Annotated in this window: 49 protein-coding genes (2 of these 49 cut by a window edge); 22 read left to right on the top strand and 27 right to left on the bottom strand. The window is 58.6% G+C overall.

Going from position 1 to position 57,671, the window contains the following annotated elements; genetic code table 11:
- On the top strand, positions 1 to 1,099 hold the 3' portion of the coding sequence (locus tag Q7L55_10175) for a glycosyltransferase family 4 protein (GenBank protein MDO8732917.1). 155 nt of this gene lie to the left of the window's left edge; 1,099 of the gene's 1,254 nt are visible here — the last part of the coding sequence; its start codon lies off the left edge, out of view; the stop codon is at positions 1,097 to 1,099.
- Positions 1,100 to 1,177: 78 nt separating this feature from the next.
- Here the strand turns inward: Q7L55_10175 and Q7L55_10170 are convergent, their stop codons facing one another.
- The 4 genes from Q7L55_10170 to Q7L55_10155 all read right to left on the bottom strand — a co-directional run bounded on the left by Q7L55_10170 (position 1,178) and on the right by Q7L55_10155 (position 7,553).
- On the bottom strand, positions 1,178 to 4,060 hold the full coding sequence (locus Q7L55_10170) for a glycosyltransferase (protein ID MDO8732916.1): 2,883 nt from the start codon (positions 4,058 to 4,060) through the stop codon (positions 1,178 to 1,180).
- Complete coding sequence (locus Q7L55_10165) at positions 4,057 to 6,087, bottom strand: diguanylate cyclase (protein MDO8732915.1); 2,031 nt, start codon at positions 6,085 to 6,087, stop codon at positions 4,057 to 4,059. Before Q7L55_10165 ends, Q7L55_10170 begins: the two co-directional genes overlap by 4 nt.
- Before the next feature lie 320 nt (positions 6,088 to 6,407).
- Entirely contained in the window at positions 6,408 to 6,704 is a 297-nt protein-coding gene (locus Q7L55_10160) for a hypothetical protein (GenBank protein ID MDO8732914.1), read from the bottom strand.
- Between the two features lie 384 nt (positions 6,705 to 7,088).
- Positions 7,089 to 7,553 carry a methyltransferase type 12 gene (locus Q7L55_10155; GenBank protein ID MDO8732913.1) on the bottom strand — a complete coding sequence of 155 codons (465 nt, stop codon included), beginning with the start codon at positions 7,551 to 7,553 and terminating at the stop codon, positions 7,089 to 7,091.
- A 62-nt stretch (positions 7,554 to 7,615) separates the two neighbouring features.
- Here Q7L55_10155 and Q7L55_10150 point away from each other — a divergent pair, with 62 nt between their 5' ends.
- Together Q7L55_10150 and Q7L55_10145 are read left to right on the top strand one after the other, a co-directional pair.
- A complete protein-coding gene (locus Q7L55_10150; protein ID MDO8732912.1) occupies positions 7,616 to 9,052 on the top strand; it encodes an AAA family ATPase in 1,437 nt (478 codons plus the stop codon).
- Positions 9,053 to 9,132: 80 nt separating this feature from the next.
- The gene (locus Q7L55_10145) at positions 9,133 to 10,419 is read left to right on the top strand and encodes a nucleotide sugar dehydrogenase (GenBank protein ID MDO8732911.1); all 1,287 of its coding nucleotides are present in this window, start codon (positions 9,133 to 9,135) and stop codon (positions 10,417 to 10,419) included.
- A gap of 7 nt (positions 10,420 to 10,426) precedes the next feature.
- Here Q7L55_10145 and Q7L55_10140 read toward each other — a convergent pair whose 3' ends face one another.
- Complete coding sequence (locus tag Q7L55_10140) at positions 10,427 to 11,320, bottom strand: hypothetical protein (protein MDO8732910.1); 894 nt, start codon at positions 11,318 to 11,320, stop codon at positions 10,427 to 10,429.
- A complete protein-coding gene (locus Q7L55_10135; GenBank protein ID MDO8732909.1) occupies positions 11,317 to 12,087 on the bottom strand; it encodes a hypothetical protein in 771 nt (256 codons plus the stop codon). Before Q7L55_10135 ends, Q7L55_10140 begins: the two co-directional genes overlap by 4 nt.
- A gap of 121 nt (positions 12,088 to 12,208) precedes the next feature.
- Between Q7L55_10135 and Q7L55_10130 the strand changes: the two genes are divergently transcribed.
- The 5 genes from Q7L55_10130 (at position 12,209) to Q7L55_10110 (ending at position 18,004) form a co-directional block, all read left to right on the top strand.
- Entirely contained in the window at positions 12,209 to 13,339 is a 1,131-nt protein-coding gene (locus Q7L55_10130) for a glycosyltransferase family 1 protein (protein MDO8732908.1), read from the top strand.
- Positions 13,336 to 14,403, top strand: coding sequence for a zinc-binding dehydrogenase (locus Q7L55_10125; protein MDO8732907.1), 1,068 nt, complete (start codon positions 13,336 to 13,338; stop codon positions 14,401 to 14,403). Before Q7L55_10130 ends, Q7L55_10125 begins: the two co-directional genes overlap by 4 nt.
- Entirely contained in the window at positions 14,396 to 15,832 is a 1,437-nt protein-coding gene (locus Q7L55_10120) for a PfkB family carbohydrate kinase (protein MDO8732906.1), read from the top strand. The genes Q7L55_10125 and Q7L55_10120 overlap by 8 nt, the downstream gene beginning before the upstream one ends.
- Positions 15,829 to 16,527: a nucleotidyltransferase family protein gene (locus Q7L55_10115; protein MDO8732905.1), complete on the top strand. Its 699-nt coding sequence runs from the start codon at positions 15,829 to 15,831 to the stop codon at positions 16,525 to 16,527. Before Q7L55_10120 ends, Q7L55_10115 begins: the two co-directional genes overlap by 4 nt.
- 73 nt (positions 16,528 to 16,600) lie before the next feature.
- Positions 16,601 to 18,004 (top strand): TIGR04372 family glycosyltransferase, encoded by a 1,404-nt coding sequence (locus Q7L55_10110; GenBank protein ID MDO8732904.1) that lies wholly within the window; start codon positions 16,601 to 16,603, stop codon positions 18,002 to 18,004.
- Between the two features lie 120 nt (positions 18,005 to 18,124).
- Here Q7L55_10110 and Q7L55_10105 read toward each other — a convergent pair whose 3' ends face one another.
- From Q7L55_10105 to Q7L55_10095, 3 genes are read right to left on the bottom strand one after another with little or no spacing between them, the layout of a single operon-like run.
- A complete protein-coding gene (locus tag Q7L55_10105; GenBank protein ID MDO8732903.1) occupies positions 18,125 to 19,087 on the bottom strand; it encodes a hypothetical protein in 963 nt (320 codons plus the stop codon).
- A 57-nt stretch (positions 19,088 to 19,144) separates the two neighbouring features.
- Positions 19,145 to 20,521, bottom strand: coding sequence for a TIGR04372 family glycosyltransferase (locus Q7L55_10100; protein ID MDO8732902.1), 1,377 nt, complete (start codon positions 20,519 to 20,521; stop codon positions 19,145 to 19,147).
- Positions 20,518 to 21,390 carry an SDR family oxidoreductase gene (locus Q7L55_10095; GenBank protein ID MDO8732901.1) on the bottom strand — a complete coding sequence of 291 codons (873 nt, stop codon included), beginning with the start codon at positions 21,388 to 21,390 and terminating at the stop codon, positions 20,518 to 20,520. The genes Q7L55_10100 and Q7L55_10095 overlap by 4 nt, the downstream gene beginning before the upstream one ends.
- Positions 21,391 to 21,534: 144 nt before the next feature.
- Between Q7L55_10095 and Q7L55_10090 the strand changes: the two genes are divergently transcribed.
- On the top strand, positions 21,535 to 22,476 hold the full coding sequence (locus tag Q7L55_10090; GenBank protein ID MDO8732900.1) for a 3-methyl-2-oxobutanoate hydroxymethyltransferase: 942 nt from the start codon (positions 21,535 to 21,537) through the stop codon (positions 22,474 to 22,476).
- Here the strand turns inward: Q7L55_10090 and Q7L55_10085 are convergent.
- The 15 genes from Q7L55_10085 to Q7L55_10015 form a co-directional block, all read right to left on the bottom strand.
- Positions 22,473 to 24,215: a thiamine pyrophosphate-binding protein gene (locus tag Q7L55_10085; protein MDO8732899.1), complete on the bottom strand. Its 1,743-nt coding sequence runs from the start codon at positions 24,213 to 24,215 to the stop codon at positions 22,473 to 22,475. The genes Q7L55_10090 and Q7L55_10085 overlap by 4 nt on opposite strands.
- Positions 24,212 to 24,916, bottom strand: coding sequence for a class I SAM-dependent methyltransferase (locus tag Q7L55_10080; protein MDO8732898.1), 705 nt, complete (start codon positions 24,914 to 24,916; stop codon positions 24,212 to 24,214). Before Q7L55_10080 ends, Q7L55_10085 begins: the two co-directional genes overlap by 4 nt.
- Before the next feature lie 54 nt (positions 24,917 to 24,970).
- Complete coding sequence (locus Q7L55_10075; protein MDO8732897.1) at positions 24,971 to 25,588, bottom strand: HAD family hydrolase; 618 nt, start codon at positions 25,586 to 25,588, stop codon at positions 24,971 to 24,973.
- Entirely contained in the window at positions 25,575 to 26,648 is a 1,074-nt protein-coding gene (locus tag Q7L55_10070) for a transketolase C-terminal domain-containing protein (GenBank protein ID MDO8732896.1), read from the bottom strand. Before Q7L55_10070 ends, Q7L55_10075 begins: the two co-directional genes overlap by 14 nt.
- Positions 26,641 to 27,603 carry a thiamine pyrophosphate-dependent dehydrogenase E1 component subunit alpha gene (locus Q7L55_10065; GenBank protein MDO8732895.1) on the bottom strand — a complete coding sequence of 321 codons (963 nt, stop codon included), beginning with the start codon at positions 27,601 to 27,603 and terminating at the stop codon, positions 26,641 to 26,643. Before Q7L55_10065 ends, Q7L55_10070 begins: the two co-directional genes overlap by 8 nt.
- The gene (locus Q7L55_10060; protein ID MDO8732894.1) at positions 27,600 to 28,259 is read right to left on the bottom strand and encodes a class I SAM-dependent methyltransferase; all 660 of its coding nucleotides are present in this window, start codon (positions 28,257 to 28,259) and stop codon (positions 27,600 to 27,602) included. Before Q7L55_10060 ends, Q7L55_10065 begins: the two co-directional genes overlap by 4 nt.
- Positions 28,260 to 28,263: 4 nt before the next feature.
- On the bottom strand, positions 28,264 to 29,208 hold the full coding sequence (locus tag Q7L55_10055; protein MDO8732893.1) for an SDR family oxidoreductase: 945 nt from the start codon (positions 29,206 to 29,208) through the stop codon (positions 28,264 to 28,266).
- Between the two features lie 7 nt (positions 29,209 to 29,215).
- Entirely contained in the window at positions 29,216 to 30,199 is a 984-nt protein-coding gene (locus tag Q7L55_10050; GenBank protein MDO8732892.1) for a GDP-mannose 4,6-dehydratase, read from the bottom strand.
- Entirely contained in the window at positions 30,196 to 30,813 is a 618-nt protein-coding gene (locus Q7L55_10045; GenBank protein ID MDO8732891.1) for an SIS domain-containing protein, read from the bottom strand. Before Q7L55_10045 ends, Q7L55_10050 begins: the two co-directional genes overlap by 4 nt.
- Before the next feature lie 161 nt (positions 30,814 to 30,974).
- Positions 30,975 to 31,796, bottom strand: coding sequence for a hypothetical protein (locus Q7L55_10040; protein ID MDO8732890.1), 822 nt, complete (start codon positions 31,794 to 31,796; stop codon positions 30,975 to 30,977).
- Positions 31,793 to 34,630 (bottom strand): asparagine synthase (glutamine-hydrolyzing), encoded by a 2,838-nt coding sequence (gene asnB, locus Q7L55_10035; protein MDO8732889.1) that lies wholly within the window; start codon positions 34,628 to 34,630, stop codon positions 31,793 to 31,795. The genes Q7L55_10040 and asnB overlap by 4 nt, the downstream gene beginning before the upstream one ends.
- A gap of 3 nt (positions 34,631 to 34,633) precedes the next feature.
- A complete protein-coding gene (locus Q7L55_10030; protein ID MDO8732888.1) occupies positions 34,634 to 35,770 on the bottom strand; it encodes a glycosyltransferase in 1,137 nt (378 codons plus the stop codon).
- Positions 35,771 to 35,783: 13 nt separating this feature from the next.
- Positions 35,784 to 37,001 carry a hypothetical protein gene (locus Q7L55_10025; GenBank protein MDO8732887.1) on the bottom strand — a complete coding sequence of 406 codons (1,218 nt, stop codon included), beginning with the start codon at positions 36,999 to 37,001 and terminating at the stop codon, positions 35,784 to 35,786.
- Positions 36,998 to 37,945: an MraY family glycosyltransferase gene (locus Q7L55_10020; GenBank protein MDO8732886.1), complete on the bottom strand. Its 948-nt coding sequence runs from the start codon at positions 37,943 to 37,945 to the stop codon at positions 36,998 to 37,000. The genes Q7L55_10025 and Q7L55_10020 overlap by 4 nt, the downstream gene beginning before the upstream one ends.
- The gene (locus Q7L55_10015; GenBank protein MDO8732885.1) at positions 37,945 to 38,913 is read right to left on the bottom strand and encodes a GDP-mannose 4,6-dehydratase; all 969 of its coding nucleotides are present in this window, start codon (positions 38,911 to 38,913) and stop codon (positions 37,945 to 37,947) included. The genes Q7L55_10020 and Q7L55_10015 overlap by 1 nt, the downstream gene beginning before the upstream one ends.
- 147 nt (positions 38,914 to 39,060) lie before the next feature.
- Between Q7L55_10015 and Q7L55_10010 the strand changes: the two genes are divergently transcribed.
- Positions 39,061 to 39,975 carry an NAD-dependent epimerase/dehydratase family protein gene (locus Q7L55_10010; GenBank protein MDO8732884.1) on the top strand — a complete coding sequence of 305 codons (915 nt, stop codon included), beginning with the start codon at positions 39,061 to 39,063 and terminating at the stop codon, positions 39,973 to 39,975.
- Between the two features lie 11 nt (positions 39,976 to 39,986).
- Here the strand turns inward: Q7L55_10010 and Q7L55_10005 are convergent, their stop codons facing one another.
- Positions 39,987 to 40,820 carry a class I SAM-dependent methyltransferase gene (locus Q7L55_10005; GenBank protein ID MDO8732883.1) on the bottom strand — a complete coding sequence of 278 codons (834 nt, stop codon included), beginning with the start codon at positions 40,818 to 40,820 and terminating at the stop codon, positions 39,987 to 39,989.
- 113 nt (positions 40,821 to 40,933) lie between these two features.
- Between Q7L55_10005 and Q7L55_10000 the strand changes: the two genes are divergently transcribed.
- Complete coding sequence (locus tag Q7L55_10000) at positions 40,934 to 42,694, top strand: DUF4012 domain-containing protein (protein MDO8732882.1); 1,761 nt, start codon at positions 40,934 to 40,936, stop codon at positions 42,692 to 42,694.
- Positions 42,695 to 42,708: 14 nt separating this feature from the next.
- Here the strand turns inward: Q7L55_10000 and Q7L55_09995 are convergent, their stop codons facing one another.
- Positions 42,709 to 43,893 carry a nucleotidyltransferase family protein gene (locus Q7L55_09995; protein MDO8732881.1) on the bottom strand — a complete coding sequence of 395 codons (1,185 nt, stop codon included), beginning with the start codon at positions 43,891 to 43,893 and terminating at the stop codon, positions 42,709 to 42,711.
- 70 nt (positions 43,894 to 43,963) lie between these two features.
- Here Q7L55_09995 and Q7L55_09990 point away from each other — a divergent pair, with 70 nt between their 5' ends.
- The 3 genes from Q7L55_09990 to Q7L55_09980 all read left to right on the top strand — a co-directional run bounded on the left by Q7L55_09990 (position 43,964) and on the right by Q7L55_09980 (position 48,073).
- Complete coding sequence (locus Q7L55_09990) at positions 43,964 to 45,199, top strand: hypothetical protein (protein MDO8732880.1); 1,236 nt, start codon at positions 43,964 to 43,966, stop codon at positions 45,197 to 45,199.
- A gap of 520 nt (positions 45,200 to 45,719) precedes the next feature.
- Positions 45,720 to 47,303, top strand: coding sequence for a polysaccharide biosynthesis tyrosine autokinase (locus tag Q7L55_09985; GenBank protein ID MDO8732879.1), 1,584 nt, complete (start codon positions 45,720 to 45,722; stop codon positions 47,301 to 47,303).
- Between the two features lie 8 nt (positions 47,304 to 47,311).
- On the top strand, positions 47,312 to 48,073 hold the full coding sequence (locus Q7L55_09980) for a hypothetical protein (protein MDO8732878.1): 762 nt from the start codon (positions 47,312 to 47,314) through the stop codon (positions 48,071 to 48,073).
- Here the strand turns inward: Q7L55_09980 and Q7L55_09975 are convergent.
- Positions 48,070 to 49,140, bottom strand: a complete 1,071-nt coding sequence (locus tag Q7L55_09975; protein MDO8732877.1) for an NADH:flavin oxidoreductase/NADH oxidase — start codon at positions 49,138 to 49,140, stop codon at positions 48,070 to 48,072. The genes Q7L55_09980 and Q7L55_09975 overlap by 4 nt on opposite strands.
- A 72-nt stretch (positions 49,141 to 49,212) precedes the next feature.
- Here Q7L55_09975 and Q7L55_09970 point away from each other — a divergent pair, with 72 nt between their 5' ends.
- From Q7L55_09970 to Q7L55_09935, 8 genes are all read left to right on the top strand, one after another.
- The gene (locus Q7L55_09970; GenBank protein ID MDO8732876.1) at positions 49,213 to 49,539 is read left to right on the top strand and encodes a DUF3017 domain-containing protein; all 327 of its coding nucleotides are present in this window, start codon (positions 49,213 to 49,215) and stop codon (positions 49,537 to 49,539) included.
- Between the two features lie 46 nt (positions 49,540 to 49,585).
- A complete protein-coding gene (gene hisC / locus Q7L55_09965; GenBank protein ID MDO8732875.1) occupies positions 49,586 to 50,674 on the top strand; it encodes a histidinol-phosphate transaminase in 1,089 nt (362 codons plus the stop codon).
- A 123-nt stretch (positions 50,675 to 50,797) separates the two neighbouring features.
- On the top strand, positions 50,798 to 51,754 hold the full coding sequence (mdh, locus tag Q7L55_09960; GenBank protein ID MDO8732874.1) for a malate dehydrogenase: 957 nt from the start codon (positions 50,798 to 50,800) through the stop codon (positions 51,752 to 51,754).
- Between the two features lie 74 nt (positions 51,755 to 51,828).
- The gene (locus Q7L55_09955; protein ID MDO8732873.1) at positions 51,829 to 53,043 is read left to right on the top strand and encodes an NADP-dependent isocitrate dehydrogenase; all 1,215 of its coding nucleotides are present in this window, start codon (positions 51,829 to 51,831) and stop codon (positions 53,041 to 53,043) included.
- Between the two features lie 34 nt (positions 53,044 to 53,077).
- Positions 53,078 to 54,328 carry a multidrug effflux MFS transporter gene (locus tag Q7L55_09950; protein MDO8732872.1) on the top strand — a complete coding sequence of 417 codons (1,251 nt, stop codon included), beginning with the start codon at positions 53,078 to 53,080 and terminating at the stop codon, positions 54,326 to 54,328.
- Between the two features lie 135 nt (positions 54,329 to 54,463).
- A complete protein-coding gene (locus Q7L55_09945) occupies positions 54,464 to 55,993 on the top strand; it encodes a fibronectin type III domain-containing protein (GenBank protein ID MDO8732871.1) in 1,530 nt (509 codons plus the stop codon).
- 511 nt (positions 55,994 to 56,504) lie between these two features.
- Positions 56,505 to 56,915, top strand: a complete 411-nt coding sequence (locus Q7L55_09940) for a hypothetical protein (GenBank protein MDO8732870.1) — start codon at positions 56,505 to 56,507, stop codon at positions 56,913 to 56,915.
- Positions 56,842 to 57,671, top strand: partial view of a PxKF domain-containing protein gene (locus Q7L55_09935; protein MDO8732869.1) — the 5' portion only. 184 nt of this gene lie beyond the right edge of the window; 830 of the gene's 1,014 nt are visible here — the first part of the coding sequence; its start codon is at positions 56,842 to 56,844; its stop codon lies beyond the right edge, outside the window. The genes Q7L55_09940 and Q7L55_09935 overlap by 74 nt, the downstream gene beginning before the upstream one ends.

Raw genomic sequence — 57,671 nt, 5'->3', positions numbered from 1 at the left:
CGCGGTGCGCCCACCGATGGATGGCGACCTTCCGGTGTTTGTCCTCGATCAGTACTCCGACATGACGCCGCGGCTCCTCCAGGATTTCGCCTCTGAGGAGCGCGAACACTTCGTCCAACAAGCTGCGGAGGTGATCAGGCTTCAAGGTCCGGCCGATTTCCTGATCACCAACCATCTGCTAATGGGGGCTCCCGTGGGTGCGGCGTCTGGGTTGCCTTTCGCTGTGATGGTCCACGGATCTGAACTTGAATTCGCCATGAGCGGCAACCCGGAACTCATCCAGTGGGCCGTTGCGTCACTACGCCAAGCCCACGCGGTTATTGCGGGATCATTACATATCGTTCACCGGCTGCGCGAGGTCGTTGGTCCTGGCGACTACGAACACAACGTGCATGTGGTGGCGCCCGGAGTCGACACCCAGCGACTTCATCCGCAGAGCCCGGATGAGGCGTTAACATCGTTGATTGCTCAATGTCAGTTGGACCCGCCAAACAGCAATCGATCCAACTACCGCTTACCCGATCCTGGTAACGCCGACCGTCTCACTGCGTTCCTTTCCGACCAGCAACCAACGGTTGTGTACGTGGGAAAGCTAAGCAAAGAAAAAGGTGTTGACCTGCTGATGCGAGCCCTTCTCGATGTTCCAGCGCGGGCTGTCATTGCGGGCTTCGGGCCGCTTCGCGAGGAACTTGAGGCAGAGTGCGGATCATCTGTCCTGTTCACTGGACCCCTGGGTCACCGTCATCTTGCGCATCTGTGGCCCTTGGCGACAGTCAGCGTCGTGCCGTCGGTGCTTCCCGAGGCCTTCGGCTTGGTTGCCGCGGAAGCGGCAGCGTGCGGTTCGCCTCCATTGGTCGCGTTTCATGCCGGACTGGCTGAGGTCGCAATGGGACTATCCGAAAACTATCCAACAGCGCAAGCCCATCTCACGCGCTTTCGTGTTGGCGACGTTCGAGATCTCGCCACGAAGATGCGAGAAATCGTCGCACTACCTTCGCCGATCCATGATCGGGTCGCCCAGGCCGCAAGGAAGACTGCAGTTGAGCGGTGGGGCCTGGAAACCACTGCGGAGCGTCTAGTGCAAATAATGTCCCGTTGATTACAGGGTGCTGACCCTCGCCACTTCCGATCTGTCCATACATCGCACACGAAGCACTCACCAAAGCTCGACTGTCGCTCACTGGGCGGCAACTGCAAACCCCTTGCGGCGCATCTCACCCCACCCTCGTGGTCGGCGCAGTGAACTGAAGAACCCCGAGACGCGCCACAGGCTCGCGAGCTGCCGGAAGCCAAAATTCTCCAGGACTGCGTACCAGAGCATGGTGGCGATCTCGCGTCGAGTGAAATAGCTGGTTTGGAGTTCCGCGATGTACAGCGACAGGGTCGAGACGAGGATTCCCCAGAGCACGATCGTCGTGAACAGCGCAATCGCCATTGCCGGCTCAAGCAGCCCAGTGATTGCCGCGAGGATGAGCATGATGTACCCCTGCGCCTCAATCAACGGGCCAAACAGCTCGAACACGAAGTAGTACGGCATCCCGATAAGACCGGTGGACTTGTATCTCGGGTTCAGCAGCAGCCTGCGGTGCAGGAACTGTATGTCGACCAGTCCGCGCTGCCAGCGGTCGCGCTGACGATGCAGCGTAGAGATGGTCTCGGGCACCTCGGTCCAGCAGTTTGCGTTGTAGGCGTAGTTGATCTGGTGGGGGATACCCGACTCGATCATCTCGCGTCGCAGGCGGACGACCAATTCCATGTCCTCACCGACGGTGTCCTGGCGGTAAGGACCCGATTCGGTCAAGTACCCGCCCGCCTGGATCACGCGCTCCTTGCGGAACAGCCCAAAGGCCCCCGAGATGATCAAGAGCGACTTCACATAGGCCCAGCCGACGCGACCTGCCATGAAGGCCCGGATGTACTCGATGGTCTGGAACCGCGCCAATGGCGAGCGTGCCAGGCCGACCTTGACAAGGGCGCCGCGCTCGACCGTACAGCCGTTGATCGGGAACACGTTCCCGCCCGCGGCCACCATCTCGTCGACCGAATCCAGGCACCCAGCAGCGACCTTGAGCATCGAGTCGGACTCGAGCAGCGAGTCTGCATCGATGCCGCAAAAGTACTCCTTGGTACTCATGTTGATCCCAGCATTCAGGGAGTCGGCCTTGCCTCCATTGTCTTTGTCAACCACGAGCAGCTGCGGGACCGCGGGACTGGCGTAGATGCCGCGCACGGCCTTGGTCGCCAGGGTCGTTGGGATCGTGCGATCCACCTTCTCGAGCTCGAAGTGCTCGATGAGTCGCTCCATGGTGGCATCGCGGGAACCGTCATTCACGATGATTAGCTCAAAATCGGGATACTGGATGCCCAGCAGGGAACTCGCGCTCTCAACGATCGTCGACTCCTCATTGAAGGCTGGGGCCACGATCGAGACTGACGGCAGCACCTTGGGACGAAACAGCAGCGAGTACGGCTTGGCCCGCCAGGATCTGGCTTGCGCACGCACGCCGATGACGGCGAAGACCAGGATGGCGAGAGTCGCCACCTGCAGCGCAGCGATGTACACCAGCAGAGCCGAGTTCCACGCGGTCACGTACTCGCGCAGCAGGTCCAGTGGAGAGAGCACACCGAACTCCGAGCGGTTGAGCAGCCAGAACGCAAGTGGGAAGGCCAGCAGCGCAACGACCAGCAGGGCGTACATCCGCACGATCTTCGACTTGACGCGTTGCTCCACTCTTGGCGGTGTGGCGCGACTGCGCTCTTCGAGGCCGATCTTGTCCAGGATCCTCGGCGCGAGATACCACTCCAGCTCCTGCACCAGTTGCGGACTTGCTTCAAGCAGGGGCTGGATGCATGCAAGGACCTCGTTCTCGAGCTCCACATTGCGATTGCGATTCAAGAAGCCGATCAGCTCACTGCTCCTGCCTGAGGCCACGATCGCGCGCACGATCGCGCGCGCGGCATCGGCGTCGGGGCCAATCAGTTGCATGAAGTAGTACTGGATTCGTGAGGAGAGCAGCGACGCCAGGGCACTCCGGTACTCGGGGACGTCAGTGGAAACGAACGCCTCGGCAACGGTCGGCAGAAGGCTCGGCTGAGTGCGCAGGAGATTGGCTGCCGCAACCTGCAACTCGGCGAACTCCAGGTCGTAATCTGGAGTCGCTCGCGCCCAGGAGCTCGCCTGAGCCATATCGGATGTGCGCGCGAGGAGGCGCTCCAGAGTTCGACGGCTCGGTGTGCTGGCCAAGGCCCCATAGGCATTGGCCCGCACCTGCCAGAGCGGGTGATCCATGTAACGCTCGTCCGCGATTATCGATGGATACATAGCCCGCAATGCCTGGGCCGCGTGAATGGAGACGTCCGCGTCCTTCGACCATACGCGGGCAACGAGGAAATCGCGCAGGTCCGTGGCGGGATACACGGCCGCGAAGTCGATGAGGATGCCGGTGAGACGCGTCTCTGTGGTCGCGAGCATGGTGCGCGCAATGAGGTAGAACGATCGCCCTGCCTCCAACAGTAAGCCCTTGGCACGAACCGCAATCCACTCGCTCGCGCTCAGGATGCTGTCCAAGAGGATCGCCACGCTCGCATCCGGGTCCACCTGATGCAGGGCAACGGCGATCCGCAGCCGCACAGTGTCGCGCTGTTCACGCCCCAGGGCATCGACAAGAGCCTGCCGCACCGAGTCACCGGGCAGGTAGCCGAGCGCGGTCGCCGCCTCAACACGCCGAATGGCACGCCGCGAACCGAGTTTGCGGATCAGTACCCGCTCCACGCCCTGGTCAACAAGCCATGCTCGCACTCCCTCGACCGTCAGCGGGGACAGGGTCGCGGACTGACGCACATCGACGTAGGCAGCAAGGACCTCACGAGTTTGGCTCTTTGGAGCGGCGAACGCATCCCCGGGTTCAAGGCGCGAGATCTCGTGCTCCAACTGCCGCTGCACGCGCATGCGGCGCGTCCGCGATGCCTTGGCCAGCACCGTGGCCAGCACCGCCGCCGCGCACGCCAGCATCGACGCGACAGCTAGCAGCAGTACGGCAGTCTCACTTAGGGCTGTCATCTCAGACGCGGTCGCTGCTCAAGACGCACAGTGCCGACCAGTTCGGACAGCAGGTATGGCTTCTTGAAGAAGTGGTTGATCCCCAGGCTCTGGGCGCGAGCGACTGTCTCGGCGTCCTTCTCGTATCCCATCATGAGGAACGGCAGCTCCCTGAAGGCAGACGCCGACGACAGCGCCTCGCGCAACGCGAAACCATCGAGTTTCGGCAAGACCGCCTCGGCGATGACGACACTGATGGACCCATGCTCGATCGCCTGAAGCGCTTGAAGCCCATCTGAGCAACCGATTGTCTCGAAGTTCATGGCCTGCAGCGCAGTCGTGAGCACGTCGATATTCACCGGATCCGGGTCGGCGATCACAATCGTTCCGGCCGAGGTGGACGGATGCTCGATGTCCGATGTCGAGCAGATGGTGTCGCCGCCGCGATTGCTCGCGACACGAAGACGCAGCAGTCCAGTTCGGGCCATGAGCGATGCATGCTCGGCTGGGTCTGGCTGATGGGTGCGCGCCTCGCTTAGGGATACCGTCCCGATGGAGACCGTCAGGGGATCCAGTGAGATCGTGGACATGGCAACCTCGCGACGGATGCGCTCGACTCGGGTCAGCACGGCTCGCTCGCCGGACACCTCGATGAGCATCTGCACGAAGTTGGGGCCATCGAGGCGGAACAGCTGCTCATTTCGCTCCAATCCCCGCTCAAGCAGGTAACCCACGCTCTTGATGACCTCATCGCCTGCCTGCTTGCCTCGTGCATAGGTCACGTCAGCGATGCGGTCTGCTCCGACATAGACCAAGGTGAGGTCCTGGCCCGCGGCCTCGGCCTGCGCAACGCTCGCCGGCAGGAATTCGGTGAAGAAGCGCTCATTCCGAAGGCCTGTCAGCGGGCATCTGGTGAGCTTGTCCTCCGATTCGCGCAGCGTGGTGTCCAGGCGGACATTGAGCGCGCGCAGACTGTCGATCTCTTGGGCAAGCTGGTCGATGCGAACCTGGGTTGTCGATCGCTCGTTCAGGTAGTACTGGGGCATCTCGATGTCGTACTCGGCTGCGAGCTTGCGGACCAATGGCTCAACCGCCGTCAGCCAGGACTGCTTCCCCGCATCAGCCATGGTCTGGAACAGGGCATTCCACAGTTCCACGCCGGTGTAGGAAAATTCCCCAATCGTCAAGGTTCCAGGATCAATCGTCATCTCCATGTGCTGCACGACGCCGAGCACCTCGTCCGCCTGGTAGAGCCCTTGCAACCTGCGGATCACCTGCTCGACGATGCTGGTGAATCCGCCTGAGGCGGCAAGCTCGTGCCGTATCGGATTGAGCATCGTGCCGCACTCAAGCTCCCGGAGGGCAACGATGTAGTCCGCGATGTCGGCATCAATGATGGATCCATGCTGAGGCGCGATGACGTCGATGTCCATCGCCAGCAGCATTTCCATCACCGGCCGGATGTTGTCGTTGCTGGGCATGTAATGCTCGTGGAACGCTTTCATGCCCTCGATATAGGTTGACTTGTCGGCGCGAAAGGACCAGTGGGTCGAGAAGGCGCCGAAGAGATCCCCCGAGAACAGGACCCTGGTCTGCGGATCGAACGTGGCTACTGCACCGGGGAAGTGCAAGTAAGGGGTTGGGATGAATTCGATGACCTTGCCCGACCGCAGCGTCAGCGCGTACTGATGCTCATTGACCAGGTAGAACGGCGAGGTGATGCCGTAATAGCGCTGGAGAACCGATGCCCGCCAGTGCGTGGCAATGTGCCCCTCGAACCCAGCGCGCTCGAACAGCGTCACACTTGAACAGAGGTCAGGGTCCTGATGGCTCAGTGCGATCGTGCTGATGCTGCTGATTGGGATCAGCTTCTCCACCTGGGCGCGCACATACTCGAAGTCGAGGACTGACCCCGGATCGATCAACACAGCATCATCACCGTCAAGGATCAGATATGGGTTGCACTGAAGCCCCAGCGGATGGTCATTGACGCCGACCCAGTAAGTGTTGGGCGCAATCAGGACCGGATTGCTGGTGTCTGCAATCACGATAGATCCGTACGAGCACTACTACTGCAGATCAAGCCGAAGCAAATCAGACAAGACATGTGCGAAGTATCGCCTATGAAACCGAGTTCGACCTGAGCGCCCACGCCTAAGTCGCCCCGCGACTCAGGACTCCCGACTCATTAGTTGGAGTCACGCAGGCATCGAGGAAGCATCGGCTTGCGCGCCATGCGCAGGCCTGCTGGGAGGCCAGGGGAGCGGTCACTGTGGAGGAAAGACTCCATGAGAAAGAAAGCCCCCCGAAACTCAAGTTGAGTTCGGGGGGCCGCATTCTTTTCAAGCAGGTGGTACTAGCCGCACGTTTAGCGGCGATCCCACAACTGTGTGGAGTTGTTGTACCAAAGGGTGCGAACGCACACCGGACCACCAAGGGTCGGTGAGATCCACACTCCCCATGACTTGCTCCAACTGCCATTGGCCACGCCGGCCAAGTTCGCTGCTGGTGCCACGACATCAGTGCAGAGGCCAGTTGCTGGAACCCCTACCGCCTCCAGCAGATCTGCTGGAGCGGCATTCGCTGGCATGGCTAGGGCTAGGCCTACCAACGGAATGGCAGTCATAACGGTGATCGCTGCGGCTAATTTCTGTGTTCTCTTCATTTGAGTTCTCCTCGACGCATGTTTGCCCAAGCGCCCATCGGGAGCTCTATTTGCAGGCTAACGGGGAAGGCCGATCCTTGAAGGAATTGGTACGTAGTTGCGACATGAACGTGACGAAAAAACCATCCAATTCGCTTGCGGCAGACGTGGACTAGTGCCGGCGAATCAACGATTCAGATTTGCGCGTAAGTGGCAGTACCGAACGAGCCGCGGAGGCGTAGATCGATGTATTCGCGCACAGCTCCTCCCAGTGGCGGGCAGACCCAAGCGGCTCACGACATGCCCAGCCATCGCAAGCAACGCGGGCTTGCTCGGGCCTGTGCGAGGTGAGATGCGGGGGATTCCATCGAGGAGAGGCTCCATTCAGGAATGCTCAATGAACCTCTAGAGTCCTGGCAGCACTGGCCAACAGGTGCGAATAGGACCGACGCAAAGAGCCAGCAAATAGTGGGCCATCGGGGGATACCCCGTGTGGATCACCTCATCGTTCGTAGAAAAAACGAAGACTTGCTGGAAGTGAGTCCGGAGGCATTCCTTCAAATCAGGCCCCGACTTGCAATTGACGTGGCCGTCACGACTGGCGGGATTCGCGTGGGGTTGGCTTTCAATGCTCGGCATGCCGATGACCGCTATTCCATCGTCCACCAATGAGGCCACCAAATTCGAGAGAAAATCGAACTCATCGCGCGGTTCAATGTGTTCCAGGACATCCAAGGCGTAGACCGCGGAGTATTGATGAGGAAGTGCGGCTTGGACAAAGTCGTGAATTTCAAACGAAATCGGCCAAGCAGGATCCATGATGCTTCGGGCGTTCTCAATGAACAATGGGTTGAGGACGGGGATGAGCACGTTGATATCCGACCTCGTAACCTGCGGAGAATCTGGGCGGTTGGCATCCTCATAGCGGCCAAGTGGGAAGATTGCGTGTGCAGGAATCCTTCGAGGTGCTAGTTGCTTGTTCGGCGAACGTCTGCCGTTCGCCGCTGGCTGCAAGCGTGATGCGCAGTGCCCTTGTTGCGCTTCGTCCTGCGGTCCACGTGAGTTGGGCTGGTACGTTTGCCGCGGTCGGTGACGCGATGTGCCCGCAAGCAGCAAGTTACGTTGGCCTTGCTGGAGCGATTGGCGATTCGCGGCAACTCACCCCGGCATTGCTGAAGCGAGCAGATTTGCTGCTGACGGCTGATCGAACTCAGAGAGCTTGGATTGCTCGGATGGATCCGGCAAGCCGGCAAGACACCTTCACGATTCGCCAGGCCGCTCGATTGGCGACGTGGGTCGCTCAATTTGTTGCAAGCGGTTCGACACCGCCAGGGGCGCAACCTTTCCCGGACTCCACCCTCGATCGACTTCGTTGGCTTGTGGTTGAGATGGATGCAGCTCGAGGGATGCTCGCATCCTGGGATCCGCAGCACGACGACATTGAGGATCGTCACGGGGATATTGATCATCGAGGAACTCTTGATCAGGTGGCCCATGCATCAACAGCGCTGGCAGAGGCTTTCATCGCGATAGCTCAAGCAGGCCAACTCGTAGCCAATGCGATGGAGACAGGCGCTCAGGACGATGCGCTCAATGAGCCTGCGTTCAATTCGCCCGGATTCAGCCTCAAGAGCCGATTGCCGGCACGGTTGCGCGGTCAAGCGCCGATCCAGACCCAGGCTGATCTGCAGGAGTGTCTTCGCACGGAGAATCTTGGTCATATTGCGTCAACCTCGAGGTCCTTCAATCAGATCTTGATGACCCCTCGCCCCGAGATCGAACAGCATCTCAAGCGGGCGCTTGGTCAGGCAGCTCTTCAGCAGTCAAAGGTTTTCCCGGCCGCAGTGGTGATCACTAGTGCAAACCCTGGCTCGGGTAAAACTGCCACAGCAGTGAATCTTGCAATGAGTTTTGTTGAGTCGGGACGATCAGTGATGTTGATTGATGCGTGTTTGCATAATTCCAAACTGGGGGCGTATCTCGGCGTTGACTCTGAAGTGGGGCTGCCCGACGTGCTCGCGGGAGTTATGCCCTTGAGTCAAGCCGAGTTGACTTGGCATCGTGGCGCGCTGCGCGTGCTTCCACGCGGGCCTCATCTCGCCGATGCCACTGCCCTTCTGGCCTCCGAGCAGATGGAGCTCCTGCTCGCTGATCTGAAAACACAAGTGGATCTGGTGATCATCAATGCTCCGCCGCTGCTGTCGAGTACGGATGCTGCTGTAATCGGCGCTATTGCCGATGGCGCGGTGATCGTTGTGGGACGTGGGCGAACCACATGCAAGCAATTGGAGTCCGCCGCGCGACTGCTTGACGAAGCCAATGTCAAACTGTTGGGCACGATCATGACCTTTGCGGAAGCCATCAAGTGAGAGTAAGTGGAGATTTGTCACCTCATGCTGAGGAGGCCCACTAGTCTGCTCTTCCTGAGAAGGCCGGAACGGGGGGACGAGTGGTGGGTCAGCGAATTGCCGTGTTCGGTCTTGGCTATGTCGGGCTGCCGCTGATTGGCGCCTGCATTGAGGCTGGGCACCAGGTCGTGGGCTTCGATGTCAATGAGGCGGTTGTCGTCGGCTTAGCGGCTGGAGAATCCCATGTCGATGACATTGCGTCAGACCTCGTTGGGAAATGGCTCGGACAAGGATTTCATCCCACCAATGACATCAATGAACTGACTGACATTGATGTTTTCATCATCTGTGTTCCAACCCCGCTATCTGCCGACGGCAGCCCAGATCTTCGTGCTGTTCAGGCCGCCACGGCCATGATTGCTGGTCATATCGATGCGGCCAAGCGTCCATTGGTGGTGCTGGAATCCACCACCTACCCCGGTACGACTGAAGAGGTCGTGAAGCCGATCTTGGAGCGAAATGGGTTTAAGGCAACCGTTGACTTCTCGCTCGCCTTCAGTCCGGAACGGATTGATCCGGGCAATCGGCGCTGGAATTTCAGCAATACACCGAAGGTTGTCGGTGGCTTCAGCACTGAGTGCGCGGACCGGGCGGAGCAGTTCTATCTGACTTTGACCGAGCAGGTGGTCCGCACCAAGGGGTTGAAAGAGGCTGAGATGGCCAAGCTGCTGGAGAACACCTACCGCCACGTGAACATTGCCTTGGTCAACGAGCTCGCCAAGGTCAGCCATCTCCTGGGCATCGACTTCTGGGATGTCATTGCCGCCGCCGAGACCAAGCCCTATGGCTTTCATGCCTTCCGGCCCGGCCCAGGCGTCGGTGGGCACTGCATCCCCATTGATCCCAATTACCTTGGCCACCGGGTGCGCACCGAACTGGGCCAGAGTCTTCGATTTGTCGAGTTGGCTCAAGAGATCAACGCGAGCATGCCCAACTACGTCGTGCATCGGCTGCAGGAACTGTTGAATCAGGAATCGATCGAACTCGCTGGGGCATCGGTTCTGCTATTGGGCATCACCTATAAAGCCAATATTGCCGATTTGCGCGAGAGCCCATCGATCGCCGTGCTTCAGGAGCTGCGCAGGCAAGGTGCGCTTGTGACGTTTCATGATCCCTACGTAGAGGAGTGGATCGTTGACGAGGTGATGGTGCCGAAGGCTGTTGACCTTCCCGCAGCTGCAGCCTTGGCTGATTGCGCAGTGCTGCTGCAAGCCCATGATTGCTATCTGATCCCGCAGGCGCTTGCGACCAGCCCCCGGCTGCTCGACACCCAGGGTCGGCTTGGTTCCACGCAGAGTCAGAACGCTCGCGGTTGGGTGAATCTGTAGGCCTGATTCAGGGCTTTGGCTTGCGCGCAAACACGTAGATGCTCCATGACCGGTACTGATCAAGATCAGGTATTCGCGTTGCAAATCCGGCTAAGGCCAGATCATCGAGTTCCTCAACTTCAAAACCGTGCTCGCGCAACAGCGCGAATAATTCTGCCCGACCCCAAGCATTCTGGTGATTGAATCGGAAGACTTCTCCTAGCACGAGCGAGCGCTCCCGAAGTTGCTTCGCCAAGGCGTGCGCCGAAGTTGCATGCAGCAACAGGTCGTTGAGTTCGTCTTGATTCATTGGTACCGGGCCGTGATAACTGCCGGAGCTCCGCGGACCTTGAATCTCGATGAAGTGCGTGCCGTACTGCTCATTCATGTAGCCGCAAAACATCATGGAGAGGCGATTGGCTGGAGTGTCCTCTACCTGATGAGTGGCCCAAGTCCAGGCCACTGATTCAGATCCGATGTAGTCGAGCACCTCATGCCTGCCTTCGCAAAAGGCATTCAGGAACATATCGAAATCTGGAATCTTGAGGAGCAATCCATCACCAACTTGAAGGCAACGGAAGGTCTCGCGCAAGATTTGGTCGACTACCTCGTCGGCAATGTGCTCGAGAAAATGGGAGGAGTAGGCAAGGGACATCGAATTGCTTGCCACCGGGAACTTAGATCGTTCGTCAAAGACAATCGAGATCGTGCCGAGGTCATGGAACTCATCAAGACAGATCCACCCCGGCCAGCGCCGCTGCCCGCTGCCGATATTCAGATTGTGCGCAGGCGTGAGCAGTCTTTTCACCCGGAATCGCAGTGATGCTGGGCCATTGATCCATTTGGGATGCCCAAATAGCAGGCTTGGCTCTCGAAGCAGATTTCTGGCCCGCCCAAGTTGATGTGCGACACCATCGTTCACGTACGCATCCCCGGGACCTCGGCCTTGTAAGCATACGTGGGTCTCTTCATATGCCGGTCGTTATTGGTGCCCACCAGTGGGGCCTTGCTTGCAGGTGGCTTCATCAAACGCTGCAATGTCACCTCGATCACTGGTCGATCAGTAGTGCTGCTCGCCAGCCCGCGATGACGCAGGCTTGAATTGTCGAAGATGACGCAGGTGCCGGCTGATCCGTTGATGAGATCACGACCGAGGATTGCAATTCCGCCGTGCTCCGTGTCGAGTGGCTGGAGGTAGATCATCGCCTTCATATGACCTAGGCCGAAGCCATCCGTGTGCCAGGCGGTTGGACCAAAATCCTCGCGATCAGGCAGGGTGCTCCAGGCCCGAATATTCACAATGCGATACGGGCTTTTGATGATGCCGCGGATCTGCTGGTCGTAGACCTCAGCGAAGTGGGCGATCTGAGCAAGCAGTTCGACTCCGTCACGAAAGACATGATGGGCATTCAACTTGGCGTACACCGGCGCTGTCAGATCCGCGCTGTTCCAACTTGGCCCGGCCGTTGCTGGCTCGGCCTCGATGACCGTTGAGAGCTCGTACGCCTGGGTGATCTGCGCCAGAATTGCATCGCTGATCACGAAGGATCCGATCTCGCTTCGGCGGCCATTGCGGATGACCACCAGGCATTCGTGCCCAAGAAAGATCCAGGACCGGGTGAGTTGAGCGCGGATGGGTTGGGTGCGTCGAGCAAGGGAGTCCTTGGCTCGTTGCGTGAACGTCTGCACAACCACCTCCCCACGTGTTGTCCTGCCGAAGGCTAGTGCTTGCATCCGGAATGGCGAGGGTACTGAAATGATGCCCTTCAGGGTCAGTGGTCTGGAACTGAGGACTCCAAAGCGATGGGGGATGAGCATGCGCGTGGCATATGACCGCGAGATGTTCGTGCGCCAGGAGCGCGGCGGTATCACTCGGTACTTCTCGGAGTTGATCAGATGTCTGGCCGATCATCCGGAGTTGGGCATTGAGCCGAGCCTGACGTTCTCGCGCTGCAGTAATGAGCACCTGCTTGCTGCCCTGCCCGAGATGACTGCGGCGATGCCCACGCTTCGGTTGGTGCCGCGTGGCGTGCCGCGCATGGTGAACAGCGAAGACCTGATCAAGGACAGTTATCTGCGGTACCGGGCAGGCTCACGGGGGAAGTCCGAGCAATTCGATTGGCTCCATGCCACGTCCTACCGCCCGATGAAATCCGATCTTGCGCACGGCACCCGCATTGCCGTCTCCATATACGACATGTTCGCCGTTGGGGGAGAAGCGAGGCGTTGGGCGGATCCACATCGCGGCAAACGTGAACTAGCGAGCCGGGCTGATCTCGTTATTGCCATTTCGCAGACTACGGCGGGGCTCTTCAATGAGTTGCTGCCAGGCAATGAAGCCAAAGTCGTGGTTACACCGCTTGGCGTGCGATCGGAGTTCTTCGAACAGACTGAATCGGTGCAAGCACCCATCGCATTTCCGTATCTCCTGTTCGTCGGTGCCAGGGCGCTCTACAAGCGTTTTGACTTGCTGTGTGCAGCACTGGAACTTGTGCGCAATCGGGGTCACGACATCGGCCTCGTTGTTGCTGGCGCGCCAGTGACTGACGAGGAACTCGCCATGGTCGGTTCGGCGGCAAGAACTGATCGCTTTTGCGCTCTGACCCCGACTGATGCCGAGCTCGCTGCGCTGTACCAGCGGGCAACTGCATTTGTCTTCCCGTCCGAAATGGAAGGCTTCGGGCTGCCACTCCTGGAGGCCGCGGCGGCTGGCTGTCCGCTCATCGCCTCGGACATTCCCATCTTCCATGAGGTCGCAGGTGATGCTGGCTGGTTTTTCAGTTCAGGCGATGCCGAGAGCCTGGCCGTCACGATCGAAAGTGTGCTCAACAGTTCTGTTGATCGAGTCGCCAAGCAGGGGCTTGGCCGCGAACGTGCGCAGGAATCCACTTGGATGGCCACAGCCACAGCCACAGCCAATGCATATTTGGCATTCGCATGAGTTCGCCCGACGCCTTTCAGGCAGCAGTGCTGCGTGAGCTCGGTGGCGCACTGTCAATTGAACAGATTGCTGCGCCCGAGCTTGCCCTAGGCCAGGTGCTCGTTCGCCTGGACTACAGCGGTGTGTGCCGAAGTCAGTTGATGGAAGTGCGCGGTCTCCGCGGGGCAGATGCATGGCTGCCGCATCTTCTTGGTCATGAGGGATCCGGCGAGGTCATTCACACCGGACCTGGTGTCACCAAGGTGGCGGCAGGGGATCAGGTCATTCTGGGCTGGATCAAGGGTGCGGGGCTTGATGCACCCGGCGCGATCTACGGTTCTGATGCGGGCCCCGTCAATTCCGGGCCAGTGACCACGTTCAGCGAATACGTGGTGGCAGCTGAAAGCCGCGTCTATCCGCAACCATCGGTGATTACTGGACCATCGGCGGTGCTTTACGGCTGTGCGTTGCTAACTGGAGCCGGAATGGCGATCAATGAGATTGACCTGGGTTCGCACGACTCAGTGTTGGTGCTTGGACTTGGCGGCGTCGGGATGGCAGCACTCATTGGGGCGCTGAGTCGGTGCCCGGCGCAGGTGATCGCGGCTGATCCTTCAGCTGCCAAGCGAGCTTTGGCAAGCAGGCTGGGTGCTCGTCATGTGCTTGACCCAACTGCCGTTGATTTCCTCGCCACTGTTCGTGATCTGACTGGTGGCGGTGCGGATTTCTGCCTGGAGGCCGCGGGATCTATCCAGACAATCGAACTCGGCTTCGCGTGCCTGCGTCCCAAAAGCGGCTCTTTGGTATTCGCCTCGCATCCGGCTGCGGGTGAGTTGATCTCTCTGGATCCCCACGATTTGATCCAGGGCAAGAGCATTCGAGGTTCGTGGGGCGGGGCCTGCGTGCCCGAACGCGATATCCCGCGCATAGCCACCGCCGTGCAGGAACTCGGAATTGATCTGGAAATCCTGCTAGAGCGCTCTTACTTACTAGGCTCGATTAGTGAAGCCTTCACTGATCTTGAGGCCGGTACGGTTGTGCGGCCTTACATCGATTTGAGACCCCAAGGAGTTGCAGGTGCCTGAGTCGGGAACTGCCTTCGTATCCGGGGTATTCAATGTGGTCCACCCAGGGCACATGCGACTGCTGCGATTTGCCAAGGAATTGCGGGGCACCCTTGTCGTGGGAATCCTGAGTGACCAACTGGCCGGGTCAGCCGCCAGTGTTCGCGAGCGCGATCGGCTTGAAGGCGTGCGAAGCCTGCGATTTGTTGACGAGGCATTTCTCATCGAGGAGCCCTTGGAAGATGTCATTCTGGATCTCAAGCCCGACGTGGTGGTCAAGGGTCGCGAGCATGAGCTCGGGTGGAATCTTGAGAAGGATGTGGTCGACAGTTACGGCGGCAGCCTGCTATTCGGCTCGGGTGAGGTGTTCGTCGACGGTGAGGATTACCTCGGGCTTGACGGCGGAATTGTGGAACGGGCACAGGTGCGCCTGCCGATGGCCTTCATGGAACGCCACGGGATCACCGCTGATCGATTGCTTGGAATTCTTGAGGACTTCAAGCAACGCAGCGTTGTCGTTGTCGGCGACGTGATGGCCGATGAGTACATCTCCTGCCATGCACTAGGAATGTCCCAGGAGGATCCAACTGTCGTGGTGACTCCCATCGACAGTGAGTTGTTCCTGGGCGGTGCCGGAATCGTTGCTGCTCACGCCGCTGGGCTTGGCAGCCGCTCCGCGCTGTTCAGTGTGGTCGGCGCTGACGACACTGCCGAGTTCATCCGCGCATCCCTCCAGGACTGCGGCGTTGAGACCACGCTCATTGAAGACGCCAACAGGCCAACCACGTTGAAGCAGCGTTATCGCGCGGCGGGCAAGACCTTGCTGCGAGTGAGTCATCTGCAACAGGGTCCGATTGCCGAGCAACTTCAGCAGCAACTCGGCGATGAAGTGCACAAGCAACTGTCCAACGCCGATGTCCTGATATTCTCAGATTTCAATTACGGATGCCTGCCGCAAGCTGTAGTCGCGCGCATCTGCAGCGACGCCCAAGCCGATGGCATCGTGCTTGCGGCCGACAGCCAGTCCTCCTCGCAGGTCGGCAACGTGGCCCGCTTCAAGGGCATGCACCTGATCACTCCCACTGAGCGCGAGGCGCGGTTGGCTACGCGCAATAGCGATGATGGTCTGGTGGTGCTCGCTGATGAACTGCGCGAGCTGGCCCAGGCCCGACTCGTGTTCTTGACTCTTGGTGGAGACGGAGTGCTGATTCGCGGGCAGGACACTGATGAGCCGGCGATCACCGATCAGGTTGCTGCGCTGAATCAGCGGCCCTTCGATGTGGCCGGCGCGGGTGATTCGATGCTGGTGGTCAGCGCCTTGGCGATCGCCTGTGGCGCCTCGGGCATGGAGGCAGCTGTCCTCGGTTCGGTGGCATCGGCAATTCAGGTCTCGCGCATTGGCAATACGCCGTTGGCCATCGCCGACATCCAAGGTGTGCTCAAACAGTGAGGGCACTGCTCTTGGCCGCTGGTCTTGGCACGCGCCTCGGGGAACTGACCAAATCGGTGCCGAAGTGTCTTGTTGAAGTAGGGGGAGAGCCCATCCTCGGACGCCTCTTGCGGCAGCTGTCTGCCGCCGGGGTAACTGAGTTCTTGATCAATACCCATCATCTTGAGTCACAGGTTCGCGAATGGGTTGGCTCAAGTGAGTGGCGTGATGCAATTCAACTCACGCACGAACCAATGCTGCTTGGCACCGCTGGAACCCTTCGACGAAATTGGGATTTCTTCCAAGGATCAGACGGCATGGTGTTGCATGCTGACAACTACTTCGACTTCGATCTCACCGAACTTCGACTCGCATTCCAGGAGCGACCTCGCGGCGTCGATATGACGATGCTTACGTTCATCGCTGATGATCCCAGCGCATTCGGGGTCGTGGAACTGGATGACCGCCGGGTCGTCATTGGCTTCCACGAGAAAGTGGTGAACCCGCCAACGGCGCTGGCAAGTGCGGCAACCTTTGCGTTCTCGCCGATGATCGTTGACGCAATTGAACAGCTCCCGCCTGACTCGGCTGATATCAGCCGAGATCTGATTCCCTTGCTTCTCGGGCGCATCAATGTGCTCAAGATGTCGACTCAGGTGATCGACATCGGCACTCTGGAGTCCTTGGTAAAGGCCCGTGAACTCGAGCAGTTCTAGGATGATTCGGTGATCTGGCTGCTTCGGGACAACCACGCAATTGCGGGGGTCGGCCATCAGTAGGCATCGTCTCATGCAGCGACTTCGGACTCTGGTGGCCGTTGTCGCAGCACTTATTGCGGTCAGTTGGTCGTTCGTGGCCATCGTTGTGAGTTTGGCCGTTCGTGGTCGGTTCTTTGTTCTCGCGCAACTGTTGCGTGACCGACATGAATCCCTGTTGGAGACCAGGGCAGAGCTTGCACGTGCGCGGGGTGAAGCAGAAGTCGCGATCGACAATCCTCTGGAGCAGAGGAATCAGCTGTGGAATGTGGCATTCAAAACCGCCGATCGGGCCTTAGAAGTCAATGCCTTTGCGCAAGCTGACGGCATCGAGGATGCTCAAGCCAGAGTTCTCGGGATTGATCCACTTCACCAGCGATTAATTGGCCAGAGCATCACGGGAGCAATTGGGCACACGGCTTTGGGTTTGGCAATCCGGGCCCGAATGATCGAGTTGGGAGAAAATCCTGTTGAGGCTTATTGCCTTCTGACTGGGGGTGCTGCGAATGTCGACTTCCTCAGTTTCTGGAGCCGATATTTCCCCGTTGTGCAGACAACTGCTTCCGCAACTCGCTCTCTTGAGAATGCGCTTTGGCCGTTGATGGAGTCCTTCTATTCGGTCCGAACTTTGCAGGGATCGATGGACTACATCAAGGCCCACAATCACTACTCCAAGCTCTGGGAGGCCCAGGGCCGTGGGCCACTCCTTGAACTCACTGCGGCCGATCACCAGCGTGGAGTACGGCTGCTTGCAGGATTCGGGCTAGGCCCAGGCGATTGGTTCGTGGCCATGCATCTGCGTGAGAATCGATTGAACCAGCCTGGCTACGGCCGCAATGTCGAAGTCAAGTCCTATCTGCTTGCGGCACAAAGGGTTATCGACGCTGGCGGATTTGTGATCCGCATCGGCAACCGCACGGCTACGCCGCTGCCAAAGATGGCTGGGCTCGTCGACTATGCACATGCATCCGATCCGGATCCGTGGATGGATATCTATGCTATTGCGGCAGCGCGCTTCATGATCGGCACAACTTCAGGGCCGCTGAACATCGCGCCCAATTTCGGTGTGCCGGTGCTCTCGACCAATACACCAGAGATTGCCAAAGCCGTCTACTACCCCAGATCACTGTGCCTGCCAAAGCTGATTGCACATGGCGAAGAAGCTCCGATGAGCCTTGCTCAAATGCTCGATTCGCCTTTCGCCTGGACGGATGCCTACATCGGCGAGATCGTCGACCAACGTGGCCGTAATGGATATCAGTGGGTTGAGAATTCTCCCGAAGAGCTGGCAGCGGCGGTAGACGAGATGCTGCAAGACTGGCCACCAGAGGAGTCCGAAGGCCAGCGAAGTTGGCGCATGCTAGTTGAGGCTGCTGGCAGCAATGGCACCGCGCGGATTGCGCAGTCCTTCATTGATCGTCATCCCGGTTTGGTGTGAGCGTGCCGATCAAGGCCGCGGTGCGTATTGCTGCAGCTGCAGTAGTCGAGACCTCAGATCGCACGCCGCGAGGTCGTCAGATTCATGCAACCCTGGTCTCGCTGTAATGTCGAGGATTCCTCAGGAACTTCGGTAACGCCGATTTCGATATGCAGCAGTCACACGCGGGATTCGGTTGGCTGTCCAACTGCGCAGGCCGAACAGTGCAGAGACTTGATAGCGATGATTGGCCTCCCACTTCTCAGCGTGCGCATCCAAGATATCCGCGGGCGGTGCGATCATTGGCGGTTCCCAGCCCTGAATTTCATGCGGCCACCACGACGGTGGGACAATCGAGAACGAGGCATCAGGGGTAAACCCGGTGTTGGCGATGAGGTTGCGATTGGCGACGAGTGTGTCCAGACCAGCCGCCCACAATGCGGCCTGCCATGTGTAGTCCCACGTCAGCGCTCCACTGGCGTAATCGGTGTCCAATATCCCTTGCCAACGCTGCTGGAAATGCCGACCGCCAATGGCCCGAAGTCGCGCGGGGGGGAGCCAGGTCCGCCACTGATCAAGTGATCGAGCAGAGCGCTGCCAGATCGGTGCCCAAGTGCCCCAGCCCTGGGAGGAGGAGAAGATCGAACGTCGATAGGAAGCCTGCGGATCGCGCAACTGTGCATCTGGGACACAGTTGAGCAGCGAAATTGCGCCAATGTCTGGGCTCGATTCACCGATATCGAACAACTGCCCGGCGAGCGCAAGAGCGCCTGGACCAAGGACCACGTCATCCTCGACTATCAGCCCGCGCTCCTCCGAGGCGAAGAACCAATCGATACCGCTGCGCACGCCCGGGCCGCAACCGATGTTCTCGGTGAGCTGTCGTTCGAAGACTTCGCACTCCCAGGGCACAGATCGAATGATTCGCCAGACCTCAGCAATCAAGGATTGGTCCGTCGGATTCCCTGTGCGCGGACCATCACCACTCACGTAGAGGCGAGCGGGCTTTTCGCGCAGAAGCGCGTACACCGCTTGCTCAGTTTGGGCCGGGCGATTGAAGACCATGAGCAGGACAGCAGGCGTCGGTGCTTGCGTTGCAGTCATCGTCAATAACCCTACTTACCCGTTGCTCTGACAAGGCGAGCGACAGATCAAACAGTGCTATTGATGCTGCCGAAGGAAGAAAGGGCTCGGTGCGCTAGCTGCGAGGCTTCCGAGTTGAAGCATCAACTGCTGGTAGGCACGTTGCTGTTCATCGGAAGGGTGTTCGAACTCGCCATTCAGCATTTCCTGCGTGGCCTCGCGCAACTCAACTGGAGAGTTGTCACGCCAAACCCACGGGTCCGAGCCATGACTCAGATCGGCAGGCAGGTGGCCGTCGACCAAGGCCGCGCCCGACTGAGCAAATTCGGGAATGGACATCACCTGCCCGGAACCTTGGCGGCGAAGCAACTTCGGGATGACTCGTGTGTGATGCATGTATGGCGAGAACCCGATTCCCGTTGCATTGGTGAGAAGTACAGGTCTGCCGAAGCTTGATGCGGCCGCATGTGGCCCGGAGGTGGTGCCGATGAAGAACTTGCAGCCGCCGATGGCGAAGACATCAACCCAATTGGGTCGGTGTGGATCAAGGCTCAGATCAATGAGGTGCGGCCGAGCGGCGAGCGCAGGCATGTCAGCGGATCCCAGACGAATCACCCAACCACCCTGTGCAGTGATCGCGTCTATGGCTTGCGCATAGTCATGCACATTCGCATTGCGTCCGTACTCCTGCCCTGACTTCGGATCGGATCGCACATGGAGTGTCACGAACCAGTCGGCTGGAGTCATGCCCAGCTCCGCGAAGTAGTTGAACCCGCGTTCGCGATCGAGGTCAGAGAGAGCCAGCAGCGGTCCGCGTGCCTGTGACTCCCAGCCCTCTTCGGCAAGAGCCATCGCCTCATACAGTGCCATCGGACGTTCGTCAGTGTCGATCCAGTTGATGTCGGTGAACAGTGGCCAGATCCGCTGGTACAGGTCTTGCTCGATACTCCAGCTCACCTGGTCGATCGTGAACAGCTCCTCGAAGTACGACAGATAGTGAATATTGGCCACTCGGCTTGTGATGACCAGAGTCTGCACGGGCTCCGCGAGTCCAAGAGCTTGGAGCTTGGCCCGAGTACCCAGACCCACGGCGATGTGACCGATTGCTGAGGTGATCGAGGTTCCGCAGATTCGAATAGGCAGTTGGTCCATGCCCAATTGGCGCCGGGCGTCCGCTGTTGTTTCGGCTGCCGCGATCGAATGCTCGACGCTCGCGGCGTATCGGCCCTCAGAGTAAGCCTGGCCCGCCTTACTCACCTGTTCATCACGATTGATGATCAACTGGAATTCGGTCAGACCTCCATTGCGCACATGATCGGAATGCAGTTGCGTGCGTGCGCGCCCGCCCAGAAGGTGCAGTTCATTGCGAGCAATGGCAACGCTCGGCTTGATTCCGAGATAGCGGGCGCGCTGCAGAGCGGCCTTGGCTCTGTTCAAGTAGGAAGGCTTGGTCATGGCACTTCCGGCGATGCGTATGTGGGGGGCTCGTAGGTAGTTGCTTGCTGTCCGGGCTTCCAGTCATTGTTTGCGCGACGAAGTTTGAATGCGTGCGGGTTGTCGCGCAGGAAGGTCGCTAACGCATCTTGACCCCAGAGATCACTTCGGATCGAAAAGTTTCTTCCCGAGACCGCACTCACTTCTTGGTTGTTCACCCATTCAAAAAAGTCCCAGATCTCGTCGAAGGTGGTTGTCAAGGGGGACTGAAGTCTGTTTGCAGTACGTTCCAGATTCGCACCGGCTCGAGACTCGGCAGCTAAAGTTTCTCGATGTACCTTGGTCGCCACCCACCCGGGACCAACGACGACAAAGCGAGTGTCGGGATATTCGGCAGCGAGCAGTTCGCACATTTTGATCTGAGCAATCTTGGCGGCCGTAATGGCCGAATATCCCACCGCGGCCCCATTGGATCCGGGACCGCTCCAAAGGAATACCAAGGGATTGCCAGCTCGGTTTCGGCGTCCGATGAGCGCATGTATGAACTGGAATTGTCGCGTCGAATTCAATGCGAAGGAGTCTTCCCATTCGTCCCAGACGCACTCATCGAATCTTCCGATGGGGTTCATTGTGGCTGGTGCAAGCATGAGGAGATCCCACTGGTTGGCGATGCTTTCATCTGAAACCAGTGATGCGATCGCGTCTTTGTCAGAGCAGTCCAGTTGGTGGAGTTCAGCTCCTTTGGTAGCGAGTGCTTCGGTTTGCGCACTCGGCGTTCGATACGTCCCCTGAACGAAGGATCCCGATCCAAGGAGACGTAGAGACATATCGGCTGCAATGTCGCTCGAGATGCCGACGATGAAGGAGCGCTGGGGAAGAACGCTACTCATTGGAGAGGTGGGCTCGAATGATCCTTGGCATGCCGTAAGCCTAATGTGAACAGATACACCTCACGAAGTAGCCAACACTCAGGAAAGTCATTCAGGTGTAGCATTCGTTAACAGGTTGTTGCCGTCCAGACAAAGGGATTCGTTGTGTCACGACTATCTGTCTCGCGGCTGGCCAACCTCAGTCTTGAGGACGCGCCACTCGCAGGTCTGACTGGTTACTCGTATACCCAGGCCGTGGCACTTGAGCAAGCTGGCATCGACTACATCTTGGTTGGAGATTCGGGCGGGATGGTTGAACTCGGATTTCCGAGCACCCGCTCCGTGTTGATGTCCGACATGCTCCGCATGGCTGAGTCGGTGCGTCGTGGAGCCCCGCACACATTCCTGGTTGGTGATATGCCCTTGGGCTCGTACGAGCCAAGTGATGCAGAAGCGGTGCGATCAGCCATCGATTTTGTGCGGTTCGCGGGTGTAGATGCGGTAAAACTCGAAGGTGGAAGCCGAGTTGAATCGCGAGTGCGAGCCATCGCCAACGCGGGGATCGCGGTGATCGGCCATATCGGGGTGACTCCTCAGTCACCAGTCAATCTCACCGGATACCGCGTTCACGGGAAAATCGCATCTGAATTCTCTGCTCTCGTCGAAGATGCACGGGCTCTTTTCACTGCGGGCGCGTCCGCGATTCTGTTGGAGGCCATTCCGCACCATGTGAGCGCTCAATTGAATCGATTGGTATCTGGCACATTCTTGGGTATTGGAGCTGGTCGTGGGTTGGCTGGCCAATTACTGATCCTGCATGACGTACTTGGGCAGTATCCGGACTTTCGACCAAAGTTTGCAAAGAACTATGGTCGCGAAATCATGGAAGCTATCGTCTCAAACAGTGTCTTGCTTGCCAACGTCGAGAATGAATTCATTTCGCAGGTAGTCAAGAGCGAAACTCCGATGCTTGAGTTCATGAAGGCATGCATTCGTCAGTACATCCTTGAAGTTCGCTCGGGCGAATTCCCATCAGAGGAATTTGAGTATCCGATTTCAGATACAGACCTTCAAGCGCTCGAGTCCTCGGCAGTCTGGCAGATCTAGGTAGCCATCTCGCTCAGAGGCAGTGGCGACTTCGTTCCGTCTCCGTTGTCCGCGAAGATCTGACGAAACAACAGTGCTTGATCCTTGGGTGTCTTCACCTCAAGCACCAGAAGTCCACGGCTGCGCTTCTTCTGCGCCAATGCAACGGCAAGCTGTGCATTGGCTGCAGTCACGAGCATGTGCTCGCCACCCATGCCAGACACAATGGGACCTATATCGGGAAAGTTCAGTCGACCAGCGCTGTCTGTGCCGTAGAAGCGCGCGCCGAGAAACTCCTGTTGTGTGTGGCGAATGGCAAGGTAGCCATCGTTGTTGATGACGATCACCGTCACTGCGCGTTCCAGTTGGCCGAGCGGAGGTAAGTCTGAGAGCGACATCCAAAAGCTGCCGTCGCCAATGATTGCGAAGAGATGATCGGCAACTGACACTGTTGCGAGACCACCGGTCTCAGCAAATGCCGTCCCCATCGCACTCACTGCGGTTGAACAGTGGATACCTGCGAGCTCGCCCTTGTAGCACGCTTGGAAGCCCGCATATAGAGCTGTCCCTCCGCCATCAATGACAACCTCGTAAGAGCCCTCAACGCCTTCGAAGACGTCGCGCAGAAAAACATTGGAATTGATGAGGGGGAGCGCCTGAGTCGACAGCCGCGTCATAGCATCAGCGGCTTGATTGCGAATCTGAAACTCGGCTCGAGAAGTCTCAGAAAAGCTCTTGATATCTGCTGGTAAGGCATCAACAAGTTGGGTGAGGACTTCTTTCACTTCGCATTTCAGCTGAACCTCTGCAAGTACTTGCAAGCCGCTCAGTTCGTGGGCATCGATATTGACGACAATCTTTCTGGCCTGTGGCGTGAACGACTGAGAATTGCTGGTTGTCTGATTCACGCTGAAATGGGTACTGAGCCCCAGAATCAGATCACAGTCGTAGGTAGCTGCGTTGGCGCCCGCTTGGCCGAAAGGGCCAATGACGCCGAGATCAAGCCGGTGGCCCGCCCCCAGCAGGTTTTTCGTTTGCCAGGTTGTCACGAATGGCAGATCGGCGCCTTCAACAAATGCACGGAATTCGTCAACAGCGTTGGCGCGCCGCACTCCCGCACCTACCCACACCAAGGGTCGCTCAGCTTGTACTAGCTCCGAAATGATCTGGACCGCGGCTTGAGTGCTTTCCGAATTCGTCTCGCGCGAACCGATCAATACTGATGTCGGGTTAACGGATTCGTCGACCACGCCCCATTGAACATCAACGGGAATATCGAGCCATGTTGGACCCGGCCTGCCATCACAGGCCTGCTGGATGATTGACGCGAGTGAACTTGGCAAGTCGCTCGCAACGCTCACGGTGATTGCGCACTTCGTAATCGGTCGAACCACCTCGCAAATTGGTGATTCCTGCGATCCGATTTGGCGCACATTCGATCCATATGACATGTGCCCGCTGCGGGTCTGACCACTGATGAATACAACTGGCACTGAATCCTGCCAAGCTGACAAAAGGCCCGTAAGCGCGTTGGTGCCCGCAGGGCCGGTCGTGACCACGCAGCAACCGAGATTTCCGGTCGCCCGGCTCTGGGCAACCGCCGCAAATGCAGCAAAGTATTCGCTCACGCAATAGTGGACTTGAATTCCGGTGGCTTCCAGTGAATCGAAGACGTGGACCACCGAGCCGCCCTGCACTCCAAACACATGCGTCACACCAGCCGATTGCAATTGCTCGGCCAGATAGTCGGATGCCTTCATTTTGGTCCGACTGCCAAAGCAAATATGTAATGGCACATGGAACTGAATCCTGTGTGCAGGACTTCGTCGTTCATGCCGAACATGAAGACGTTGGAGAAATAGCCTTCCATGAACTGCTTGAGTTCCTCAGAGGTCTTGCAGTTGATGTGCTGTACTGCCGAGACTGGTGAGGCGTAGGCCTGGGATTGCAAAGATGGAATCCCCACGATGGCGACGCCATCGGACGAGAGTCCTTCGACAATGCGAGACAGGAAGCTGTGTTCTTGAGCTGGATCAACATGTTCCAGAACGTCGAGGCAGTAGACGGCTTCGTACTTACCAGATGGATCAAGTGACGCTGGTAGGCCTTCAAGCACATCGCAAGCAGCAAATGTAATGTTCAGTCCGAATTTGTCGTACTCGTCGTGGCAGAAGTCGATTACATCTTGCATCACATCCAATGCCGTCAAGTGTTGAACCTCAGAGGCAACAACAAGCGAACCCGTGGCTTCGTGGCAGCCGATCTCGCAGACATTCGACATTCCTTGGAGCATCTTGGATACGAATTTGTACCGCGCCAGCGTGAATCCCAGATGCCTCGGGTCGCGCATCAACGTCGCGCGGTTAACTGGTCCAAGACCTGGACCATCGACTGTATACGCAGTGTGCTGCCCCAGCTTCTCACGGGCAAAGCTGGACATTGCTCCTTCGACCAGTTCCATGTTGAGGAGACTCCTGTCAATGTGGGTCGGGCAGTGCTGGGTTGAGAATAGCGGCTACGGCAATGTAAGAAATGGGACTGCGCCGGGAAGATCCTCGATAACGATCGTTGTAGAGCCAGCTTCGCCTTGGAGTTCGACTTCACTTGAACCCAGCAGCAGATTGGTACCGATTCCTGCTCGCGCTGCTGCAAGCGCATCGCGTGGACGATCCCCGATTGCGATAGTGAGTTCGGGACTGAGCCGGAAGTCCTGGATCGCGCGCTTGAACATCCCGGGCTCCGGCTTGCGCATTTTACTCTCGCGCTTCCAAACTCCCACACCGCTTGTCGGATGCGTGGGGCAGTAGTAGAGGCCGGCCAATTCAGTGCCTTCGGCGGAGAAAATATCGAACATCCAAAGCGTCAAGTCTCGAAATTGTTCTTCGCTGAACAGGCCCCGACCGATTCCGGATTGATTCGTGATGATGATCGGCAGATAGCCGCGTGCGACTGCTAGTGAGCAGAGTTCGAAGATTCCAGGGATGAAGACAATGTCCTCTTGCCGGTGCGCGAAGTCGATGTCGAGATTGATCACACCATCGCGATCCAGGAGAAGCCCACGCTGGCTCTGCGAACTGTGCCATTTTGGATTGGCAATGAACCAACGTTCAGATGGCGCGTTAGAAGGGACCACGGAACCAGTCGCCAGGCGCATCGGCAGGCTCAGGTGCCACGAGATGTTCAGCCACATCTGCCAGAGACAAGCCCATGATGTCTAGCGCTTCGCTCGCGATCTGCTGGCTGCGCACATGGAATCCTTGAATGAGACCAAGACTTGTCGGTTCTGGAATGTCGGGCTGCGCCAGCCGGCGCGGAGGGCTCCTCAGTTCGGAGAATTGTTCAGAGGCAACGCGCGCCACGATCTCGCCTGAGATTGAGCCAGTGAGCGCGCCGCTGTCGAGCACCAAAAGCCGTCCGGTCTTGCTGGCAGATGCATGCACTGCTGGCCAGTCGAGTGGATGCAAGGTGCGCAGATCGAGCACATCGCAAGCGACACCGCGAGTGCTGAGGTAGTCGACTGCTCGGATGGCCTCAAGGGTGAGATAGCCGGAAGCGACGATGGTCAGGTCGTCACCAATGCGAGCCAAGCGGGCTTTGCCGAGTTGGGCTGGTGTCGCCTCGACCGGAACATGATCAGCAATGTTGTGCAGCCAACGATGCTCGAGGAACAGCACCGGATTCGGATCGTGGATGCTGGCCAACAGCAATTGCTTTGCATCAACAGGGGATGAGGGCACCACGACCTTCAGGCCTGGGATGTGCGCGAACCATGCCTGCAGATTCTGCGAATGGGTTGGACCCTGACCCCAACCGCGGCCAATGACCAAGCGAATGGTCAGCGGCACCTGAAATTGGCCGCCGAACATATAGTGCCACTTGGCAGCTGAGTTGATCAGCTGATCCATCGCCAACAGGAAGAAGTCGAGACGCTGATGCGTCATCACTGGTTTCAACCCGGCAAGAGCAGCGCCCACTGCAATGCCGGTCATGGCGTTTTCAGAGGTGGGCCCATCGAAAACTCGACTCGAACCGAATTTCTCGACTAAGCCCTTCGTTGTTCCGAACACTCCACCTGGGTCAGTCGCGCCAAGGCCGATGCACAGCACTGTTGGGTCGGCAGCCATCGCCTGCTCGGTCGCCTCGTTGATCGCAGCGGCGAAAGTAAGCACCCGATCATCGTTCGACTCAGGCATAGACATCCTCAGCCAACTCGGCAGGATCGGGGTAGGGGGAGTTCTTCGCGAAGCGGAAGGCCGCATCAATTTCAGTACGAATATCGGCCGTGGTTGATTCAATCCACTCCGGATCAAAAGTGCCAGAATCGAGCAGCGCCTTGATCGGATCGCGCTTCAGCCAACTGGCGAGTTCGCCTGGCTTTCGGTAGCCGAGTTCATCGTCCCAATTGGGTCCGCAGTGCTCGCGCAGCCGATGAGTCTCGAACTCGATCAACGCAGGGCCGGCACCTGCACGTGTCTGGGCCACGACGTTGGCAACCGTGACATGTGATGCCCGTGCGTCGTTGCCGTCGACCTCGAGGGCTGGCACGCCGAGCGCGCGCGCCACCTCCACAATGCGTCGTGATGCGGGCTGTCGTTCTTCAAGGTTGCTGTAGACGGAGTATTGGTTGTTCTCGCACATGAAGATCACCGGCAGTTTGCGCAGTGCCGCGAAGTTGGCCGATTCGTAGAACACGCCTTCTTCGGTGGCTCCGTCGCCCAGGAACACGAAGGAGACATTGGGTTGTGCCTTGATTTGCAAGGCCATGCCGAGCCCCACGCCAACGGGAATGCTGTTGCCGACGATGGCTGAGGTGCCCATGAAGCCAACTGACGGATCAGCCAGATGCATCGAGCCGCCTCGGCCGCGCGAGCAACCGCCGACTTTGCCGTAGATCTCGGCAATCATGCGCGATAAGTCACCGCCCTTGGCCAAGTAGTGCGCGTGGCCGCGGTGAGTACTGACGGCGTAGTCGGCCGGCTCGGCTACGAGTGACATGGCCGCTGCTGGCGCCTCTTGTCCGATCGACAGATGCACAGGGCAGCGCATCTCCTGTTCCGAATAGCGATCGGCGATGGTCTGTTCGACCATGCGGATGCGCAGCATGCTGGCGAGCAAGCGCTGGTCGGTAGATGATTCCGCCGTTGTCATGGCATGAACCAGTAGTAGTCGCCGGTGTAACCAACCTCGTCGAAGAATGCCACCCAGGCCTGAGTCGACATGATGGTTTTGGCAGTGAGATTCCAATCCATCATGCGCTCGTGCTCGGTCTCGTCGCGATATGCGTCAACGGTGATGAAGGATCCGTGCTTGGCGACTCGTGCAATCTCTTTCAAGGCAGCGGCGCAGCCTTCGCGATCGAGGTTGTGAACAGTGTTGATCGAAATGACGACATCGAAGGAATCATTCGCAAATGGCAAGGCCTCGGCGTCAGCTACCTGCATCACTGGAGCAACTTCGGGCAGTCCTTCTGCAATGGCGTACTCAGACACGTCGATCCCGGCCAGAGTGATGCCGGGCAGAGCTAGTTGGAGGTCGTAGAGCATGAAGCCCTTGGCGCATCCGATGTCGAGCAACGAGGAGTCTGCGGTGAGGTCGAAGTGCTCGACGAAGGTCGGAATCACTGGTTGCCAGAAGCGCGGTTGATAACTGAAGCCCCCGTAGCCAGTCTCGCGCTCACCGTCGAAGAACTCTCGCCCAAACTGGCGCGCAATGGCCCGCTGTTCATCTGTCTTTCCGGCGCCTCGCTCGGCCACATTGCGATTGGCCTTGGGATAGTTGGAGAGTAGATCGATTTCTCTGCCCATGGTTCTACTCCGCCGCCGCGAGGTGCTTCATCCAGCGAACGGTGTACCACTCATCGCGATCTGTGAGTTCGCCGCTGACCAATCGGGCGTGTACATCAGCAATGGCTGTCTGGACATCGCGCTTGGGCTGGTAGCCAGTGCTCAGCAGCAAATCGGAGTTCTGTCGGTAGGACCGGGGGTCGTTGGATTCGCTCACCGAAATCTCGGCACCGGTCAGCTCCTGGACCCGAATTGCGATATCAAGGATGGAGATGTTCTCAAATCCCGCGTTGTATGCACCACTTGGCAGGGACGGATGCGCCAGAAAGTGGCGGTAGACATCAACGAGATCATCAATATGAATATTGGGGCGGACTTGATCCCCGCCAAACACTGTCATCCGGTTGTCGCGGAAGGCCTGCATCACGAACATGTTGACCGAAACATCAAAACGCATGCGCGGGGAGAATCCGCACACTGTGGCCGGCCGAATGCAATGCACCTGCATTTGATCCTGATAGCTCAGACATGCACGCTCGGCGACCATCTTGGTTTTGTTGTATGCGGAGATCGGCACGAGAGTCAGATCCTCCGTGACATCAGGTTCGTCTTTGACTCCGTAGACGCTTCCCGAGCTCGCAAAGATGAACTGGCCGACTCCCGAGCGTGCTGCTTTGTCGGCGAGCCGCTGAGTGCCGAGCGCATTGATTTCCCAAGACAGAGTCTCGTCCAGTTCTACGCCTGGGTCATTAGCGACATTGGCTAGGTGGATCACGGCGTCGGTGCTGGCAAGCGGGATCGCGTCGATATCGCGGACATCAAGCTTGAGAAATTCAACGGGCAGCTCATGTGGCAGGTGATTGCCGAACCATTCGAGATCCACCACCGTGACGTCATGTCCGGCTGCGACCAGTGAGGTGGTGAGCACCGACCCCACGTAGCCACAGCCACCTGTGACGAGCACTTTCATGATCTTCCTAACGCTTGTGGACGTAGTCGACGGGCAAAGAACTCAGGAGGTCAAGGTTCTCATCGACCCACGCCAAGGTTGAGCGCAGCCCATCGTCGAGGCTGATCTGCGGAGTCCAATCAAAGCTGGAGCGCAGTCGGCTGCTGTCCAGTTGATAGGCGGCATCCTTGCCGACTCGTTCGCCTGCCTCTACTACGAGTTCAGCAAATGGAACGCCGGTCAATTCAGCAACCTTCTCGACCAGCTGTCGAATGCTCACAAGCTCGTTGGTTGAGATGTGGTAAGTGAGCCCATCGGTGCCTGACTCGGCAATGTCGAGGGTTGCGCGCGCCACATCTGAGATGTGGATGAAGGAGCGAATTGAATGGCCGCCGCCGTCGAGAGGCAACTTCCTTGCCAGTCGCGCACTGAGGAGAGCGCGAGGAATGATGCGGAACAACTGCTGGCCGGCTCCATAGACATTGGCGGCACGCGTGAAGACGATTGGCAAGCCGGTGGACGCTTGTAGAGCCATCAGGTGTTGGTCTCCAGCTGCCCGAGAGATCGCATACGGAGTAGTCGGATGAAAGACATCTGACTCAGGAATCCAATCCTGCGTACTGCCATACACCTCTGGAGTAGTCACATGGACATATCTGCGCAAGGTGTTCAGGCGCTGTAGCGACTGACCGAGATGAGCGATTGCCACCACATTGGTCTCGTACCAATCCTGCGGGGTAATCCAGCTTTGCCCCACCATGCTCTGCGCGGCAAAGTTGATGACGAGTTCCGGCGCAAAATCGCGCAGGGTCGCATGGATTGAAACGTGATCATTGAGGTCGACTTGGGCGAATCGCCAGGTGTCAGGCTTTTGCTGCTCGTATGGGCGAAATGGCGGTGCGATCTCAACTGATCGGCTGATGCCCAGAACCTCGTAGCCCTGTTGTAGCAGCAGCGCGACGAAATGCGAGCCAGAGAACGAGTTGCTACCCATGACTGCGACTCGGGTCACGACACCTGACCTTTCACGGCCAGATCGGGGTTGGGCCCAAGCAATTGTCCGCGAAGCAACTGGGCGACCATGTGGTTGATCATCATGTGGGCGTCCTCGGCAGGACCGTAGTCGCCCTTAGCTGTCTGCACATGGATAGACAGATCTGACATCTCGCGCACCTGGCCACCATCGAAGGCTGTAATGCCGACCGTCACCAAGCCCAAGGCCTTGGCATCAGCGACAGCCTGCACGATGTTGGGCGAATTACCTGACGCCGAGATGGCAATCAGCACGTCTCCCTTGCGTCCAAGGAGGCGAACTTGTCGGGCATAGATCTCGTCAAAGGAGCGATCGTTGCCGGTTGCCGTGATGACCGCTTGATTGTCAGTAAGACTTATCGCTCGCAGATGCGGTACGAGCAAGTCTGATCCGACTCCCAGATCAGTGGCCATGTGGCTGGCAGTTGAGGCGCTGCCCCCATTGCCGATGATCAGGACCTGCTCGCCCGCGAGCCTTGTGGCATCCAGAAGGGCGGCGAGTTCGCAGACCTGCTCGAGGCGTACGGATGCGATGGCCTGGCTCAAGCGCTGTGCATACAGCTCTACCGCAGCGACGGCTTGGTCACGCTCCATAGATACTTCCCGACGTGTTCAGAGCCTTGAGTTGATGGAATTAACTCTATCGAAGGGGGCTTGGAATCCATCGACTCAAACTCCCCTCCTTCAATGTCTCTATTCTGGCGCACATTGCCCAGAATCGACGGGCTCAACTGATCAGCGTAGATGCGGCGCTGCTATTGCCCTCGTCTACTGCGCCAATCCGTATCGACGATGCCGCGGCGAGCCAACGCGTCGATACTGCGGCCAGTAGTGATGCGCAATGCCATCTTCGAGACGTAGCCCAAGCTGCGTGCGGATTCGACGGGACCCCGACCCAGGATCTCGCGTCTGACGCGATGCTCCTGCCAGTGGCCTCGCAAGAGAAAGCGATCAGAAATTCCGCCGGCGTGATATTCAACTGTGGGCATATCCCAGTGAACTGGTTCGCTGATCTGGGACAGCAGTAGTAAGGCTCGGTAGTCCGCCCTGATCGAGTAGCGCTCGTCGAATCCGCCCACTGCGCGCAGATCCCGAACTCGGCAGACCGCGGCCTGGTGGCAGATCGGAGTCCGTCCGTAAGCGTAATTGCGGCGGCTGTACGGAGCCTGTTTAGGGATATGTCGGAGTCGGCCATTGATTTCCATGACACGAACCGGGCCAAAGCCCCAGGTGAAGTTGTCGGCTGAACTTCGCTCATCGACGTATGCATATGCCTCGGGCGAGGCAAAGACATCGCCAGCATTGAGAAACCAGACTCGATCATGACCATTGAGTTGGTCCAGGGCCTTGTTCATCGCATCGTAGGTTCCGCGGTCGGGCTCGCTGATCAACACCGACCCAAGTTCGGCGGCCCACTTGCGTGCACACTCGAGCATGGGCGGTGCTGAACCGCCATCGATGATCAGATGCTCAACATGACGAGATTGAGTACTGATCGAAGCGCACGTGCGTTCGAAGCCCTCTATGTCGTCCTTGACCACTGTCACCACGACCAGTCGCGAAGGGCTTGCGCTCATGTGAGCACCGAAATCTCCCCCAGCACAGTGCTATAAAACTGTTGGGCAGCACTCTTTGAATCCCAGACAAGTGCGGACGCTGCGCGCAATTCACGTTCCCGGGCTCCAAGTGGCCCCTGTTCGAGGGTTCGGCGAATCCCAAGCCGCAGACTTTCGCGACTTGAGTCCGTTAACACAATGAGCCCTGGGTCATCGACGAGTACGTCGCTGCAGACACCAACGGGAGTACTCGTAATCCGAGTTCCGGCCAGCAGTGCCTCATACACGGTCACAGGCCCTCCCTCCTGCAGGGAACTCACAATCAGGGCATCAGCTTGGAGCAGAGCTGCCGTCGGCGGGTACATCGCCGGAGCGAGTCGCACAATGTCCGCAACCCCACGCTTGCTGATCCGCGCTTGAATCTGCGGACCCGCGGGTCCTTCGCCAAGGATTGCAAGGTTGGCACCAGCCTCACGCATGATTGTGGCCTCGTCTGCGACCGCGTCGACAAGGGTCGGCAGATTCTTGAGATACGTCAGTCGATTGAGTGACAGCAGGCGGATGCGAGTCTTAGAAGGCCAAGGTGTCACCTGCTCGCCGGCAGGCTCCAACTCCGCCCCGAGCGGAAGTACCGCAATTTGGCGCGCACCCTTGCATTGACTTCCATGCGCCGCCGGTGTTGACGAGGCAATGTGCAGAACTGCTCTGCGATTGACGCTGCGCAATGCCATTGAAACTACTGGTTGCATCGCTCGCTTGGAACTGGAGACACTTGCATTGGCAACCACAATTACGGGTACTTCAGTAGACAGATTTGACGAGAGAATTCGAAAGCTCACTCGCGGAGTGTGACTGACAATGACATCCGGATTGAGGGCTCGAATCATTGAGATCAGCGAAGCTTGAGATTGATGAGCATTGCCGAGGGTGATCAAATCATCGGCCAATGCGCTGACCTCAGCATTGAAATGATCCAGACTCGGATCCACACAAATGACGGTCGTGCGCACATTCGGTGGCTGATGACGGAGTCGGCGCACTAGGGCACTCTCGGTGCCGCCCAGATTGAGGCCATGGATCACCTCGACGATGTGAACATCTGCTGGGTTCGATAACGCAGACGACTCTGTGATCGATGCGGGCAACCATCGACCTCGCCAGCGATCGAGGGTTGCCTCGGCCCATAGCGCGGCATCTGTCCTGTTCGAACTTGGGCCGACAAGTCCCTGCATCGGCATCCCAAATCCCATCTTGGGTCGATCTGCATCGAAGCCGGGAATCCACCGTCGTGCCAGAGCCTTCAGTACGGGTTTGCCCCCGTTGGCAAACAGCAGTTCATCGGTAAAGGTCAGCGCAAATGCACTTACCGCTTGGTCGAGCAGCGGTGAGCGCAACTCCAGACCGAAGGCCATCGTTGCGATATCGGCTTTGAAACAGATGTCTGAGGGCAGATAGGTGAGGAAGTCAGTTGTCCGCGGGCGCAGGCTTTGCGCAAGTCCAGGCTGTGAGTTCCACGCAGAAGCGAAGGCCTGCTCGGCCTGTGTCGAATGGCGAAGGGGATTCAGGGACATCGTTGCTAAGTAGCGATCCTGCAGAGTCGGGTATCGGCTGAGTGACGCGCGCAGTCGCGAAGCGCGGCGTTCACCGATGGCTCGTTGCAGTACAGGGTTCATTGCTCGCGCAACTTCAAATCCGCCTGGGATGCTTTGCATTCGCTGGAGTGAGGGCACGGCCCGGTAGCGCACATACCCCCCGAACAGTTCATCTCCGCCATCGCCACCGAGTGCAACGACGACCTGCTCGCGGGCCATTCGTGAAAGGAGGAGAGTCGGGACAAGACTTGAGTCAGCAAAGGGCTGATCAAGCACATCAGCCAGACCGCCAAGAATCTCCTCGGTGTGATCGGCCGCATTGAAGTTGCCGTGTCGGGTGCCAAGCGCGGTCGCCACCTGCTGTGCGTGTTGCGATTCGTCGTATGCCGGGTCGTCAAAGCCAATGGAAAAGGTGCGGACGGGATCAGATGAGACGCGCACAGCCGCGGCCGCGATCAGGCTGGAGTCGACTCCGCCAGATAGAAAGATGCCAAGGGGTCGTTCGCTCTGAAGTCGCTTGCGCACTGCCTCGAGCAGCAGCACTTCCAACTGGTCGACCGCGTCCTCAAGGGTGAGCGAGGTGTCGGGTTCAACAATCGGGCTCCACCAGCGAGTCACTGATTCGATCTGCCCGTCGAGATCGGCCCTGAGCACGCTCCCGGCGGGCAGTTGCAGGATGCCGTTGATTGCCGTGTATGGCGCTGGCACGTAACCCAGAGTGAGGTACGCGCCGATGCTCTCCTCGTTTGCGGATGGGGGGAGCAAGGGGCTGGCAAGTAGTGCGCGCATTTCAGATGCGAAGGTCATGCTTCCATTGAATTGTGAGTACAGCAATGGCTTCTTGCCCCACCGATCGCGAACAAGCGTGAGTCGATGTTGCGCGCGATCGACAATGGCGATGGCGAACATGCCATCAAGTTGAGCCATGAAATCTTCAGGATCATCCTCGTACAAATGCGCGATGACTTCGCCGTCAGCCATGCTGGCGAGTCGGTGACCGCGAACTTCCAAACGTGTGCGCAGCTCGGCGTGGTTGTAGATCTCGCCGTTGAATACAACGATGATCGAACCCGATTCATTCGTGTATGGCTGCTGCCCATGCGCAACATCGATGATTGACAGTCGCCGCATGCCCACTGACGCGTGATCTGAGTGCCAGTAGCCCTCATCATCTGGCCCCCGGTGAGTCATGGTCCTGGTCATCAGTTCAAGGGCAGCACGATCTCCGGCCCGAGCACCCACGATTCCCGCAATTCCACACATGGATTAGCTGGATCCGTTCATATCGAGAAGTGTCTCGTACAGTCGAGAGTGATCAGCGGCAAGCCTCTTGACTGTGTATTTGCCCTGGGCCAGTTCGAAGGCTGCGCTTCCCATCTGGTTGCGCGTAGGTCTGTCTTCAACAAGCTCTTGCATGGCATCGGCAATGGCCTGCGCTGTGCAAGCTGTCAGTAGCCCGGTTGTTTGGTCGACAACCACATCCTTGACTGAACCAACATTGGTCGCTACGACAGGAAGCCCAGCCATCGCGGCTTGAATCAGACTGATCGGGGTGCCTTCGTTGTCGCTGGTGAGCACCAGGATATCGGTGGCAGCCAGGATGGCCGGAATATCGGATCGCCAACCGAGCATGGTGATGGGCAGATCTCTCTTGACGATTGTGTCGGCAAGTGTGCTGGCAGTATCGCCATCTCCGGCGACCAGGAAGCGCATTGAGACCTGTGGAAGTCGACGCATGAGCAACTCGACCGCATCTGCGAACCGATCTGCGCGTTTGATCGTGGTCAGCCGCCCGATCAGTGAGATCACTGTTGCTTCTGGATCAATGTCAAGTGCTGCTCGCGCTTCGGCTTTGGGAGGTGGATCCGGAAATTCGAGCCCGGGCGGGATGATCTCGAACTGCTCGCGACGACCGATGCCAACTGCGAGCAGATCCTCGCGCACCTGTGGGCCAACGGCTACGAGTGTCGTGGTGCGCCTGGCCAGGAACGACTCGAGCGCAATGACGGCCTTGGTCTTGGCCGGACTGAAGTAGCCGTGAAGTAAGTGCCCATGGAATGTGTGGACAAGTAGTGCGTCTGTGTTGGCGAGCAGCGCCGCAGATCGTCCGATGGCCCCGGCCTTTGCGGTGTGCGTATGGATGATGTCTGGATGGAACTCTCGGATCGCGCGATGCAGTCGCCTCACCACGAGCAGATCCTCACCCGGGCGAACTGCGCGACCCAGCCCGTCGACTCGGTTCACGGGGACATCGGGTGCCTGGGTGAGGAGATAGTCGGCCTCGTCCGGTGCGCACCAACCGGTGTAGAGCCGTTGATCAAAGCGCTCGTGATCCAAATTTCGCATGAGACCGGCGACCTGGACTGCGGGTCCACCGACGTTCATGCGTGCAATCACCCGCATCACCTTGATGCGCCTAGGCATGGGTTCGGGCAATCTCATCCTGTGGTGTTGGAGGGCGATGGCGCTGACGAAGCAGTATCCAGCCCGCGGCAGCAATGGGAATCAGGAACACCGCTGCCTGACTTCGCTGCCGCACGGCGAAGCCGTAGTTGCCAAATGCGGCAGCAACAACGATCAGCACGCCAATTGACGGCAGCAGCAGGGCGATCACCTCGCGTCGCAAATTGCTCCGCCGCAATGCAACGACCGCCAGTATTATCAGCGCGAGGAAGGTGACGCCATCTACAGCCAGAGTCAAAGGCTGGGATCCAATCTGCCAGAGAAATGGCCCAAAGCTTGCACCGGGCAAGTCGTGCAACATGCTGAGAGCGGCCCCTTCGAAGGAATCCCAGCCCTCGGATGTAGCGCCAGTGCTTGTCGAAGCGCCTAGGGTGAGATTCTCGCGAAGGGTGCCAGCAGTCGTGAGATCAAATGCACTACCGCCGCGGATCAGTCCAAAGGGCAACGCAAGCATGGATGGCAAGAGAAAGACCAAGGCGCCGATAGTCCCGGTATTCCTACGCCACGGAACAAGAATGGTGGCAAGCGCGATGCCCGCGAGCGCCGCAATGCCGATGGTTGGGCGGATCCACATCATGCCGAAGGTGGCAGCAACGAGCAGCGCTCCGGCGGGCACAACGCGACCTAAGTGATACAAGCCAACGGCGAGCACCATGAGCGACAGCAGGAAGATTGACGGCCCCTCGCGCAGGATGCTGCTGGGCCAGATGACGAGTGCAGGCAGGAGCACAGAGAACCAGGCAGCCGTCTGAGCACTTGAGCCCCAGCCCATCATTCGTGAACTGCTGGCCATGATGGCTGGCACGATCGCCATCATCATCGCGATGACCAACAGTCCCGCTTCAGGCTGCTTGCCGAAGACCAGATAGATCGCGCCGAGGACGTAGATCCACCCCTCTTTTCCCTCGGCGAAGGGGACGGAAGGTCCGGTGCCCGCGAAGGCGTCGGCCATCCGGGAAGCCACGTCGTGGTAACTCGAAGCATCAGGCCCGATTGCGTCCAGCCCAAACTCATACATGATAAAAATGCTCAAGCCAGCGTGCCCGATGAAACTGATCACGCATGGGGCCAGAGTGTTGGTGAGAGTGCCCACGAACAGGCTGAGCGTGAGGCCAAGAGCCCCCAATACGAAAATAACCAGGAGGGCATTGATGGATGCGGAACCGATCATCGACTGCTCAAGGTGATGGCGAAGGCACCGACCCCAGTGAGGAGAAGCAGGATTTCGAGGGTGACAACGGAACTGCGCACGCTGAGGCCAGCCCCTTGCAGGCGATGGCTGAGGTGATCGCGCCCCGCGGTAAACGGGTTGATGCGGCGATGCAGTCTGGAGATCACCACGAAACTGGTATCCAGCAGTGGCAGCGAGGCGAGCAGAAGTGGGATGGCCAGGGTCCATGGCATGTGTGCATAGGACACCTTGAGTTGCATGGTGAGTGCGGCGAGCATGGCTCCGAGAAAATACGCGCCTGAGTCGCCCATGTAGACGCGAGCCGGATTCCAATTGAGCGCCAGGAAACCGGCTGCTGTGCCAGCGAGCGCAAGGCCCAGAGCAGCGATCAGATATTGGCCACCAAGGATCGCCACAGCGGAACTCGCCAGTGCTGAAACGAGCACTGTTGCGCCAGCCAAGCCGTCGGAATTGTCAAGCAGGTTGACCCCGTTGATGAGTGCCATCACCCACAACACGATTAGCGCAGAATCTATGAAGGTCGACCCGGTGATATTCACGGTGTCATGCAGCGCAAAGGCGATTGCCACGCCGACACATGCCTGAAGAAACAATCGAAGATTTGGGCTCAGCCCCCGTTTGTCATCGGCATATCCAATTGCGGCGGCGGCGATGGCGGGAAGCAGGAAACCAAGGGCTTCATCCAGGACATGCGACTCCTCACTGCGCGAGAGCAACCAAAGAGATGAGGCAGTAAAGGCGATAGCGATAGCCACCCCGCCAAGTTTGGGGATGGCATACGTCTGCAGCTTGCGACCGCCATCAGGCCTGTCCAGAACTTCAAAGCGATGTGCGACCGCGATGCTGAGCCAGACCAGAGTTGCGCTGAGTGCCAGAGCCCCAAGAAAAACCAGGGCCGCGCTGAAAACGGGGAGCGAGTTCATTACGCAGTCCGGGACCGCAAGTCTGTTGAGACATCCTTGATGATCTGCTCAAGAGTGAGTTGGGGTTCCCAACCCAGCAGCTCGAAGATACGCGAGAGATCGGGGCGACGACGCTGCATGTCCTCAAAGCCGGCCCCATAGGCCTGCTCATAGGGCACCAGGGTGATCTCGCTGTCGGATCCGAGTTGCTCGCGAATGGCTCGAGCCAGATTCATCATGGAAATTTCTTTGGCATTCCCTACGTTGAAGACGCGCCCCTCAGCCTCTCGGTTTTCCATGAGTCCGATCAGCGCTGTCACTGAGTCTCCAACGTGGCAGAAGCAGCGCGTTTGGGTGCCATCACCGAACACTGTGATGGGCGCATTGCGCAAGGCTTGATCCACGAGACGCGGAACCACCATGCCGTATTGGCCCACCTGGCGTGGGCCAACGGTGTTGAACAGGCGAGCGATGACTGTGGGCAGACCCTTCTCGCTCCAGTAGCCGTATGCGAGGACCTCTTCAATGGATTTCGCTGCGCTGTAGGACCAGCGGGATTTCAGCGGCGAGCCGAGTATCCGGTCGTCCTCTTCATTGAGGGCATCAGAGGTGTTCTTGCCATAGATCTCGCTGGTGGAGGTGACGAGCACCTTGCGGCCGTATTTGTGGCATTTCTCAAGAACGATGTCACTGCCCCGCACATTTGTCGCCAGACTCTCCAGGGGCCGCTGAACAATCAGGTTGACTCCAACTGCGGCTGCCAGGTGGAACACGCGCTCGACGTTTGCCATCGCAGCATCAACAACATCGGCTTTCAAAATCGAGCCCAAGATGAACTCGACCTGTGGATTGTCAGCGTGCTGGCGGATGTTCTCGTGGCGACCCGTTGAGAGATCGTCGAGGATCACAACTGAATCCCCTTGTTCGACCAGACGGTCAACAAGATGGGATCCGATGAACCCGGCCCCACCAGTGACAAGCGTCCGCACTACTGCTCCTAACTCTTCACTGTGTGGATCTACCGACCAGCGCCAAGCGTCTTGGGCGCTTCGCGTAACTCTACGTCAATGGCGGGGATTTGGAGATTCATGAGCCACGACTCTCGGAATGACGGGGGAACGGCATGATGGTGTGTTGTGAGAATTCTGGTGACTGGAGGAGCCGGTTTTATCGGCTCCAACTTGGTGCGGGCCCTGGTGGGTCTTCACCACAAGGTTGTGGTGCTCGATGATCTCTCAACTGGGCTTGAATCCAATCTGGACGGTACAGGCGCTGAACTCGTCCTCGGCTCTATCGCGGATCCGCTGGCGGTGGATTCAGCAGTCCGAGGAGCCGATGCGATTGTGCACCTAGCGGCGCGCGGTTCGGTTCCTCGTTCGATCCAAGAGCCCGAAGCCACGCATCTGGTCAACGCAACAGGCACGCTGAATGTGTTGGCAGCTGCCCGAACGACAGGCGCGCACGTCATCTTCTCCTCTTCCTCCTCGGTGTATGGCGCTAACACAGTGCTGCCGAAACGGGAGGAGATGTGGATGCAGCCGATCTCGCCATACGCCGCCAGCAAGATGGCCGCAGAGTCATATGCCCTTGCCTACCGCGAGGTGTACGACATGGATGTGCTCGTGTTGCGCTTCTTCAATGTGTACGGCCCGTGGCAGCGTCCCGATCACGATTACGCAGCGGTGATTCCCAGATTTGCGTGGAACGGGCTGCATGGGCTGCCAATCGAGATTCACGGAGACGGCAATCAGACTCGTGATTTCACACATGTGGATTCGGTCGTTGCGGTCATCATCGATGCTCTTGATCGCCGCTTTGGATGGCAGACGCCAGTCAATCTGGCCTTTGGTCAGAGCATTTCTGTCAACGATGTCATCGCAGAGCTCAATCGCCAGCTCGGAATAGTGATGGAGGTCGTCTCGCTTGCAGCGCGAGCAGGCGACGTGCGCAATTCGATGAATGATCCGGCCTTGCTGACCGAGCTCTTCCCGCAGGCCCGCGCAATTGCGTTCTCTGAGGGCATTGCGTCAGTGCTTGATTGGCTGCGGTAGCCCACCGCGATTCACTCGGTCGGTGCGCGAAAGCCGACTGCACACCAGTACGGCATATGTTCTGCGAAGGTGATGTCAGTGAGGCCGGCGGCGAGCAACATCGTCTCAATTTCGGCTCGACTGAACCGTTGTTCGAGTCGGGTGCCAAATCGATCGCGGGCATCAGTTCGCATCACGTAGTAGGACATGTGCTGATAGGTGGACAAGGGCCAGCCCTCCGTATGCGCGCCGAGTCGGGAGCCGAGGGCTCCTGCTCTTGCCATGGGCCAGTAGACCGTCGATGCGATGACTTCGCAGGTGGTGTTGCGCACGGCTGCTGGCGAGTGACTGATCGTCTGGCGTAAGACATTCGATATGCGCCACAGGGCTCTGAACCAGCGCGGCCGATTCTCAAATGAGTAGTAGAGATACACCAGTAGCGGAGCTCCGGGCTTGAGCGTCTCAGCGCAGCTGCGGATCGCGGCTTGGGTGTCCGGGACGTGATGCAGTACGCCAAGGCTGTAAGCGAAGTCCATTGAACCTGCCGCCACCGGCAGCGAATCCACGCTGGCAACCACGACGGTGCAGTTATGGAGGTGCGCGAGGTTCTGCTCGGCCACTTTGGCCGCCTCAGGGCTGGCATCGATACAGATCAGTGAGCCGACTCTGGGAGCGACCATTGCAGCCCAGCGCCCGCTGCCGCAGCCAATGTCCAATCCAGCAGAAGCACTGGGCAGGCGATCCCATGGAAAGATGCCGAAGTACTTGGCGAAGGCCTGTTCGCGATCTGCTTGGCTCAGGTCCGACTGATCAAATCGCGACCACTCGTCGCCAAAAGCAGCAACCACTTCATCGTCACGATTCACGCGTGCACCTGTTCCGTGGGCTCAATCGAATGGAAAATCTAGCATCAGTTCGCGAGTGGCTCCGATGCGGCGAGCGCAGGCATTGACGCCGATGTAAGACTTCCTTGGTGCAGATGCGAAGTGAGAAGTCTCGCAAGGGATTGCGAAGTCCCGCTGCATTCGCATCGGCGCTTGCAGTCGTTGCACTGCTCATCGGGATTGGCGTCGCGCTGGCTATCTCCTGGCGCGGCACCTACCAGCAGGCGTTGACGACCAAATCAACGCTGACCCAGTTGCGCAATGTCGTACAAGCGCGCGATTGGGTCAAGGTTGATCCACTGCTTGTGCAAGCTCGGCAGGAGTCGCAAGCGCTCGATGCATCCACGCACTCACTGTCATGGCGATTGCTCAGCATGATCCCAGTGGTCGGCAGTTCTGCCGGTGCAGTCGGCGATTTGGCCACTTCTGTTGAAGAAATCCTCATAGCTGCCCAGCCACTTGTGCCCTATGCGCAGCAGGTGGTGCATTGGCAGCTGCAAGGAAATGACGGTTCATTCGATCTTTCATCACTTGCCAAGGCGGCGCCTGAGATTCGAGAGCTCGGAAGAGTGCTGGCAGTGTCCGGAGCACGATTGCAGGAAGTTAACCTCAGTCACGCCCCGCAGAGTCTGGTCACGGCTGTGAATGAGGTGCGCGATCTTGCTGTGAATTCGGCAGACGCAGTGACCGCGGCGGCAGACCTCGCCACGTGGGGTCCCTCGCTCGTGGGCGCGGATGGCGCTCGAACTTGGTTGGTGATGCTTCAGAATCCCGCAGAAGCCCGCGGTTCTGGTGGCTTTCCCGGCGGCTATCTGACCGTCACTGCGAAGGATGGCCGACTCAACGTGCGCTCTGTTGGCACGAGTAATGACCTTTCAAAACACGCCATCCCCGATGGAAGTGCGCCCGCTGACTCCAAAAGCCTGTGGGGCAAGAGGTTGAAGGCCTGGAACAGCTTCAATCAATCACCGCACTTTCCGATGGTTGCCAAATTGGCTGCCGCCGGGATGGCTGCTCGCGGTGAGCCGGTAGGCGGAGTCGTCGCGGTTGATCCGCGAATGGTTGCGGCCTTGCTGAAGGTGATCGGTCCTATCGCAGCTAGTGGGCAGACCGTCACCGCCGAGAACGCCGAGAAGTTCTTCATGGTTGACGTCTATGCAAAATACCGCGATGAGCGAGTTCGTGACGACGTGACGATGGCTGTAGTGCAGGCAATTCTTGCAAAGTTCCTCTCGGTTCCGCTGGATCCAAGTGCCTTGGTCAATGCGCTGCGTGAGCCGATCGCGCAGGGACATATGCGCGCCTGGAGCGACCGGCCGAAAGAGGAGTCCTGGCTGGCACAGACTGCGGTGGGGGGAGTGGTGCTGGACACTGCAGGTCCGGTCATTGCTGTGGTGTCCAATAACTCTGCAGGCAGCAAGATGGACGCATTTGTGAGCACTGCGATTGACTACCGAGTCGGCAGTTGTTCAGATGCAACTCGGCAGTCCACAATTGCGATCACCCTCACCAACAATGCGCCGAAGGGCCTGCCGCGAGGGCTCGGCACCTATGACAGATATGACGATTACAGCGCGCCGGCGAATTCCACGAGCACCGTTCTCGCGGTCTACCCGCCAGTCAACTCGAACTTCAATTCGGCGACCATCGACGGAAAGAACGCGCCGATGTATCTGGGTCATGAGCGCAACCGGCAGGTCTGGTACATCTACCTGCCAATCAATCAGGGTCAGAAACGCGTCTTGGATGTGAGCTTCGGCCAGCCACGTGTGCTGGGTGTGGCTGCGCGAGTCATCACGCAGTCGATGGCTATCGATCCCGAGATCTCGATCGCGGACGAGGCAGCCTGTTCTTGAGGCAGGTTCTTGGCTTATTCAGGGTTCTTGATAGGACCTCGACGGATCCTGGCTCGTGCATGACCGGCTATGGAGCGCGTGAGTTCGCTCAGAGTCAAAGGGCCGGAATCGTGCGGCAGCGACTCTGGCCGGGCGAGAGCGTAGGAGACCAAGAGTCGTGCGAACTCAACAGGGATCCTGCCGTAGCGATAGTTCTCGTACCCCCATTGGATTTGCTCGATGCTGGAGGTAGCGGGTCGCCCTGAGAGCGGGTAGAGGCGATTGCGATCCCACTGCCTGCGCTGGGCCTGAATGTTATGGATCTGAAGTCCGGTTGACTCAAACTGTTGTGCCGAAGGACCGCCGAGTAGGCGGAAGGCCAAGCTGGAAGAGGCGCGGGTCACCGCCAGATCGCGCTTGGTGCCGACGACGGGATTGACTTGCCCGCGCAGCAGCCGAGACACATCAATGACTTGGCGCAAGGAACGGTAGCGATCGTGATGGAGGTGGTAGCAGGCCGCCATCAGGGAATCGTGACGACTCAACGTGAGCACCCGGTCTCCGGCTATCTCCATCTCTTCTGAGCGATGGAGGAGTGCAGTGGTGCCTGGAAGCAGTGAGCGCTCCTTGGCGAGATGCCAGTGGATGTCGAGCTGTGCTCGCGGTCCGTTGAGCGTGATCGCTCTTATGCTCCACCTGATCCAGGGCCACCAATCGTGCAATTGTTGCTGGGTGAAGCCGTCCAGCTGCCACCCATCAGCGATGAGCAAGTCGGCGGCTGCGAGCAGGTCGGCTTCCTCGAGCAGGAAATCCATGTCCCCGGCACCTCGAGCGGTGAGGCTCGCCGTGGTCAACTGGCTCAGGGCCACCCCTTTGAAGGTGCAGCTGCGGATTCCGGCATGGTCAAATGCGGCCCAGATGCGTGTGAGTTCGGTGGCAAGCGTGAGGGCTTGGAGCGATGACTCGATGCTGAGTTCCTGGAGCTCATCGACGACTCTGGAGGGAATACCTACTGCAGTGCCCTGATTGGACAGAAGCTGCTCCACGCGGTGCTCACGTGCTGCGCGCAGGAATTCACCCTCATCCAGCAAGGAAAGGTCGACCCGAGCCGAGGCACTCTGCTGCCCGTTTTGGGCCGTTTCCGCATCTAAGGCGTGGTGGACAATCTTCACGAGTAAATCCACTTGAGCCGAGGCGAGTCCTGCGTGGGCACCTCTCATGACAGGAGCCTAGGACGCGTCGCAGACATGCGCCCCTTGGATTTGAGCGGCATGCGGGTAGATTGTGATCATGGGGGGCAAGAACCACCATTCATTTGGCGTATTGGGAGTGGTCTCATACGTCCTGTCACCGCACGCTCAATTCGAGCGAGTTGGCCGCGAATGGCTGGTGCTCGGTCCTGATCAGGAGTCAGTCTTCCGATTGAGCGGCGATAGCGCTCGGGTCATCGATCTGCTGAATGACGGGCAACATCGGCTGCCGGACGAACTCATTCCGGTCGCCGAAACCCTCTTGGATCGTGGCGTCGTGATCGGCTCAGGTCCGTGGTCACATGGTTTCTACACACGCCGAAGGGCGCTGGCCCTGGGCATCGGTGGGGCCGCCGGGCTGGCGGTGCTCGCCCTGCCGACCGCGGCGGCGGCCGCATCAACGAACTGGGCGACGACCGGCAATGGCACTGGTGGCACGTGGACCACCGGCACAGTCACGGTGTCGGGCACGGTGCTGCCGAGTTGGAGGTTGACCGGCACCACCGGCGGTAACTCAACCTTCCAGGTCCTCCGCGCGCACAGCGTGAAGATCCTGCTGGTGGGTGGCGGTGGCGGTGGCGGATGCGGGGTCACTACTGCCGGTGATGGTGGCGGTGGCGGTGGCGGTGGCGCCTACGTCTCAGCAACAGTTGCCATTCCCAATGGCGAGACCATCACCATCGGCTTGGGTGCAGGTGGAAACGGTGGCACTATCGCGGGGCCAACAGCGGCAACCCAGGGTGGCAATTCCACGGCCACGAGCTCAACTCTGGGAACCATCACCGGCTACGGCGGCGCACCAGGCAAGGGTGGCGGCACCGAATCCGTCGGCACGTATGGTTCGGGCGGCGGCGGCGGGTATGTGAGTTCCGTGGCTGAGGCAGCGGACGCCGCGGGAACCGACGGATTAGGGGGAGGCGCGGGCATTCCGAGCGGCAACGGAAATCAGTTCGGCGGTGGCGGTGGCGGTGGCCAGTCAACAGTTGGTGGAAATGCGGTTTCCGGCACAGGGAATTCAACCACTGGTGGCACTGGTGGGACTGGATATGACGCGATAACCGAGTTTGGCTCAACTCTGGGCTCTGTCGTCGGGTCAGGCGGTGGCGGTGGTGGCAGTGCGACCGGCGGCACCGCTGGCGCGGGTGCCGGAGCTGGATCGACCTTGAATACCGCTGGATTAAATGCAATTGTCAATCGAGCAGGCGGTGGTGGTGGCGCCCAAACGGCTTCCGGTGGTACCGGTGCTCGTGGAGTATTCATGCTTCGTCAGGCCTGAACTCGCGCTCGGGGCTCTTGCCTTGCCTGGGTGATATCTTTTCATCATGAGTCCGTTGGGAGCGATACGTGGTGACTGCACGTGATTCAGTCACCTATTCGCTCTCACCGTATTCATCTCTTGAGCGCGTAGGCCGCGATTTGTTGGCTCTGGGCCCCGGTCAGGTTCCAGTTTTCCGCCTGAGCGGTGACAGTGCGCACATCGTCGAACTTCTACAAGATGGTCATTTCATCGTTCCTGATGAACTCATCCCCATTGCAGCCACTGGGTACAACGCGGTCACTGAGTGTGGGGCGACAATTGGGATCGTGGTGGGCTCTAGTGGTGGTGGCGGAAGCTCACTGGCGGGCCGCCGGTACCAATGCCCGTCAGGGAGGCAAGACTACGATGGCCGTATTGTCCGGCATGGCGAATCGCACCGCCGGCGGCGGCGGCGCAAACGGCGACAGGCGGCGCCGGTGCGCGCGGTATCTTCTACATTCGGCAGGCGTGACAAGGTGATTGAGACTTGGAGAGTTCCATGGTGACGCCTGTGCAGGACAGGCCAAGCGTTTTTGACATCCGCTATCTCGTAGCGGTGTTTCTGCGCGGTTGGAAGATCATTGCGCTCTGCGCTGTTGTAGCGGTAGTGCTTGGCTACGCTTGGAGTTCACGACAGACTCCGCAGTATCAGGCTTCGGCTGTAGTCTCGCTGAACCCAATCGTCGCGGTGGTCAATTCCAGTGGCAGTGTCTCAAGCGCTGAGGTGCAAACGCAGATCCAGATTCTTGCTTCCTCGGCTACCGCTGAGTTAGTCACGAAGAAGCTCGGCCAGCCTGTCGAGGCGAACATCGCGCTTTTGTCCCCCCAAACCTCGAATATTCTGATCACCGGCTATTCGACTTCGCCTGAAATCGCATCCGAGACGGCAAATGCTTATGCCGAGGTATTCGGCGAACTTGTGAAAACCTCAGATCTCGAACTGAACGCCAGCGCCCGCACAGTCCTGCTCGCTCGTCTGACCGACGTTGAAGGGCGGCTCCGCGCCAAGGGCGAGAATCCACGGGCCGCAAGCACCTCAACGCTCCCAGATGTCCAGGACATGCGCAGTCAGCAGCGCACCTATCAGCAGCAGTTGTCCAGTCTTGGTGACAGTGCGAGATTCATTGAGCAAGGCCGGGTGGAGGTATTGGATCCGGCGGTCACCCCGACATCGCCATTCGCGCCGAATAATCGACGCACAGTTCTGCTTTCGCTCCTCATGGGTGTTCTGCTCGGTGTTGGCATCGTCTTCGGCCGCGAGCATTTCAACGATGTGGTCAAGGGCGTGGCTGAATTTGAGGCGACCACAGGTGGGCTGCCGATCCTCGGCTTCGTTCCTCTTGATCGTGACTGGGGGCTGGTATCTGAAACGCACTTGGCGGTCCTTGAAGCACCGACATCCGGCATCGCCGAGTCCTATCGTGGTCTGCGAACTGCGCTGCAGTACATCCGAGTCGATACGCCGGTTCATGTGATGCAGGTGACCAGCCCATTGCCCCAGGATGGAAAGACGACAACCGTCGCGAATCTGGCCGTGGCCCTGGCACTTACTGGTCGCAGTGTTCTGCTGATCGATCTGGATCTGCGCAGACCCCGCCTTCATACCTTCTTTGGTCTCAGCAATGACACTGGCTTCACGACCTACCTTGCCGATTTGGGCACACGCGAACAGGCAATCGTGGCGATCGACAGGGTAGAAGGGCTGTGTGTTCTGCCATCGGGCCCAATACCGTCGGACCCTTCCGAACTCCTAGAAAGCGGCAAGACGCGAGAACTGCTCACCGAACTTGGCACCCAGTTCGATCTCATCCTGGTCGATAGTCCGCCGATTCTTGGTCTGAGTGACGCTCTGGTCATCTCGACCATGGTTGATACGTCAGTGCTGGTCGCACGTTCGGGAATGGTGACCAAGCGTGATCTTCGAGCTGCAGTTGAACAGATGCGCAAGGTGAATGCTCCGCTTGTCGGGGCGGTGGTGAACAGCGTGGATACCTCCAAGCGAGATGCATACAGCTACTACGGCTATGGCTACGGCACGTATTACGGCAAGGCCTACGGCTACAACCGATCCAACTCTGAGTAAGTCTGCAGATGGATGCACTTGTGTGGGGGCAGGCCCAAGATGGGGTGCTGGCTCGCATTGAAATCTTCAACGGCGGTGCTGACTCCTTGGAATCGATCTGGCCGCTGATCGGCTTGCAGCGAGCGGCCTCGGTGGACGAGTCAGCAGATGTGCCAGAAGCCGAATTCCATTGGGCTGTTGACGCGAGCGAGCCGGTATCAATGTCGATGCTGGAATCTGAATTCGCGCTCTTCGCAGCCGAGCATCTGAGCAGTGGCGTTGCGATTCATGCTGCGTTGCTGGAGCATCTCGGGCGGGTGCTGCTACTGCCAGGCCCGTCGTTCATTGGCAAGTCCAGCCTGGCTGCGGCAGCTGACGCCGCTGGCTGGAATGTGTTGAGCGATGAGTACGCCGTTGTTGATCCGCTGTCATATCTGGTCTATGGCTGGCCACGCCACATCAAGTTACGCGAAGGTCAAGGTTGGATTCGTGGCGCGTCGGCTCGCGCGCACGAGCCGCACGGAGTTGATCTCATTGCTTTTCTTAATTTTTCATCAGACGATCTGATTGCTGGAGCAACTGCATTAACCGTTCGCCACTTTGAACCTGGTGAGGCGGCGATGGAACTGCTCGCCAATACCGTTTGCGCTCAGCGAAGGCCGAAGGATTCATTCATCGTTGCTTCGGCACTTGCCCGCACGACTCCAGCAATCAGTGGAGTGCGTGGCGAAGCTGACAGAGCAATCCAGAGTCTGGCCCAGTTGTTGGCTGCGGCTATTGGGTTGACCTAGCTCACCCAACTGGCTCCGCCGCGCATCTGCTTTGCCCAGCGCACCCGTTCGCCGAGTTCGTGTGCAGCGCGCAGTGGCCAATGCGGATCGCGCAACATCTGGCGCGCTAAGAACACCACGTCTGCCTTGCCTGATGCGAGGATGAGTTCGGCTTGTTCGGCCTCGGTGATGCGCCCAACTGCACCCGTAAGGATTCCGGTGTGCGCACGAATCTGTTCGGCGAGATCGATCTGGTAGTTCACCTCATTTGGAATCTCAGCGGCTGCAGCGCTGCCGCCTGACGAGGTGTCAATGAGATCGATGCCAAGTTGATCAAGCTCTTTCACGAACATGACGCTCTGCTCGACATCCCAGCCGCCTTCGACCCAGTCGGTTGCAGAGATGCGCACGAATACTGGCTTGTCTTCAGGGAAGGCCGCGCGCACAGCAGCCGCTACTGCGATCGGAAAGCGCATCCGATTCTCAAGTGAACCGCCGTACTCATCAGTTCTTTCGTTGCTCAAGGGTGAGAGGAACTGGTGCAGGAGGTAGCCGTGCGCGGCGTGAATCTCCACAACATCAAAGCCCGCTTCGTGGGCGCGGACGGCCGCCTCAGCAAAAGCCTTGGTGGTCGCATGGATTTCGTCGACTGTCATTTCATGCGGAGTCTGATACCCCTCAAAGGCAAGTGCCGAAGGAGCAGGTGCACTCCATCCACCGTCTTCGATGGAGACATGCTTGCCCCCATTCCAGGAAGCAGCCATTGAGCCCTTGCGGCCGGCATGTGCCAGTTGAATTCCAGCCTTGACACTCTGAGTGTGAATGAAATCCACGACTCGGGCCCAGGCCGTCACCTGCTCCTGATTCCAGATGCCGGGACAGTCGGGACTGATTCGCGCCTGCGGCAGAACTCCTGTTGCTTCGGCCATCACCAGGCCGGCCTTACCCGTTGCGTATGCGCCGAGGGTGACCAAGTGCCAGTCGCCAACGATCCCGTCTACTGCCGAGTACTGGCACATAGGGGACAGCCAAGCGCGGTTGGGGAATTCGACCCCGCGAATGGTCAAGGGCGAGAAGAGCAGGGTCATGAAGGCCTCACAGAATTCGGGACAAGTCGTTGAAGAGTCAACAGTAGTTCGACTCGCATTAGGCTGATTGCGATGTCCGCCAACAGCGAAGAGCCGCTCGCTTCCGTGCACCCGATATCTGCACGCCGTCGGCGTCGACTCAACTTGCCGCAATGGCCAATCAGCATCGTGCTGGTTGGCGTTGCCCTGTCCTTGATTGTCGTCGCCTTCGTGTCATTTCGGCGGGGTTCAATCATGCTTTCGGCATTCGTGACCCTTGCGCTCTTCTTGCGCTTGATCCTTCCTGACTCCGAAGCCGGATGGTTAGTGGTGCGAAGCAAGAAAATCGACGTCGCGACATTGGCGGTGCTCGCGGTCGGGTTGACGGTGATGTCCTTCTGGGTGCCGAATCCCTCGTGATTGAGGTCCTGTGCCTGAACGCTGCCCCCTTTGCGATAGTTCAGTTGTGAGCACAGACCCAGGTCCCCGCCTGCGAGCCGTCCTGGGTCAGATTCCGAGTTACAAAGCAGGGCAGCCAGCTCCCGTCCATCAAGGAGTCACCTCGCACAAGCTTTCAAGCAACGAGAACCCCTTTCCGCCGCTGACCGCTGTGTTGGCGGCGGCTCGCGAAGCTGCTGGGTCGATGCAGTCGTATCCAGATTTCGCATCGTCGGAGTTGATTGCTGCGTTGTCCGTCCGATTTGAAGTGCCGCAATCACATTTGGCAGTAGCCACTGGCAGCGTTGCGCTGACCCAGCAACTCGTGAACATCACGAGCGAACCCGGCGACAGTGTTGTGTTCGCATGGCGCTCCTTTGAGTCGTATCCCATCGTGACGATGATCGGGGGAGCGTCACCAGTGCAAGTCCCGCTAGACAGCAACGATCGTCATGACTTGAACGCAATGCTTGCTGCGGTTGACGGCAGCACTCGATTGATCTTTGTGTGCAACCCAAACAACCCCACAGGTACAGCAGTTGGTCGCGACGAACTCGAGAAATTCGTGAACGCGGTTCCGTCTGATGTCTTAATCGTCATTGATGAGGCGTACCGCGAGTTCGTGAATCCGGGCCGCATTCCCGACGGGATAGATCTATATCGCGATCGCTCGAATGTCGCAGTACTTCGAACTTTTTCCAAGGCATACGGGCTCGCTGGTCTGCGTGTTGGATTCTGTATTGCGCATGAGCCAGTGGCGGAGGCCTTGCGCAAGGTCCAAATTCCATTTGGAGTGTCTTCGGTTGCGCAAGCCGCTGCGATAGCGGCGCTCGGTGCTGAGGACGAAGCACTGGAACGAGTGCACTTGCTAGTAGTGGAGCGTGAGCGCATTGAAATCGGTTTGCGAAGTGCGGGATTTTCGCCCTCTGAATCCGAAGCGAACTTCATCTGGCTTCGACTCGGCGAGCAGACTTCCGACTTCGCCCAGGCCTGTGAATCGGTCGGCCTGGCCGTGCGGCCATTCGCCGGAGAGGGTGTTCGGGTCAGCGTTGGGCTGCCCGAAGCCAATGCTCGCTTCATCGAAACTGCCCTGCAGTGGCGGCGATCTCGCCCATAGTGGACTGCCGTAGTGCACAAGTGAGGCTTGCATCACATGGCCCCAATCTCAAGGGGTAGCACCCCAATTGCTGGAGTACCTTGAGCCTTTGATTTGAACCCCGATTCCCTTGGAAGGCAGTTCATGGCTCGCAGTGGCAAGGTCGCCGTCATCGGTGCAGGTTTCTATGGTTCAACTACAGCAATGCGTCTGGCGGAGTACGACATCTTCGAGACCGTGGTGCTGACGGATGTGGTCGATGGCAAGGCAGAAGGCTTGGCCCTTGACTTGAACCAGTCTCGCTGGATTGAGGGATTTGAGACCAAGGTTGTCGGACAAACCACTGGTCCCAATGGCGAGGGATACGAAGCCATTGCTGGCTCTGACATCGTTGTCATCACTGCAGGCCTGCCTCGCAAGCCTGGCATGAGCCGGATGGATCTCATTGAGACCAATGCTCGCATCATGCGTCAGGTCGCCGAGAACATTGCCAAGCATGCGCCCGAGACGGTCGTCATCAACGTTGCCAACCCACTGGATGAGATGACCGCGCTCGCGCAGATCGTCACTGGCTTTCCATACGCCCGAGTCATCGGTCAAGCTGGCATGCTCGACACTGCCCGCTTCACTCACTTCGTTGCAGAAGAACTCAATGTCTCCGTCGCCACGGTGACCACCCTCACTCTGGGTTCGCATGGCGACACGATGGTTCCCGTCGCCTCTGCCTGCACTGTTGATGGCAAGCCACTTTCGGACCTGCTTTCCGCAGAGAAGATCGAAGAGCTCGTTGTGCGGACCCGCAACGGTGGAGCCGAGATCGTGGCACTGCTCAAGACTGGTTCGGCCTTCTACGCACCATCAGCTGCGGCGGCTCGCATGGCCAAGGCGGTCCATGAGGATTCCGGCGACGTCATGCCCGTGTGCGCGTGGGTCGATGGCGAATATGGCCTTCATGGCGCCTACCTCGGCGTTGAGGCGCAACTCGGCGCTGGTGGCATCCGCAAGATCGTGGAAACTCCGTTGACGGACGCTGAGCAGGCGCTGCTCGTTGAGGCATATGAGGCAGTGAAAACCAAGCAAGCCGACGTCAAGGATCTCTAGACTGCTAGATCGCCGACCGGCTGCGATCCAGCTGGTCAGTAGTTCGTACAGCACCTACCCACAAGGAGCAAGCGTTGAGCAAGATCAAGGTAGCCAACCCTGTCGTTGAACTTGACGGCGACGAAATGACCCGCATCATCTGGAAGTTCATCAAGGATGAGTTGATCCTGAAGTACCTGGATGTCGACCTCAAGTACTACGACCTCGGCATTGAGTACCGCGATGCAACAGATGATCAGGTCACCGTCGACTCGGCCAACGCGATTCTGAAGTACGGCGTCGGCGTGAAGTGCGCAACCATCACGCCCGATGAGGCCCGTGTTGACGAGTTCGGCCTGAAGAAGATGTGGAAGTCGCCCAACGGCACGATCCGCAACATCCTGGGTGGCGTCATCTTCCGCGAGCCGATCATCATCTCGAACATTCCGCGTCTTGTTCCTGGTTGGACCAAGCCGATCGTGGTGGGACGTCACGCATTCGGTGACCAGTACAAGGCAACCGACTTCAAGGTGCCTTCAGCTGGTTCGCTCACCATGACCTTCACGCCGACTGATGGCTCAGCTCCCATGGAGTTCGATGTATTCGACTTCCCCGGTGCAGGTGTCGCGATGGGCATGTACAACCTCGATGAGTCGATTCGCGATTTCGCTCGCGCGTCAATGCGTTATGGGCTCAATCGCAACTACCCGGTCTACCTGTCGACCAAGAACACGATCCTGAAGGCCTATGACGGCCAGTTCAAGGACATCTTCGCCGACGTGTACGAGATGGAATTCAAGTCAGAGTTCGAGGCTGCCGGCATTGAGTACGAGCACCGCCTTATCGACGACATGGTTGCCGCCGCAATGAAGTGGGAAGGCGGTTACGTCTGGGCTTGCAAGAACTACGACGGAGACGTGCAGTCCGACACCATCGCGCAGGGCTTCGGATCACTTGGGCTCATGACCAGCGTGCTCATGAGTCCAGACGGCAAGACTGTTGAAGCTGAAGCAGCACACGGAACAGTGACGCGTCACTACCGTCAGCATCAGCAGGGCAATCCAACCTCGACCAACCCGATCGCTTCGATCTTCGCGTGGACCCGCGGACTCGAGCATCGCGGAATGCTCGACGGCACGCCTGAGGTGAGCGCCTTCGCTCAGACCCTTGAGCGGGTCTGCATCGAAACTGTCGAAGAAGGCAAGATGACCAAGGATCTCTCCTTGCTCATCAGTCCTGAGCAGCCATGGCAGACCACGCAAGAATTCCTGGGTTCGATCGATGAGAACCTGCAGAAGGCGATGCGCTGAACAGGATGAAAATCACGCAAAGGAGGGGTAGCCGATGACGGTTGCTCCTCCTTCGCAGTCAGAAGCCTTCGACCACGGGCTGTCCACTCGCGGCTTGTGGATTCTGATGGGCACGATCGCGGGCATGACGGCCTTCGCGCCCTTCGCCACTGACGTCTATCTGCCGGCCTTCCCGAATCTGACCGACGATCTGCATGCCACCGACAGCGCCGCGCAACTGACTCTCACTGCCACCTTCCTTGGCATCATGATCGGTCAGTTGGTCTTCGGGCCGATGTCGGATTCCATTGGTCGTCGGCGACTGGTCATCACCATGACTCTGGCGACGATCGCGTCGACCATCGCCTGCACTCTGGCCCCCACCATCGAGTTCCTCACCTTCGCGCGCCTGGCCCTTGGCGTCACCGGTGGAGCCGGCATTGTCATCGGTCGGGCGATCGCAGCGGACATCTCCAAAGGGCCAGAGGCAGCACGCTTCTTCTCACTTCTGATGAGCATCACCATGCTGGCACCGTTGATCGGGCCGGTCGTGGGTGGCGCACTGCTGACCTGGACGCAGACTTGGCGCGCGGCCTTCATCTTCCTCACCGGATTCGTCGTGCTGCTGGCCTTGGCGATCATCTTCTTCGTGCCTGAGACCCTGCCACCTGATCGACGCCATTCCGGCGGCTTGCGGGAACTTGGCAGGGGCGCCGGGCTGATGTTCCGCGACCGCGTTTTCATGGGCTACGCGATCACTCAGGTCTTCGCCTTCGCCACCCTGTTCGCCTATCTGGCCAGTTCCTCATTCGTGTTCCAGGAGACCTTCGGGCTCAGCCCCTCTGCCTACAGCTTCGCCTTCTCCGGGATCGTCCTTTCGATCCTCTTTGTCGGAATGCTCAATCGACGACTGCTGCTGAACTTCGCAGTGCGCCGGTTGCTCGTGGTGTCCCTTGCAATCGCCACTATCGCTGCCTTTGTCCTGATTCCGATCATGGCGGTGTCCAGCCCGTCGATGTGGCTGATGATCTTCGTGCTCCTTTTCGTGATGGGCACGCGCGCGTCAATCGGTGCCAATGCCATGGCGCTTGCCCTTGAGCGCAGTGCCTTTGTCGGCACCGCATCTGCGATTATCGGAGCGATGACCTTCGCCGGAGCCCTGGTAGCCACCCCCTTGCTTGCCATCCTGCCTTTCAACACCGGCCTCACGATGGCAGTCGTCATGGCCATCTGCTCGGTTTTGTCGCTTTTGTGCACCATACTGTTGGCGAGAGAGTCGGTCAGTTCGGTCCCAGCCACCAGTTGACAGGCTGACGAGATTCATCGAAAGTTCGATTAGCGGCGGGTGGACTGCGCCACACCCCGTGGCTTACACTAGTGAATCTATTTCACCTACAGATTCAGGGAGCACGCCCATGGACCAGAGGCGAGGGAGTCAATCGTGGCAGGACTAGTTTCGCCTTTGCGGCCGCAGAATCTGCCGCGGCTGCTCATGAGCATGCTCATTGCTCTGGCGATGAGTGTGGGAGTGCTGCTGTTCGTCAATGGCACTTCGCAGGCTGCAGCTGACGACGCTCCCGTCATTTCAAGCGTGACCGCTTCGGGCACTAATCTGACGGTTGATTTCTCGCGCCCAGCCGATTCGCTGCTTGATGTTCTGAATTACGAGTACTCAACAAACGGCGGCGTAAGTTGGTCTGTGCGGTCCCCGCTGGCCATTACTTCCCCGTTGAGCATTGAAGGTCTGACCGCAGGTTCCTCCTACCAGATCGCCTTGCGCGTCATCTCAACAGTCGGTGCCGGCTCAGCATCTCCCGTGGTTGGCGTCTCGCTGGCGCCAGCGGCATCCGCGACGCCCTCGGTAACGCCCTCGAGCACCGATGGGCCTTCAGCAACTCCGGGCGCTACTGGCTCGGCTACTCCAGCCCCATCTGGTTCATCCAGCGGTACGAGTTCTGCGACTCCAGGTGCTTCGGCATCGCCGACAGGTACGAGTTCGGCAACCCCGGGTGGCTCTGTATCGGCTTCGCCCACGGGCAGCGGAACGGCTACTGCGACTTCAAGTGCTTCGCCCTCTCCAACAGGGACTTCAAGTGCTTCGCCCTCTCCAACAGGTACGTCAACATCGTCCTCATCGTCACTGCCAGCAGCCCCTACTGATGTCAAAGTGGTGTCAGGCAATGGCTCAATCGAGGTCTCGTGGACCGCGTCTGCGTCGAATACCCCGATCGCTGCCTATACCGTCACTTCCACGCCAGGCGGTTTCACCTGTCGAACGGTCAAGACTTCATGCACGGTGAATGGTTTGACCAATGACACGCCATACACCTTCGTCGTCAATGCAACGAACAGTTTTGGCACTTCGTTACCTTCGCTGAAATCGCGGTCGGTGCGTCCTCTTGATAACCCGGAGTGGGAGACCGATGATTTGGCTCCCCGCGCACCCGAGGTCACCAATGTTGACGTGGGCAATGCGAACGCATTGGTCACCTTCGATCCTGCTTCGGGACCCATCGCGCGGGCATTCACCGTGACATCAAGGCCGGCGGGGCTGACCTGCAAGGCAACGCTCAAGCATTTTTGCACCGTCACTGGTCTGACCAACGACGAGGCATATGCCTTCACAGTCAAGGCAGCGAATGGGGCGGGGTTCTCGCCCTCCTCGCCTCGCTCCGAGTACTTCACACCGACCGACGATCTTGAGGCGCCTGGCACTCCGAGCATCGTGGCCTTGCAGGCCGGCGATGGCGAGGTCACCGTGAGCCTGAGCAGTGGTTCGGGCGGGCCTGCCAAGCAGTACCGAATCCGCTCCTCGCCCGAGGGCCTGCTGTGCGAATCAGCTAGCACCACCTGCACTGTGGGTGGTCTTGAGAATGGGAAGTCGTACACGTTTACTGCGTCTGCCATCAATCGGCTCGGAACCTCAAGTGCTTCGGGTGCTTCCAGCGAAGTGACTCCGAACGCGAGATAACTTCTCGCCTAGAGGACGCGCATGAGTGACATTTGGGTCACTGTTATTGCGTTCTATTTTATCCTCGCTGGCGCATTCTTTGCTAGCGCTGAACTCGCGATCGTCTGTTTGCGTGAAAGCCAGATCAGCAAGTTGGAGAAAAAGGTCGACGCTATGAGGTACTTGCCAAGCACCCCAATCGCTTCCGGTCGCAGGCCAGGTCGGCATCACCGTTGCGGGCGTCATCTCGGCCGGTCGTTGTGCCCTTTAACACCGGGCTCACGATGGCGTTCGCCATGGCTGCCTACACGACTCAGGCGCTTGGGTGCACCGTGCTGTTGGCACGGGAACGCGAAAGTAGGAGCGATATTTCGGCCTGACGGGCATTCGATCCTCCCGTGAAATTTCGGACGTATTCCCTTCGAAGGCCGACACGAAAATGGAGGATTATTACCGGTTGGTTATTTTCACTTACCCGCGCTATTGCTCCAGCGCCTGCCTTTCGCAGACTAAAGATTGCTAAGGAGCACTCATGCTTGCAACGCTCGGGCGCCCGTCACGTTTCGGGACAATCGCTGGCGCATCTGCACTTGTACTTGGAACGTTATTCGCCGCTGCGCCAGCAATGGCCGCCCCCTCGACTTTGCGTATTTGCCATGCGAAAGCCTCATCTGATCAGCCATACGTGAGCCAGCATCCCGGAAATATTTCCGCTCACTTTGATGACGCGCAGGACATCATTCCTCCGTTCGGCGACTTCGCTGGCATGAATTGGGATGCTGCTAGCCAGGCCCTATGGAACAACGGATGCGCAGCGCAGGCTCCGGCACCGGTCAACAACGCACCAACTGTTGGCGTAGCTGCGGAAGATGCATTCGTGGACCTTCACTCTGGATGCCCGACACACCATTGCTCAGGGCACCGTCACTGTGACGGCAACTGATAGCCACGGCGCGACAGTCACGGATTTGTTCACATACGAGTCTGCCAACCACGTTCCTGCTGTTGCTACCCATGCAGCGAGCGCCACCGTGCTTGAAGGAAGCACTGTCACTGTGACTGGTGCCTTTGCCGACGCAGATGCAGTTGATGTCCTGACCTTGACTGCTGACAACGCGTCGGGTACTACCTTCACCGACAACGGCAACGGCAGTTGGAAGTTCACCTACGCAACTCGGGATAACTTCCTGCCTGTCACAGTCAACATCTCAGCGAACGATGGCGAAGGCGGCATTGCTGCTGATGCCTTCAACTACTCGGCAACCAACGTTGCGCCTGTTGTCTTGGTATCTCGTTCAGGTGATCTGAACGGATGCCACATCACTTTGACCACGAACTGGACCGATCCAGGGCTGGATGACACCTTCACTGGCACAGTGGACTTCGGTGACCTCTCAGTCACCACCTTCACTGGAGCTGCCGGTGTGAACTCGGCGACATTCGATCACAGCTACACCTCGGCTGGTTCCTACTTGCTGAGTGCTGCAGTGACCGATGATGACGGCGGAGTGGGTACGGCCAGCGCTGTATCCCACACGGTCTACAACATCCCCGGAGGCATTCTGCAGCCCGTCAACGACACCCACCTTGGACTGCCAGTAAGCCAGTTCAAATTGGGATCAACCGTGCCTGTCAAGATTCAGGTCAAGGATTGTGCTGGCGCTTCAGTGGCAACTCTGGCCCCGACCGTCAAGGTCAG

The sequence above is a fragment of the Actinomycetota bacterium genome (assembly GCA_030650795.1).
In the GTDB taxonomy this organism is placed as follows: Bacteria; Actinomycetota; Actinomycetes; order S36-B12; family S36-B12; genus UBA11398.
Note: the sequence above shows the minus strand (reverse complement) of the source record. Positions and strands in the feature narration are given on the sequence as shown.

Excerpts from the sequence above, each read along its gene's own strand:
- Q7L55_10170 (MDO8732916.1), bottom strand. The coding sequence starts at position 4,060 with ATGACAGCCCTAAGTGAGACTGCCGTACTGCTGCTAGCTGTCGCGTCG.
- Q7L55_10160 (MDO8732914.1), bottom strand. The coding sequence starts at position 6,704 with ATGAAGAGAACACAGAAATTAGCCGCAGCGATCACCGTTATGACTGCC.
- Q7L55_10130 (MDO8732908.1), top strand. The coding sequence starts at position 12,209 with ATGAGCATGCGCGTGGCATATGACCGCGAGATGTTCGTGCGCCAGGAG.
- Q7L55_10125 (MDO8732907.1), top strand. The coding sequence starts at position 13,336 with ATGAGTTCGCCCGACGCCTTTCAGGCAGCAGTGCTGCGTGAGCTCGGT.
- Q7L55_10110 (MDO8732904.1), top strand. The coding sequence starts at position 16,601 with ATGCAGCGACTTCGGACTCTGGTGGCCGTTGTCGCAGCACTTATTGCG.
- Q7L55_10105 (MDO8732903.1), bottom strand. The coding sequence starts at position 19,087 with ATGACTGCAACGCAAGCACCGACGCCTGCTGTCCTGCTCATGGTCTTC.
- Q7L55_10100 (MDO8732902.1), bottom strand. The coding sequence starts at position 20,521 with ATGACCAAGCCTTCCTACTTGAACAGAGCCAAGGCCGCTCTGCAGCGC.
- Q7L55_10095 (MDO8732901.1), bottom strand. The coding sequence starts at position 21,390 with ATGAGTAGCGTTCTTCCCCAGCGCTCCTTCATCGTCGGCATCTCGAGC.
- Q7L55_10085 (MDO8732899.1), bottom strand. The coding sequence starts at position 24,215 with ATGAAGGCATCCGACTATCTGGCCGAGCAATTGCAATCGGCTGGTGTG.
- Q7L55_10080 (MDO8732898.1), bottom strand. The coding sequence starts at position 24,916 with ATGGAACTGGTCGAAGGAGCAATGTCCAGCTTTGCCCGTGAGAAGCTG.
- Q7L55_10070 (MDO8732896.1), bottom strand. The coding sequence starts at position 26,648 with ATGCCTGAGTCGAACGATGATCGGGTGCTTACTTTCGCCGCTGCGATC.
- Q7L55_10065 (MDO8732895.1), bottom strand. The coding sequence starts at position 27,603 with ATGACAACGGCGGAATCATCTACCGACCAGCGCTTGCTCGCCAGCATG.
- Q7L55_10060 (MDO8732894.1), bottom strand. The coding sequence starts at position 28,259 with ATGGGCAGAGAAATCGATCTACTCTCCAACTATCCCAAGGCCAATCGC.
- Q7L55_10055 (MDO8732893.1), bottom strand. The coding sequence starts at position 29,208 with ATGAAAGTGCTCGTCACAGGTGGCTGTGGCTACGTGGGGTCGGTGCTC.
- Q7L55_10045 (MDO8732891.1), bottom strand. The coding sequence starts at position 30,813 with ATGGAGCGTGACCAAGCCGTCGCTGCGGTAGAGCTGTATGCACAGCGC.
- Q7L55_10040 (MDO8732890.1), bottom strand. The coding sequence starts at position 31,796 with ATGAGCGCAAGCCCTTCGCGACTGGTCGTGGTGACAGTGGTCAAGGAC.
- asnB (MDO8732889.1), bottom strand. The coding sequence starts at position 34,630 with ATGTGTGGAATTGCGGGAATCGTGGGTGCTCGGGCCGGAGATCGTGCT.
- Q7L55_10030 (MDO8732888.1), bottom strand. The coding sequence starts at position 35,770 with ATGCGGGTGATTGCACGCATGAACGTCGGTGGACCCGCAGTCCAGGTC.
- Q7L55_10025 (MDO8732887.1), bottom strand. The coding sequence starts at position 37,001 with ATGATCGGTTCCGCATCCATCAATGCCCTCCTGGTTATTTTCGTATTG.
- Q7L55_10020 (MDO8732886.1), bottom strand. The coding sequence starts at position 37,945 with ATGAACTCGCTCCCCGTTTTCAGCGCGGCCCTGGTTTTTCTTGGGGCT.
- Q7L55_10000 (MDO8732882.1), top strand. The coding sequence starts at position 40,934 with ATGCGAAGTGAGAAGTCTCGCAAGGGATTGCGAAGTCCCGCTGCATTC.
- Q7L55_09995 (MDO8732881.1), bottom strand. The coding sequence starts at position 43,893 with ATGAGAGGTGCCCACGCAGGACTCGCCTCGGCTCAAGTGGATTTACTC.
- Q7L55_09990 (MDO8732880.1), top strand. The coding sequence starts at position 43,964 with ATGGGGGGCAAGAACCACCATTCATTTGGCGTATTGGGAGTGGTCTCA.
- Q7L55_09985 (MDO8732879.1), top strand. The coding sequence starts at position 45,720 with ATGGTGACGCCTGTGCAGGACAGGCCAAGCGTTTTTGACATCCGCTAT.
- Q7L55_09980 (MDO8732878.1), top strand. The coding sequence starts at position 47,312 with ATGGATGCACTTGTGTGGGGGCAGGCCCAAGATGGGGTGCTGGCTCGC.
- Q7L55_09975 (MDO8732877.1), bottom strand. The coding sequence starts at position 49,140 with ATGACCCTGCTCTTCTCGCCCTTGACCATTCGCGGGGTCGAATTCCCC.
- Q7L55_09970 (MDO8732876.1), top strand. The coding sequence starts at position 49,213 with ATGTCCGCCAACAGCGAAGAGCCGCTCGCTTCCGTGCACCCGATATCT.
- mdh (MDO8732874.1), top strand. The coding sequence starts at position 50,798 with ATGGCTCGCAGTGGCAAGGTCGCCGTCATCGGTGCAGGTTTCTATGGT.
- Q7L55_09950 (MDO8732872.1), top strand. The coding sequence starts at position 53,078 with ATGACGGTTGCTCCTCCTTCGCAGTCAGAAGCCTTCGACCACGGGCTG.
- Q7L55_09940 (MDO8732870.1), top strand. The coding sequence starts at position 56,505 with ATGCTTGCAACGCTCGGGCGCCCGTCACGTTTCGGGACAATCGCTGGC.